The 56,042-nt window shown below is 66.7% G+C and carries 53 protein-coding genes (2 of these 53 only partly in view); 18 read left to right on the top strand and 35 right to left on the bottom strand.

All coding sequences use genetic code 11. The features are described from left to right. The 3 genes from V5B60_RS13740 to V5B60_RS13730 form a co-directional block, all read right to left on the bottom strand. Nucleotides 1–1,142: the 5' portion of a hypothetical protein gene (locus V5B60_RS13740; protein ID WP_332347594.1), read on the bottom strand. The gene continues 190 nt to the left of window position 1, outside the view; 1,142 of the gene's 1,332 nt are visible here — the first part of the coding sequence; the start codon lies at nt 1,140–1,142; its stop codon lies beyond the left edge, outside the window. Nucleotides 1,143–1,203: 61 nt separating this feature from the next. Then, nucleotides 1,204–1,695: a hypothetical protein gene (locus V5B60_RS13735; protein WP_332347593.1), complete on the bottom strand. Its 492-nt coding sequence runs from the start codon at nt 1,693–1,695 to the stop codon at nt 1,204–1,206. Nucleotides 1,696–1,768: 73 nt separating this feature from the next. Further along, nucleotides 1,769–2,800: a hypothetical protein gene (locus V5B60_RS13730; RefSeq protein WP_332347592.1), complete on the bottom strand. Its 1,032-nt coding sequence runs from the start codon at nt 2,798–2,800 to the stop codon at nt 1,769–1,771. A 234-nt stretch (nt 2,801–3,034) separates the two neighbouring features. On the opposite strand from V5B60_RS13730, the gene V5B60_RS13725 reads away from it, so the two are divergent. Next, entirely contained in the window at nt 3,035–3,937 is a 903-nt protein-coding gene (locus V5B60_RS13725) for a LysR family transcriptional regulator (protein WP_332347591.1), read from the top strand. Between the two features lie 90 nt (nt 3,938–4,027). Here V5B60_RS13725 and cysB read toward each other — a convergent pair whose 3' ends face one another. Further along, nucleotides 4,028–4,975 (bottom strand): HTH-type transcriptional regulator CysB, encoded by a 948-nt coding sequence (cysB, locus tag V5B60_RS13720; RefSeq protein ID WP_332347590.1) that lies wholly within the window; start codon nt 4,973–4,975, stop codon nt 4,028–4,030. A gap of 105 nt (nt 4,976–5,080) precedes the next feature. On the opposite strand from cysB, the gene V5B60_RS13715 reads away from it, so the two are divergent. The 8 genes from V5B60_RS13715 to rlmB all read left to right on the top strand — a co-directional run bounded on the left by V5B60_RS13715 (nt 5,081) and on the right by rlmB (nt 13,150). Beyond that, nucleotides 5,081–5,857 carry a sulfite exporter TauE/SafE family protein gene (locus tag V5B60_RS13715; RefSeq protein ID WP_332347589.1) on the top strand — a complete coding sequence of 259 codons (777 nt, stop codon included), beginning with the start codon at nt 5,081–5,083 and terminating at the stop codon, nt 5,855–5,857. Between the two features lie 58 nt (nt 5,858–5,915). Next, nucleotides 5,916–7,619, top strand: coding sequence for a nitrite/sulfite reductase (locus tag V5B60_RS13710; RefSeq protein WP_332347588.1), 1,704 nt, complete (start codon nt 5,916–5,918; stop codon nt 7,617–7,619). Further along, entirely contained in the window at nt 7,612–8,133 is a 522-nt protein-coding gene (locus tag V5B60_RS13705; protein WP_332347587.1) for a DUF934 domain-containing protein, read from the top strand. The genes V5B60_RS13710 and V5B60_RS13705 overlap by 8 nt, the downstream gene beginning before the upstream one ends. Beyond that, a complete protein-coding gene (locus V5B60_RS13700) occupies nt 8,130–8,855 on the top strand; it encodes a phosphoadenylyl-sulfate reductase (RefSeq protein ID WP_332347586.1) in 726 nt (241 codons plus the stop codon). Before V5B60_RS13705 ends, V5B60_RS13700 begins: the two co-directional genes overlap by 4 nt. A 22-nt stretch (nt 8,856–8,877) precedes the next feature. Further along, entirely contained in the window at nt 8,878–9,798 is a 921-nt protein-coding gene (cysD, locus tag V5B60_RS13695; RefSeq protein WP_332347585.1) for a sulfate adenylyltransferase subunit CysD, read from the top strand. Beyond that, a complete protein-coding gene (locus tag V5B60_RS13690; protein ID WP_332347584.1) occupies nt 9,798–11,111 on the top strand; it encodes a sulfate adenylyltransferase subunit 1 in 1,314 nt (437 codons plus the stop codon). The genes cysD and V5B60_RS13690 overlap by 1 nt, the downstream gene beginning before the upstream one ends. 125 nt (nt 11,112–11,236) lie before the next feature. Continuing rightward, nucleotides 11,237–12,313 carry a hypothetical protein gene (locus tag V5B60_RS13685; protein WP_332347583.1) on the top strand — a complete coding sequence of 359 codons (1,077 nt, stop codon included), beginning with the start codon at nt 11,237–11,239 and terminating at the stop codon, nt 12,311–12,313. A gap of 72 nt (nt 12,314–12,385) precedes the next feature. Next, nucleotides 12,386–13,150, top strand: coding sequence for a 23S rRNA (guanosine(2251)-2'-O)-methyltransferase RlmB (gene rlmB / locus V5B60_RS13680; protein ID WP_332347582.1), 765 nt, complete (start codon nt 12,386–12,388; stop codon nt 13,148–13,150). A 48-nt stretch (nt 13,151–13,198) separates the two neighbouring features. On the opposite strand, the gene V5B60_RS13675 is transcribed toward rlmB, so the two are convergent. The 5 genes from V5B60_RS13675 to V5B60_RS13655 all read right to left on the bottom strand — a co-directional run bounded on the left by V5B60_RS13675 (nt 13,199) and on the right by V5B60_RS13655 (nt 20,076). After that, nucleotides 13,199–15,466, bottom strand: a complete 2,268-nt coding sequence (locus tag V5B60_RS13675) for a polysaccharide biosynthesis tyrosine autokinase (protein WP_332347581.1) — start codon at nt 15,464–15,466, stop codon at nt 13,199–13,201. A gap of 126 nt (nt 15,467–15,592) precedes the next feature. Then, the gene (locus V5B60_RS13670; protein WP_332347580.1) at nt 15,593–16,798 is read right to left on the bottom strand and encodes a polysaccharide biosynthesis/export family protein; all 1,206 of its coding nucleotides are present in this window, start codon (nt 16,796–16,798) and stop codon (nt 15,593–15,595) included. A 293-nt stretch (nt 16,799–17,091) separates the two neighbouring features. Continuing rightward, complete coding sequence (locus tag V5B60_RS13665; RefSeq protein WP_332347579.1) at nt 17,092–17,532, bottom strand: low molecular weight protein-tyrosine-phosphatase; 441 nt, start codon at nt 17,530–17,532, stop codon at nt 17,092–17,094. A 5-nt stretch (nt 17,533–17,537) separates the two neighbouring features. Next, a complete protein-coding gene (locus tag V5B60_RS13660; protein ID WP_332347578.1) occupies nt 17,538–19,073 on the bottom strand; it encodes an MraY family glycosyltransferase in 1,536 nt (511 codons plus the stop codon). Nucleotides 19,074–19,224: 151 nt separating this feature from the next. Beyond that, entirely contained in the window at nt 19,225–20,076 is an 852-nt protein-coding gene (locus tag V5B60_RS13655) for an NF038130 family PEP-CTERM protein (RefSeq protein WP_332347577.1), read from the bottom strand. Nucleotides 20,077–20,843: 767 nt separating this feature from the next. Between V5B60_RS13655 and V5B60_RS13650 the strand changes: the two genes are divergently transcribed. After that, nucleotides 20,844–21,731 (top strand): hypothetical protein, encoded by an 888-nt coding sequence (locus V5B60_RS13650; protein ID WP_332347576.1) that lies wholly within the window; start codon nt 20,844–20,846, stop codon nt 21,729–21,731. 90 nt (nt 21,732–21,821) lie between these two features. On the opposite strand, the gene ureG is transcribed toward V5B60_RS13650, so the two are convergent. The 10 genes from ureG to V5B60_RS13600 all read right to left on the bottom strand — a co-directional run bounded on the left by ureG (nt 21,822) and on the right by V5B60_RS13600 (nt 28,484). Then, nucleotides 21,822–22,433, bottom strand: a complete 612-nt coding sequence (ureG, locus tag V5B60_RS13645) for an urease accessory protein UreG (RefSeq protein ID WP_332347575.1) — start codon at nt 22,431–22,433, stop codon at nt 21,822–21,824. 17 nt (nt 22,434–22,450) lie between these two features. Continuing rightward, nucleotides 22,451–23,122, bottom strand: coding sequence for an urease accessory protein UreF (locus tag V5B60_RS13640; protein ID WP_332347574.1), 672 nt, complete (start codon nt 23,120–23,122; stop codon nt 22,451–22,453). Further along, nucleotides 23,119–23,688 carry an urease accessory protein UreE gene (gene ureE, locus V5B60_RS13635; RefSeq protein WP_332347573.1) on the bottom strand — a complete coding sequence of 190 codons (570 nt, stop codon included), beginning with the start codon at nt 23,686–23,688 and terminating at the stop codon, nt 23,119–23,121. Before ureE ends, V5B60_RS13640 begins: the two co-directional genes overlap by 4 nt. Before the next feature lie 7 nt (nt 23,689–23,695). After that, nucleotides 23,696–25,408 (bottom strand): urease subunit alpha, encoded by a 1,713-nt coding sequence (gene ureC / locus V5B60_RS13630; protein ID WP_332347572.1) that lies wholly within the window; start codon nt 25,406–25,408, stop codon nt 23,696–23,698. Further along, nucleotides 25,405–25,713 carry an urease subunit beta gene (locus tag V5B60_RS13625; protein WP_332347571.1) on the bottom strand — a complete coding sequence of 103 codons (309 nt, stop codon included), beginning with the start codon at nt 25,711–25,713 and terminating at the stop codon, nt 25,405–25,407. The genes ureC and V5B60_RS13625 overlap by 4 nt, the downstream gene beginning before the upstream one ends. Nucleotides 25,714–25,724: 11 nt before the next feature. Further along, nucleotides 25,725–26,027, bottom strand: a complete 303-nt coding sequence (locus tag V5B60_RS13620) for an urease subunit gamma (RefSeq protein ID WP_332347570.1) — start codon at nt 26,025–26,027, stop codon at nt 25,725–25,727. A gap of 18 nt (nt 26,028–26,045) precedes the next feature. After that, entirely contained in the window at nt 26,046–26,924 is an 879-nt protein-coding gene (locus tag V5B60_RS13615; RefSeq protein ID WP_332347569.1) for an urease accessory protein UreD, read from the bottom strand. After that, complete coding sequence (locus V5B60_RS13610) at nt 26,921–27,481, bottom strand: Uma2 family endonuclease (protein ID WP_332347568.1); 561 nt, start codon at nt 27,479–27,481, stop codon at nt 26,921–26,923. Before V5B60_RS13610 ends, V5B60_RS13615 begins: the two co-directional genes overlap by 4 nt. A gap of 338 nt (nt 27,482–27,819) precedes the next feature. Continuing rightward, entirely contained in the window at nt 27,820–28,218 is a 399-nt protein-coding gene (locus tag V5B60_RS13605) for a type II toxin-antitoxin system VapC family toxin (RefSeq protein WP_332347567.1), read from the bottom strand. Between the two features lie 2 nt (nt 28,219–28,220). Beyond that, nucleotides 28,221–28,484, bottom strand: coding sequence for a FitA-like ribbon-helix-helix domain-containing protein (locus tag V5B60_RS13600; RefSeq protein WP_332347566.1), 264 nt, complete (start codon nt 28,482–28,484; stop codon nt 28,221–28,223). Between the two features lie 938 nt (nt 28,485–29,422). On the opposite strand from V5B60_RS13600, the gene V5B60_RS13595 reads away from it, so the two are divergent. The 5 genes from V5B60_RS13595 (at nt 29,423) to V5B60_RS13575 (ending at nt 32,114) form a co-directional block, all read left to right on the top strand. Next, the gene (locus V5B60_RS13595; protein ID WP_332347565.1) at nt 29,423–29,761 is read left to right on the top strand and encodes a nucleotidyltransferase domain-containing protein; all 339 of its coding nucleotides are present in this window, start codon (nt 29,423–29,425) and stop codon (nt 29,759–29,761) included. Further along, on the top strand, nt 29,689–30,063 hold the full coding sequence (locus V5B60_RS13590; protein WP_332347564.1) for a HEPN domain-containing protein: 375 nt from the start codon (nt 29,689–29,691) through the stop codon (nt 30,061–30,063). Before V5B60_RS13595 ends, V5B60_RS13590 begins: the two co-directional genes overlap by 73 nt. A 21-nt stretch (nt 30,064–30,084) precedes the next feature. Next, a complete protein-coding gene (locus V5B60_RS13585) occupies nt 30,085–30,915 on the top strand; it encodes a hypothetical protein (protein ID WP_332347563.1) in 831 nt (276 codons plus the stop codon). Then, nucleotides 30,912–31,511: a hypothetical protein gene (locus V5B60_RS13580; protein WP_332347562.1), complete on the top strand. Its 600-nt coding sequence runs from the start codon at nt 30,912–30,914 to the stop codon at nt 31,509–31,511. Before V5B60_RS13585 ends, V5B60_RS13580 begins: the two co-directional genes overlap by 4 nt. 87 nt (nt 31,512–31,598) lie before the next feature. Next, a complete protein-coding gene (locus V5B60_RS13575) occupies nt 31,599–32,114 on the top strand; it encodes a hypothetical protein (protein ID WP_332347561.1) in 516 nt (171 codons plus the stop codon). 72 nt (nt 32,115–32,186) lie between these two features. Here the strand turns inward: V5B60_RS13575 and V5B60_RS13570 are convergent, their stop codons facing one another. From V5B60_RS13570 to V5B60_RS13560, 3 genes are read right to left on the bottom strand one after another with little or no spacing between them, the layout of a single operon-like run. After that, a complete protein-coding gene (locus V5B60_RS13570; protein ID WP_332347560.1) occupies nt 32,187–35,600 on the bottom strand; it encodes a type I restriction endonuclease subunit R in 3,414 nt (1,137 codons plus the stop codon). 37 nt (nt 35,601–35,637) lie between these two features. Then, nucleotides 35,638–36,771, bottom strand: a complete 1,134-nt coding sequence (locus V5B60_RS13565) for a restriction endonuclease subunit S (RefSeq protein ID WP_332347559.1) — start codon at nt 36,769–36,771, stop codon at nt 35,638–35,640. Next, nucleotides 36,768–38,870 (bottom strand): N-6 DNA methylase, encoded by a 2,103-nt coding sequence (locus V5B60_RS13560; RefSeq protein WP_332347558.1) that lies wholly within the window; start codon nt 38,868–38,870, stop codon nt 36,768–36,770. Before V5B60_RS13560 ends, V5B60_RS13565 begins: the two co-directional genes overlap by 4 nt. A gap of 151 nt (nt 38,871–39,021) precedes the next feature. Between V5B60_RS13560 and V5B60_RS13555 the strand changes: the two genes are divergently transcribed. Beyond that, nucleotides 39,022–39,303 carry a DUF2281 domain-containing protein gene (locus V5B60_RS13555; protein WP_332347557.1) on the top strand — a complete coding sequence of 94 codons (282 nt, stop codon included), beginning with the start codon at nt 39,022–39,024 and terminating at the stop codon, nt 39,301–39,303. Between the two features lies 1 nt (nt 39,304). On the opposite strand, the gene V5B60_RS13550 is transcribed toward V5B60_RS13555, so the two are convergent. From V5B60_RS13550 to urtA, 8 genes are all read right to left on the bottom strand, one after another. Beyond that, the gene (locus V5B60_RS13550; protein WP_332347556.1) at nt 39,305–39,766 is read right to left on the bottom strand and encodes a hypothetical protein; all 462 of its coding nucleotides are present in this window, start codon (nt 39,764–39,766) and stop codon (nt 39,305–39,307) included. Between the two features lie 112 nt (nt 39,767–39,878). Further along, nucleotides 39,879–40,226, bottom strand: a complete 348-nt coding sequence (locus V5B60_RS13545) for a hypothetical protein (RefSeq protein WP_332347555.1) — start codon at nt 40,224–40,226, stop codon at nt 39,879–39,881. A gap of 269 nt (nt 40,227–40,495) precedes the next feature. Further along, nucleotides 40,496–43,660, bottom strand: coding sequence for an EAL domain-containing protein (locus tag V5B60_RS13540; RefSeq protein WP_332347554.1), 3,165 nt, complete (start codon nt 43,658–43,660; stop codon nt 40,496–40,498). A 135-nt stretch (nt 43,661–43,795) separates the two neighbouring features. Next, nucleotides 43,796–44,488, bottom strand: a complete 693-nt coding sequence (gene urtE, locus V5B60_RS13535; protein WP_332347553.1) for an urea ABC transporter ATP-binding subunit UrtE — start codon at nt 44,486–44,488, stop codon at nt 43,796–43,798. A gap of 7 nt (nt 44,489–44,495) precedes the next feature. Next, complete coding sequence (gene urtD, locus V5B60_RS13530; protein ID WP_332347552.1) at nt 44,496–45,338, bottom strand: urea ABC transporter ATP-binding protein UrtD; 843 nt, start codon at nt 45,336–45,338, stop codon at nt 44,496–44,498. Continuing rightward, nucleotides 45,335–46,510 (bottom strand): urea ABC transporter permease subunit UrtC, encoded by a 1,176-nt coding sequence (gene urtC / locus V5B60_RS13525; RefSeq protein ID WP_332347551.1) that lies wholly within the window; start codon nt 46,508–46,510, stop codon nt 45,335–45,337. The genes urtD and urtC overlap by 4 nt, the downstream gene beginning before the upstream one ends. A gap of 17 nt (nt 46,511–46,527) precedes the next feature. Then, on the bottom strand, nt 46,528–48,129 hold the full coding sequence (gene urtB / locus V5B60_RS13520; RefSeq protein ID WP_332347550.1) for an urea ABC transporter permease subunit UrtB: 1,602 nt from the start codon (nt 48,127–48,129) through the stop codon (nt 46,528–46,530). A gap of 92 nt (nt 48,130–48,221) precedes the next feature. After that, on the bottom strand, nt 48,222–49,490 hold the full coding sequence (gene urtA, locus V5B60_RS13515; RefSeq protein WP_332347549.1) for an urea ABC transporter substrate-binding protein: 1,269 nt from the start codon (nt 49,488–49,490) through the stop codon (nt 48,222–48,224). A 621-nt stretch (nt 49,491–50,111) separates the two neighbouring features. Between urtA and V5B60_RS13510 the strand changes: the two genes are divergently transcribed. After that, complete coding sequence (locus V5B60_RS13510; protein ID WP_332347548.1) at nt 50,112–51,026, top strand: SPFH domain-containing protein; 915 nt, start codon at nt 50,112–50,114, stop codon at nt 51,024–51,026. A 42-nt stretch (nt 51,027–51,068) separates the two neighbouring features. Here the strand turns inward: V5B60_RS13510 and V5B60_RS13505 are convergent, their stop codons facing one another. Both V5B60_RS13505 and V5B60_RS13500 read right to left on the bottom strand, forming a co-directional pair. Further along, complete coding sequence (locus V5B60_RS13505; protein WP_332347547.1) at nt 51,069–51,950, bottom strand: methylated-DNA--[protein]-cysteine S-methyltransferase; 882 nt, start codon at nt 51,948–51,950, stop codon at nt 51,069–51,071. Next, complete coding sequence (locus tag V5B60_RS13500) at nt 51,937–52,839, bottom strand: DMT family transporter (protein WP_332347546.1); 903 nt, start codon at nt 52,837–52,839, stop codon at nt 51,937–51,939. The genes V5B60_RS13505 and V5B60_RS13500 overlap by 14 nt, the downstream gene beginning before the upstream one ends. Before the next feature lie 330 nt (nt 52,840–53,169). Here V5B60_RS13500 and V5B60_RS13495 point away from each other — a divergent pair, with 330 nt between their 5' ends. Continuing rightward, entirely contained in the window at nt 53,170–53,721 is a 552-nt protein-coding gene (locus tag V5B60_RS13495; RefSeq protein ID WP_332347545.1) for a DUF1439 domain-containing protein, read from the top strand. Between the two features lie 75 nt (nt 53,722–53,796). Here V5B60_RS13495 and V5B60_RS13490 read toward each other — a convergent pair whose 3' ends face one another. The 3 genes from V5B60_RS13490 to V5B60_RS13480 all read right to left on the bottom strand — a co-directional run. Beyond that, nucleotides 53,797–54,171 (bottom strand): VOC family protein, encoded by a 375-nt coding sequence (locus V5B60_RS13490; RefSeq protein ID WP_332347544.1) that lies wholly within the window; start codon nt 54,169–54,171, stop codon nt 53,797–53,799. A 390-nt stretch (nt 54,172–54,561) separates the two neighbouring features. Next, a complete protein-coding gene (locus V5B60_RS13485; RefSeq protein WP_332347543.1) occupies nt 54,562–55,365 on the bottom strand; it encodes a PEP-CTERM sorting domain-containing protein in 804 nt (267 codons plus the stop codon). 335 nt (nt 55,366–55,700) lie between these two features. Then, nucleotides 55,701–56,042, bottom strand: partial view of a DoxX family protein gene (locus V5B60_RS13480; protein ID WP_332347542.1) — the 3' portion only. The gene runs 204 nt beyond the window's last position; only the last 342 of its 546 coding nucleotides appear in the window; its start codon lies beyond the right edge, outside the window; it ends in the stop codon at nt 55,701–55,703.

Below are 56,042 nucleotides of genomic sequence, written 5' to 3'. Positions count from 1 at the left end.
AGCAGTCCGAAGTCCTCGGGCTGCACCAGCCGCCGGTACTCGTTGCTCAGGCGGCGGGCTGCCGTCTCGGCGACCTGTTGCGTGATCGGGCCTTCGTCGATCTCCTGGAAGCAGAGGTTGAGCAGCCGCAGCAGGTCGCGCGGGTGCCCGCCGGAATGGTCGATGAGCCGGTCGAGCGTCGATTCGCGATCGAAGTGCTCGGGCGGCAGTCGCCGGTGGACGAACTCGCGCAGACGCTGCCAGGCGATCCCGTTCGGCGTCGGACTGCCCTTGTCGGCCAGCTTGACCATCGGCAGGCGGACGATGGCGTCGAAGTTCTGAGTGACCTGCCCCTGCTCGTTGAGGACGCTGATCGGCGCGCAGTAGATGCTGTTGGCGCGCAGTTGCCGCAACTGGTGGATGTCGCGGATGAAGAAGGCGTCAGCTTCGTCGCCGCGCAGGCGGTCGGTGCCGTCGACGACGAAGATCAGTGCGCGCGCCCTGCCCTGCCTGCCGAGTTCGTCTTCGACGAAGGAAAGGAACTGGTTGAAGCGCCGCGCGAGGTCGGAGAACGAGTTGCGCACCTGTTCGCGAATCTCCGTCTTCCACGTGCTGTTGCTGCGAATGGCGGTGGTGAGGCGGGCGAACAGCGAGCCGACGAGCGGCAGCCCGGTCTTCGCCTCGGCGCCGGTCTCGAGCGCGCCATCGACGCTGCTGCTGCGGCTGATCTGGTGGCTGACCTGCCGTGACCACTCCTGCAGCGGTGTCAGATACACCTGCGGCACCTCGATGCCGGCCGCCGCAACACGCTCGGCGAGCGCTTCGGCAAGCGCCAGCGCGACGTCGGCGTAGCTCAGGTTGTTGATGTCGAGCTCCTGCAGGGCGTCGATCGAGACGACGAAGAAGCGCTCGCTGCCCTGCAGTTCGGCGGCGATGGCGCGCAGCTCGGTGCTCTTGCCGCAGCCGCGGTGGCCGCCGAAAACGATGCACTTGCCCACCGGACGGTTGCGCAACGCGCGACTGGCGACGTCGACTCCCAGCTCGCGCAGCAGCCGCCCGCTGTTGTAGTCGCCGCGCGCGTCGTTGAGCGCGACATGACGCTCGTCGCCGGGATCGAGCGGCTCGTCGTAGGCGAAGTTGCGGCGGTAATCCCAGATGCTCATCGCTCTTCCTCGGCGGCGCCGGCGGACGGCACGGTGATGCGCGGCCGCCGCCAGCGGCCGCCTAGCGCGTTCCCAGACGGCCGGCGTTGTCCTCGACCTGGCGCAGCACCGGCCGCATGCCCTGTTCGACGACTTCGGCGGCGCGGCCCCAGAGCTGGTACCAGCACAGCGCGCTGGCGAGCAGTGCTTCGCCGAAGGCCGCCTGGCGGGCGCTGAAGTCTTCGCCGCTGCGGCTGCCGGCGAGGGCGGCGACGCTGCCGGCGAGCGCAACCGCCTTCTCGCCGGCTTCGGCGACGAAGTCCTGCGCCTCGCTCTGCATCGCCGACGCCATCGCCACGGCCGCTTCGAGCGGCACCGCAACCTTCTCGCGCGTCATGACGCCCATCTCCTGCCAGTCGTGCCGCTGCCGCAGCGTCGCGCCGCGCAGCAGTTGCTGGCTGCGCTCGCCGACGACTTCCATCGAGCCGACCAGCAGCCGGCTGCTCTGACGGCCGACGCGGATCCACTGCAGGACCGGCGCCAGCAACTGATCTCGAACTTCTTCCCGATTCATTGCTGTTTTCTCCTTGGTTGGTGGTGCTGCATGGTCGACACCCGCGGCCCGCTTTGGCGCCGGTGGTGGTGGCCTACAGGTAACGCGCGGCGTCGGCGAGGTTCATCCTCGGCGCCAGCGCCATCTGACCGCGTTCGACGCGGCCGACGACGACGGCGCGGCAGGTGGGCGTCGAGCCGCTGAGCATCGCCAGACGGACATCAAGGTCGATGACCGGTTCGCCGTTCTCGCGTTCGACGATGATGTTCATCGGGTTCAACCGCAGGTGCCGCCGTTCGACGCGCAGGTAGCGTTGCGGATTCTCCAGCACTTCGATCAGGCTGTCGAGTTCCATTTCCAGCGCCGACTCGTTGCCACCCATCGCCGCCAGCTGCCTTTCGTTCTCGAGCAGTTCGGCCTCGAGCTGCGCCTGTTCGCTGCGGGCAGCCGGTGCCGAACTGCCGAAGAGCGAGCCGAGTCCCGGTCCCTGCTGCCGCAGCAGGCGCAGGCGGGCGCGCAGCAGCGAGCGGTTGGATTCGAGTTCCTGTCGCTCGACACGCTCCTCGCCGATCTCGGCCAGCGCCTGCGCCAGGAGGTACTCGAAAGCCTGCGCGCCGACGACGCGGCGCAGGCGCGCCTCGTCGCGACCGCAGAGGTGGGCGCGGTGATCGGAAAAGCTGACGCTGGTCTGCGCGACGTCGCGCTGCACCATGTCGCCGTGCAGCGCCATGCCGAAGACGCGCTGCTCGTTGAAGCTCATGCCGAGGACGACGTACGCCTGCTCGAGGTCGATGTACTTGTCGAACAGCGTGCGCAGGTTGTCCGATCGTGCGAGGACGGCGGCGATGTCGGCCGGCGCGACGAAATAGGCGCGCAGGTCCTGCTCGGCAGACCAGCCGTCGGCCGACAGCGGCCGCGCTGCCGGCATCTCGGCGAGCAGCGCGCGCAGGAACTCGATCGCCTTCTCCGCCGCCGGCGCCAGCCGCTTGTGGCAACCGGGAAGGACGACGAGTCGCGGATTGGTGACGGTGATCGCCTTGTCGACGGCGCCGCGGATCAGTTCCTCGGAGACCCGATCGGCATCGAACTGCGCCGGCCGGTTCTTGAACCAGTCGAGAATTCCCATCTTCGGCACTCCTCCGTCAGCAGGCTGTGGCGGGGCATCTTAACAGCGCCCCGACCCTCGGCCAAGCCTGTGTGCCGGGGAGCGCCTGGCCGCCTGCCTCTCCGGGAACGGTGGCGGGCGCTCAGTCGGCCAGCCGTGCGGCGTTGGCGGCGAAGACTGGCGGTACCGTGCAGCCGTCAAGCCGGCTCAGAAATGGCCGACAATTGGCAATTCTTCATTGCCTGGGGAGCAACCATGGACCGGCTCGATGCGATGCGCCTCTTCGTCCGGGTGGCCGAACTGGGCAGCTTCTCGGCCGCAGCCCGGCAACTCGGTCTGGCCCGGTCGGTCGTGACGCGCCAGATCGTCGCGCTGGAAAGCCACCTCGGCGTCACGTTGATGGTACGCACCACCCGCCGCCTGACGCTCACCTCGGCCGGAACGACCTATCTCGAGCGCTGCCGGGTGATCCTCGATCTGGTGGACAGCGCCGAGACCGATGTCGCCGACGAGCGTCGAACGGCACGCGGCCACATCCGCATCAGCCTGCCGCTGAGCTACGGCCTGACCCGTCTGGCGCCGCTGCTGCTGGAGTTCTCGCGGCTCTACCCCGAACTCAGTCTCGACATGGATTACACCGACCGGCGCGTCAAGCTGGTCGAGGAAGGGCTTGATCTGTCGATCCGCGTCACCGGCCGGCTGCAGCCGGGGGACATCGCGCGCCGGATCGGCGGCGGCCGCGTGCTCGTGCTGGCGTCGCCACACTACCTCGAGCGCCACGGCAACCCGGCCCACCCCTGCGAGCTGATCGGCCACCAGTGCCTGGGCTATACCGGCGCGACCGCCAGTACCGGCTGGCAGTTCCTGGTCGACGGGCGGCTGCAGCACTTCCCCGTGCAGAGCCGGATCCACGCCAACAATGGCGATGTGCTGGCCGAAGCGGCGGCGCAGGGACTGGGGATCTCATGCCAGCCCGATTTCATCGGCGAGCGCTTTCTCGCCGACGGCCGGCTGGTCGAGATTCTCGGCGCCTATCCGCTACCGGGCTTCGGCGTGTACGCGCTGTTGGCGAGCAACCGCCACATCCCGCAGCGAGTGCGCATGCTCATCGACTTCTTCGCCGGGCATCTGGCGGCGCCCCCGCCGGCGGCTGAGTGAGCAGGAGCCGCGCCGCGACCGGGTCGCCGGCGCAGGGCAGCCCGCCGCGCGGTCGGCATTCGGGCCGAGCGATACGGCTGGCCGGCAGCCTCACAGCTGGTACTCCTCGTCCGGCCGCGCGCCGGCGAGCGCCATGTCGACCGCCCGGCGCGTCAGTTGCGGGGCGAACAGCTCGATGAAGTCGTAGGCAAAGCGCCGCACGTGGGTGCCGCGGCGCAGTCCGATGCGGGTCGTGTTCGATCCGAACAGGTGCTCCGCCGGCAGCGCCTGCAAGCCACTGTCGCGCAGTGGGTCGTAGGCCATGCGGGCGATGATGCCGAGGCCAAGACCGAGGCTGACGTAGGTCTTGATGACGTCGGCGTCGATCGCGGTGAGCACGACGTTGGGCTCGATCTGCGCCAGTTCGAAGGCCTTGTTGATCCGCGAGCGACCGGCGAAGGCTGAATCGTAGGTGATCAACGGCCAGCGCGCGAGCGCCGCGAGCGAGAGCGTCTTCTCGCCGAGGATCGGATGGCCATCGGGCGCGATGACGCAATGCACCCACTGGTAACAGGGCAGCATCACCAGTTGTGGATACTGGTCGAGTGCTTCGGTGGCGATGGCGATGTCGGCCTCTCCCTGCAGCGCCCATTCGGCGATCTGCGCCGGGTGCCCCTGGTGCAGTGACAGCCGCACCTGCGGATGGCGGTCGACGAACTTCTTGACCACCGCCGGCAGGGCATAGCGCGCCTGCGTATGGGTGGTGGCGATGACCAGGCTGCCCGAATCGCCGGCGGCATGCTCTTCGCTGACGCGCCGGATGTTCTCGGCGTCGCGCAGCATGCGCCGGGCGATGTCGAGGATTGCCCGGCCCGGCTCGGTGATCGCCGTCAGCCGCTTGCCGCCACGTTCGAAGATGCTCACCCCGAGTTCGTCCTCGAGCAGCCGGATCTGCTTCGAGATTCCCGGCTGCGAGGTGTAGAGCGTTTCGGCGGCTTCGGATACGTTGAGGCCGCGACGCTCGACTTCGACGATGTAACGCAGTTGCTGCAGTTTCATGGCTCGATTGAATCCGTTTGGTTATAACAATCTAACTGAACATTCCTTTCCGATCAAACCCAGGGCTGCTACGATGCGCGCTCTTCGAACCTGCTGCGGCGCACCATGGACTGGATGTACACCTTGTCGGGCTTTGCCGTCGGCGCCATCGTCGGGCTGACCGGCGTTGGCGGCGGCTCGCTGATGACGCCGCTGCTGGTGCTGCTGTTCGGCGTGCACCCGGCCACGGCGGTCGGCACCGACCTGCTATACGCCGCCGTCACCAAGGCCGGGGGCACCGTCGTCCATGCCCGCAAGGGGCATGTCGACTGGCAGGTCACCCGCCTGCTGGCAATCGGCAGCATTCCGGCAGCGGCGCTGACCATCTGGGCGCTGTCGTACCTGCCGCGGCAGAGTGCGGCGACATCACAGCTGATCTCGGTAGCGCTCGGGGTCGCCCTGCTGCTGACCGCAGCGGCGATCATCTTCCGCCAGCAACTGCAACGGCAGGCGCTGGCGCACGCCGACGATGCCGCGCACACGCAGTTCCGGGCGCCGGTGACGATCGCCTGCGGTGTGCTGCTGGGCGTTTTGGTGACGGTCTCCTCGGTCGGCGCCGGTGCCCTCGGCGCCGCCATCCTGTTCTACCTCTACCCGCGGCTGCCGGCGATCCGCATCGTCGGCAGCGACGTGGCGCACGCCGTACCGCTGACGCTGCTCGCCGGCCTTGGTCACTGGCTGATCGGCAGCGTCGACTGGTCACTCCTCGGCAGCCTTCTGCTCGGCTCGCTGCCCGGGATCTGGCTCGGCAGCCATGCTTCGGCGCGGGTTCCGGACCGCATCCTGCGGCCGATCCTCGCCGGCATGCTGGTGCTGATCGGCGGCAAGTTGATCGCCCATTAGGCGCGGCCGGACGAGTACCCCCACCCGCTTTCACAGACACCGATGCGAGGAACGTGCAATGTATCGCTACGACCGGATTGACCAGCAGATCATCGACGAGCGCGTGGCGCAGTATCGGGACCAGATCGGGCGCCACCTCGCCGGCGACCTGTCGACCGACGAGCTGCGCCCGCTGCGCCTGCAGAACGGCCTCTACATCCAGCGGCACGGGCCGATGCTGCGCATCGCCATCCCATACGGCATGCTCTCGGCGACGCAACTGCGCAAGCTGGCCGAGATCTCGCAGCGTTACGACCGCGGTGTCGGCCATTTCACGACACGCCAGAACATGCAGCTCAACTGGCCGCAACTCGAGCAGACGCCGGCGATCCTCGGCGAACTGGCGAGCGTCGAGATGCACGCCGTACAGACCTCGGGCAACTGCATCCGCAACATCACGACCGACCAGTTCGCCGGCGTCGCGCCGGACGAGCTGACCGACCCGCGTCCCTACTGCGAGCTGCTGCGCCAGTGGTCGACCTTCCATCCCGAGTTCGCCTTCCTGCCCCGCAAGTTCAAGATCGCCGTCAATGCGGCGACGACGGACCGGGCAATCATCCGCGCGCACGACATCGGCCTCGAACTGCTGCGCGACGAACGCGACGGGATCGGCGTGCGCATCTTCGTCGGCGGCGGCCTCGGCCGGACGCCGATCCTCGGTCAGGTGATCCGCGAATTCCTGCCACGGCGGCACCTGCTCTCCTACCTCGAGGCGATCCTGCGCGTCTACAACCGCTACGGCCGTCGCGACAACCTTTACAAGGCGCGCATCAAGATTCTCGTCCAGGCCCTCGGCATCGACGGCTTCCGCCGCCAGGTCGAGGCCGAGTGGGCGCACCTGCGGGACGGTCCGACGACGGTTCCGGACGAGGAGTTCGCGCGCATCGCGGCGCATTTTCCGCCGCCGGCCTGGGAAACGCTGCCGGCCGTGGACGAGCTGCACGCCGCGCGCGTCGCGGGTGACCTCGCCTTCGCCAACTGGGTACGGCGCTGCGTGCATCCGCACCGAACTCCCGGTTACGCCGCCGTCACCCTGTCGCTGAAGGCGCCGGGGGCTGCCCCGGGTGACATCAGCGACACGCAGATGCTGGTCGTCGCCGACCTCGCCGATCGCTTCAGCTTCGGCGAACTGCGCGTCACGCACGAGCAGAACGTCGTTCTCGCCGACGTGCGGCAGCGAGACCTGCACGAAGTCTGGCAGATCGCCCGCCGCCACCGCCTGGCGACCGCCAACATCGGCCTGCTGACCGACATCATCTGCTGCCCCGGCGGTGACCTCTGCGCGCTCGCCAACGCGCGCTCGGTACCGATCGCCGATGCGGTCAACGAGAAGTTCGACGATCTCGACTACCTCTACGACATCGGCGACATCTCGCTCAACATCTCCGGCTGCATGAACTCCTGCGGCCACCATCACGTCGCCAACATCGGCATCCTGGGCGTCGACAAGAACGACGAGGAGTGGTACCAGATCACCATCGGCGGCCAACAGGGCAATTCGGCGACGATCGGCAAGGTGATCGGCCCCTCGTTCCATGCGCACGAGGTACCGCTGGTGATCGAGGCGCTGATCAGCGTCCATGTCGAACAGCGGCGGCCGGGCGAGCGCTTCATCGACACGCTGCAGCGGATCGGCGTCGAGCCGTTCAAGGCCCGCGCCTACGCCGGCCGCGACCGGCGGCGCGGCGCCAGACAGGAAAACCGGGAGGTGGTCAATGCCTAGAATCATCAGGAAGCAGGAGATCGTCGAAGACTCCTGGCAAGTGCTCAGCCTCGCAGCCGGCGACAGTGCCGAGACGGTTCCGCTGCCCGCCGGACCGGTGCTGCTGCCGCTGGCCGTCTGGCTGGCGCGGCGCGATGAAGTGCTGCAGCGCGACGAGCAGCCCGGAGTCTGGCTCGACAGCGACGAGGGACCCGAGGCGCTGGCCGAGGATTGCGCGCGCTTCGCCGTCATCGGCGTCAACTTTCCCAAGTTCACCGATGGCCGCGGCTACTCGAGTGCCCGCCTGCTGCGCGAGCGCTACCACTACACGGGCGAGATCCGGGCGATCGGTGACGTGCTGCACGATCAGCTCTTCCTCATGCGACGCTGCGGCATCGACGCCTACGCGGTGCGCGCCGACAAGGACATCGAGCAGGCGCTCGCCGGGCTGCGGGCATTCAGCGAAAGCTACCAGGCGGCGACCGACCAGCCGCTGCCGCTGTTTCGCCGCCGCCTGGCGGAGCCCTCGGCATGAGCGGCGAAGGGGCCGTGGACGAGGCCGCGCTGCACGAGTCGGTCACCCGGCGCAGCGCGGCTGCGCGGGAACTGTTGCGGGCGATCGCCGCCGACTTCTCGCCGGCGGTTCTTGCCAGCAGCCTCAGTGCCGAGGACATGGTGCTCACCGACCTCATCGTCCGTGAGGACCTGCCGATCGGCATCTTCTCGCTCGACACCGGCCGCCTGCCGGCGGAAACCCATGAGCTGATGGCGACGATTCGCCGTCATTACGGCCTGACGCTGCGCCTCTACTACCCGCGGCACGATCTGCTCGAGGCATGGACGAGCGAGCACGGCATCAACGCCTTCTACGAATCGGTCGAACTGCGCAAGGGCTGCTGCCAGGTGCGCAAGGTCGAGCCGCTGCAGCGTGCGCTCGCCGGCCAGCGGGCCTGGATCACCGGCATGCGGGCGCAGCAGGCGAGCACGCGCGATGGCTTGCCGCTGCGCAGCGTCGACACCGCCAACGGCGGACTGGAGAAGTTCAATCCGCTCGCCGAGTGGAGCGAACGCGAGGTGTGGGCATACCTCAGGCAACACGGCGTGCCGTACAACGCGCTGCACGACCGCTTCTACCCGAGCATCGGCTGCGCGCCGTGTACGCGCGCGGTGGCCGCCGGCGAGGACGTCCGCGCCGGCCGCTGGTGGTGGGAGAATCCGGAATCGAAGGAATGCGGCCTGCACCTCAGGCGCCCGTGAAACAGCCACGAACGGATCAGGAATGAGTACTGCAAAGCTCGCCAGAGTCACCCTCTCGCATCTCGAATGGCTCGAGTCGGAGGCCATCCACATCATGCGCGAGGTTGCCGGCCAGTGCAGCAACCCGGTGCTGCTCTTCTCCGGCGGCAAGGATTCGATCTGCATGCTGCGCGTCGCCGAGAAGGCCTTTCGCCCGGGTCGTTTTCCCTTTCCTTTGCTGCACATCGATACCGGCCACAACTATCGCGAGGTCACCGACTTCCGCGACCGTCGCGCGGCCGAACTCGGCGAACGCCTGATCGTTCGCTCGGTCGAGGATTCGATGGCGCGCGGCACCGTCGTCCTCAAGTCGGCCGACGAGCCGCGCAACAAGCACCAGTCGGTCACCCTGCTCGAGGCGATCGAGGAGTTCGGCTTCGACGCCTGCATCGGCGGCGCCCGCCGCGACGAGGAGAAGGCTCGGGCAAAGGAACGCATCTTCTCGTTCCGCGACGAGTTCGGACAATGGGATCCGAAGAACCAGCGCCCGGAACTCTGGGATCTGTACAACGCACGCAGCTTCAAGGGCGAGAACATCCGCGTCTTCCCGATCTCGAACTGGACCGAGATCGACGTCTGGCAGTACATCGAGCGCGAGAAGCTGGCGTTGCCTTCGATCTACTTTGCCCACCGGCGGCCGATCGTTCGTCGCAGCGGCGGCCTGCTGCCGGTGACCGAAGTGACGCCGGCGCGACCCGGCGAGACGATCGAGACGCTGCAGGTGCGCTTCCGCACCGTCGGCGACATCACCTGCACGGCGCCGGTCGAGTCCGCTGCCAGCGACGTCGCCAGCATCATCGCCGAGACGGCGGTGACGACGATCACCGAGCGCGGTGCGACGCGACTCGACGACCAGACCTCGGAAGCGTCGATGGAGCAACGCAAGAAGGAAGGTTATTTCTGATGTCAGCGATCGAGAAACTCCCCGCCGAAGACATTCCCGACAACGGCCTGCTGCGCTTCCTGACCTGCGGCAGCGTCGACGACGGCAAGAGCACGCTGATCGGCCGCCTGCTCTACGACAGCAAGACGATTCTCGCCGATACGCTGCACGCCATCCAGCGCAGCTCCGCCCGCCGTGGCCTCGACAGCGTCGACCTGTCGCTGCTGACCGACGGCCTGCAGGCGGAACGCGAACAGGGAATCACCATCGACGTCGCCTACCGCTACTTCACCACCGGCACGCGCAAGTACATCATCGCCGACGCGCCGGGCCACGAGCAGTACACGCGCAACATGGTGACCGCCGCGTCCACCGCTGACCTGGCGATCATCCTCATCGATGCACGCAAGGGGGTGCTGACGCAGACCCGCCGCCACTCCTACGTCGCCCATCTGCTCGGCATCCCGCACATCGTCGTCGCGGTGAACAAGATGGATCTGGTCGATTACGCGCAGGAGACCTTCGACCGCATCCGCGACGAGTATCTCGAGTTCGCCAGCCGGCTCGGCATCGCCGACGTGCGCTTCATCCCGCTGTCGGCGCTGCACGGCGACATGATCGTCGAGCGCGGCGAACGCCTGCGCTGGTACGACGGGCCGACGCTGTTCGAGATGCTCGAGGCGGCGCCGGCGATCCACAGCGAGCACGTCGAGAAGTTCCGCTTTCCGGTGCAGTACGTCTGCCGCCCGCAGGACTCGGCGAACCCCGAACTGCACGACTATCGCGGCTTCATGGGCCGCGTCGAATCCGGCGAACTGCACATCGGCGATCGCGTGACGATCCTGCCCTCGCGTCTCGAGAGCCGCGTCCGCGACATCCAGGTGCTCGGCGAATCGCTGCCGCGCGCGGTCGCCGAACAGTCGGTCAGCATCCTGCTCGACGACGAGATCGACATCTCGCGCGGCGACATGATCGTCCGCAGCGACGAACTGCCGCTGGTGGGCCGCAACATCGATGCGATGCTCTGCTGGCTTTCGGAGTCGCCGCTCGAACCCCGCCGCAAGTACCTGCTGCGCCATACGACGCGCGACAGCAAGGCGATGCTCGCCGCCATCGCCTTCCGCGTCGACATCAACAGCATGCAGCAGCAGCCCGCCGAGCGACTCGTGATGAACGATATCGCCCGCGTCAGCTTCCGGCTGGCGCAGCCGATCTTCGCCGACCCGTACGCCGAAAGCCGCGGCACCGGCGCCTTCATCATCATCGACGAGTCGACGAACAACACCGTCGCCGCCGGCATGATCCTGGGCACCACGGGCGGCGACAGCGGATGAGCCAGCCGCGCGTTTGACCGCGGGGCCGGCCGCGTGGATACTGTCGCCCAAGCCGCCCGCATCCGGCGGCAGCCAGCGCCCGACCGCCGACGGGCCAGGTCTTCAGGCAGGAGGATCCGTTCGCCATGGACATTCACGGCAAGCCCATCGAGGAACGCATCGAGTGGCTGTTCGGTCTCGCCGACCGCCACAGCACGATCTTTCGCAGTCCGGAAGCGTGGCTGGCGCGTGAGCGTTACCTCGCCGAGCATCCGACGGCGATCGCCGTCCTCAAGTGCATGGACGGGCGGATCAACATCCCGGTTGCGACCAACACACCGGTCGGCCTGCTGATGCCCTTCCGCAACCTCGGCGGCATCTTCGACCTCGGCTGGCCACACCTCGGCGAGGTCCTGGCGCATCACGTGCAACGCGTCGTCAGCGCCGGCCGCAACGTCGTCTTCCTCGTCACCTACCACTACTCGCAGGGCGATCCGCGACGCGGCTGTGCCGGCTTCCAGTACGACACCGAGGCAGCGATCGCCCACACCTACGAGATCAGGCGCCAGGTCGAGCACATCTTCGGCACCGACCACAGCACCGTCTATCCGCTCGTCTGCGGCTTCGAGACCGACGAGGATGCGCTGGTGATCCACGGCACAGCTGGCGACCGGCTGGATCTCGCGACGCTGACCTCGACCGACCGGGCGACGCTCGAACTGCGCCTCGCCGCCCTGCTGCCCGACATGCCGGCGCGCATGCGCGCCGACCTGCTGCCGCTGCTGCATGGCAATCTCGAACACATCGAGAACGTGCGCGCCCAGATCCGGCGCAACGAAAGACTGCTCGACATCGAGCACCGCGAGTGGATGATCTGTCTCGGACGTGGCTTCGACTTCCTGCATACGCCGAACGTCGCACTGATCATCGGGCCCTACAGTCCCAATCTCGACGTGCCGATCCGCAAGGCGGCAGGAATCATCGAGGCGAACATGCAGGCTGGCCGCATTCCGGACGACGGTTTCCTGCTTCTCGCCTCGGTGCCCTACGACGAACTCGGCGTCGATCGCGCACGCGCCGAGCTGAAATCACGCTTCCTGTCGAAATTCGCCGCCCATGTCATCCGCGCCGAGTTTCCCCGCCTCGGCGAGCAGATGAGCATCCGCACGGCAGTTCTCGACTGGCGCTCGCGGGCTCTCGAAACGGTCGGCATCGGTGACTGAACGCCGGCGGCCGCCAGCTTTCCCTTGCGGCCGGATTGCCCGCCGCGCCCCCTCCTCCTGCAGACCACGCTCATGCCCTCCGCCACACGCCTGATCTTCGGTTTCCATTCGGTCCTCGCCAAACTGCGTCATGACGCGGGCGCGGTCCGCGAGATTCATGTCGACGCGGCGCGCCACGATGCCCGCTTGCGCGACCTGCGGACGCACGCCGAGTTCGCCGGCATTCGCCTGCTGCCGGTGGCCGCAGCCCGTCTCGAGGCGATGGCGCCCGGCGCCCGCCATCAGGGCGTCATCGCCATCGTCGATGCGACGCAGCGACATCTGAGCCTCGACGATGTCCTCGACACCCTCGACGAACCCGCTTTCCTCCTCGTCCTCGACGGCGTCCAGGATCCGCACAATCTCGGCGCTTGCCTGCGGGTTGCCGATGCCGCCGGTGCGCACGCGGTGATCGCGCCGAAGGACCGTGCCGTCGGACTGACGCAGACGGCGGTGAAAGTCGCCAGTGGCGCGGCCGAAACGGTCCCCTACATCACCGTCACCAACCTCGCCCGCAGCCTGCGCGAAATCAAGGAACGCGGCATCTGGGTCGTCGGTACCGATGCCGAGGCGCCGCAGGATCTGTACGGCGCCAGCTGGCCGATCGCCTGCGCCTGGGTGCTCGGTGCCGAGGGGGAAGGCTTGCGTCGCCTGACCCGAGAGACCTGCGACCAACTGGTGAACATCCCGATGCTCGGCTCGGTCGCCAGCCTGAACGTCTCGGTGGCCACGGGCGTCTGCCTGTTCGAGGCGAGGCGACGGCTCCGCGATCTGCCGACCGCGGAGCGCAGCGGCTAGCGCACCTGCTGCCCGCAGGCTCCGGTCGCGGCAGCGACGGCGGACCGGCTACGTCTTGTACGAGTAGCGGTAGACGTAGCCCTTGTAGCCATAGCGATAGCTCTGTCGGCTGACGTTGAGGTCGTTGAAGACGAAGCCCTTCACCTGCACGCCGGCCTGGTTGAGTCGTTTCACCGCTTGCTCGAGCTCACGGATCGGGTGCTTGCCGGCACGCGCAATCATAAGCGTCGCACCGACGTGGCGGCCGATGATCGCCGCATCGGAGACGGCAAGGACCGGTGGCGCATCGACGATGACCGTGTCGAACCTCGCCGCCAGTTCGCCGAGCAGCACTTCGAAGCGCGGGTGCATCAGCAGCTCGGATGGGTTCGGCGGGATTTGTCCGGTGGTGACGACGGTCAGCCCACTGACGGCGGTGCTCTTGAGGACGTCGTCGAGCGCAGCCTGGCCAGCGACGTATTCCGAGATGCCGACTGCGCGCTCGATACCGAATTCCTTGTGCAGGTGCCCACGACGCAGGTCGGCATCGACGATGACGACGCGCTTGTCCACCTGCGCCAGGACCGCGCCGAGGTTCTTCGAGATGAAGCTCTTGCCGAGTCCCGGACTGGGGCCGGTGATCAGCAGCGAGTTGCCCTGCGCATCGAGCAGGGCGAAGTGCAGCGTCGTCCGCAACCCGCGCAGGCTCTCGACCGCGTCTTCCTGCGGATGGGCCACCGCCAGCAGCTCACCGCCACCGCCCGCCTGCGCCCTGCGATGCAGGTCGACCTCGAGCTTGCTGTGCGGCACCGTGGCGTAGACCGGCAGACCGAGCTGCGACTCGATCACCTCCGGATCCTCGACCACGACGCGCAGCGAGCGCAAAACCCAGATGACGACGAGGCTCGCCAGCAGGCCAAGCAGCAGGGCGATGCCGAGGATGGCGATCGGTTTGGCGCCGACCGGCTCGCGACCCACCGCCGCCGTGTCGATGACGCGCACGTCGCCGACGGTGCCCTCCTTCGACACGCGCAACTGTTGCGCGGTGTTCAGCAACTCGGTATACAACCGGTTCGAGACCTCGACGTCGCGCGCCAGGCGCAGAACGGTCTGTTGCGTATCGGGCAGGCGGGAGACATCCGAGTCGAACTGCTTGCGGCGTTCGTCGAGGCGCGCCAGCTTGCTGTCGACGGCCTGGATGCGCGGATGTTCCGGCGTGAAGTGCTGCCGCAGCTCGTCCCGCTCCTGCTTCAGCAGCACGGCGGCATTCTCGACCTCGACCAGCGACTTCAGGATGCCCTGTGTCTCGAGGCTCAGGTCGAGCGAACCGCGACTCTGGCGATAACTGTTGTACGCGCCTTCGGCGCTGTCGACCTGGGTCTTCAGCGCCGGCAGCTGGGTGTCGAGGAACTTCAGCGTCTTCTCTGCCTCCGCCGAGCGGCGCTCGACATTCTGGCGGACGTAGGTGTTCATGATGTCGTCGAGAATCAGGACGATCTCGTCGGCACGCTTGCCAACCAGGCTCAGTTCGAGCACGCCGGTCTTCTTGCCTCGCTCCTTCACCGAATAGAACTTGCGCAGGTTCTCGATCGCGGTCTCTGGAGAGAGCTTGGCGAGATTGAAGCGCGTGCCCGGCCGTGCGACGAGTTCTGCGATGAAGACCGAGTAGCCCTTGTTGCTGGCTCGCGTCCCCGCCTTGCCGGCGAGCACGAGCTGGTCGTCCTCGTCGAATATCTCGAAATTGCCGCCAGCGCCAGCAACCAGTTCATGCGCTTCGTCGAGCGCTTGCGGGGGAACGTCCAGCGAGTCGACCTGGATGCGCTCGCCGCCCCAGGCAAAGCTCGACAGGCCGAGCCAGGGCGAATTCGGCTGCTCCCCATCGTAGCGACGGGCGATCGCTCTGCCAATCAACGGAAAGGTCCGCGGCTGGGCGATGATGTCCAGCCGCAGCTTCGACACGACACGGCCGAGGACCATCCGTGAACTCAAAATCTCGACTTCTGCCGGTGCCGTCGTGGTATCACCGAGTAGCGGCTCGAGTGCCTTGAGCACGCCGCCCGATCCCTTCTTCTCCTCGATCTGCAGCAGGCCATCCGCACGATAGGTCGGACTCGCGACAAGAACCCAGGCGAGTCCGATGACCAACGAAAACAGGCAGGTCGCGGCGATCAGCCAGCGATAGTCCATCAGGACCGCAATGATCTCGCCGAGTGCCAGACCTTCCTCGTCCTCGGACGACGCCGAGGGTTGCGTGGCGTACGACTGCTGCGTCACGTTGGCGCTCATTCCGGGGAACGAGCCGGCCGTTTGGGAGGGTTTCAGTTGATCATTTTCCATGTGTTGTCCGAGTGGTCTCTGGCCCGTCTTCAGTCCTGCCTGCATCGAGAGGCCGGTAGCCGCCACGCGTTGGCCAACCGGCAGCGGCGACGCATCAGGCTAGCCAGTTCTCCCGGCTGTCCCAACTCAGTTGTTGGGCGTCTGCCTTGCTCCAAAAAGCGGCCATTGCGTCAGGCTTGTCTGGTAGAGCATCGTTGCGGTCGGCAGGATGTTGGCGATCACCCGGTGCCAGCGAACGACCGCAGCCGCGTCGACGTAGATGATGTCACGCGGTCGCAACGGGAAACGGTCGGCCAGCAGCATCGCGTCGGGCAGTCGTGCGTCGAGGTGGAACAGCTCCGGGGAATCCTTGCTGTTGCCGCGCATGACGTAGATCCAGCGCGGATCGGCGGTGCTCTGATTGATGTAGCCCGCGTCGCTGAGCGCCTCCGCCAGCGTCGAGCGCTTCTTGTTCATGACCAGCGAACCGGGCTTGGCAATCTCGCCAAGAACGAAGATCTTGTTGTAGCTGCGGTCCGAGACGTTGACAATGTCGCCATGTTCGAGCAGCGGATTGCTCTCGGTACGGCCATAGTCGTACATCGACTGGACATCGACCAGGTAGGTCGTCCCGCGGCGGGTGAGCAGGACGCGGCTGAAGTCGGCTTCCGGCGTGAAGCCACCGGCACGGTTGACCGCATCGAGGACCGTCATCGGCACGTCGTTGACGGGCTGAATCCCCGGCTTTGCCACCTCGCCGACGACATAGACCTGCTGGCTGCGGAAAGCGACCATACGCACGTCGAGCTGCACCCGCTCGATGAACTTGGCGAGCCGCGTCGACAGGACTTCACGCAGCTCGCTGGTCGTCTTGCCGGCCGCCTTGACCACACCGATGTAAGGATAGAAGATCGTACCGTCCTCGGCGATCACCGTGCCGGCCTGCTCCGCCGTCCGGAAGCTGCCGGCGGGGATCGTCAGTTCCGGGTGGTCCCAGACGATGATCGAAATGATGTCTCCCGGCCCCAAGCGGTAATTGGGAACTGCCGCAGGGTCCTGGCCACGGAAGCGTGGATCGCTGGCCGTCGCCGCCCGCGCCGAACTGGTTCCGTCACCGATTGGCGGCAAGGCCGACTTGAAGAGATCGATGATCAACTCCGCCGTGATCGGCCGGATGCGCACGTTCGCCGGCTGCAGCTCGTCGCCCTGCTGCACCGGCAGCCTGACGTCGGACTCCTCGCGGTTGGCGTAACTCTGGTTGCCAGGAATGATGGTGCACCCTGCCAGCATACCCAACGCAAGGCACAGCAGCACGCTTCGCCACGCTGGCAGCCGATGTCGCAAAAGCTTCATGCCAAAATCCTCATCTCGTAGCCTCTTCATCCGGTCGGTACGCCCCGGCCAGAACGAGCCGTGCAGTTTAACTTCCAGTGGCGCATCGCGCAAAGCCGGCGTTGGCGCTTGCCGGCCGATGGACAGCCAAGCCGCAGCTTCTGGCCGATCGCCGTGACTTTCCGAAAGGCGGTCCGTGTCCACGGCCTGCTCTGTCCAGAAACCAGCGACGGGGAGAGACTAACGCCAGGCAAGGCACCGTCCGGTGCGAAATCTCACGCCACGGCGAGAAAAGCGGCCGACCAGTCAGCTCTTCAGCCCAGCTTGCTGACCCAGGGATCCAGCGCCTCGTCGATCAGTTGCAGCGCCTCGGCATGCGCCTCGTCGCCGCGCCGGTAAGGGTCGGGGATTTCCTTGCTCGTCCAGTGCCCGATGAGGAAGGTCTTGCCACGAGCCGTCGGGTCCATGGCCAGCACCGCGTCCCGGTGGTGCTTCTCCATGACCAGCACCAGTTCCGCCCAGCGCAGGCGCTCACGAGTCAGCTGACTGGCACGGTGAGCGCTGAGATCGACGCCACGCGCGCTCATCAGCTCGCGTGTGGCCTCCTCCGCCGGATGATTGACGAGCGCGCCGATACCGGCCGAGCGTGCTTCGATCCGGCGCCCGGAACTGGCCGCCCGCTGCCGCAGCAAGTACTCCGCCGCCGGGCTGCGGCAGATGTTGCCGGTACATACGGTGAGGACACGACTGAACATGACGACTACCTGCAGGTGGGTGGCAGGCTGAGTTCAAAGCCACCGTGGTCACTGCGCACGCTGTGCCGTCCGCGCTCGATCGAATAGATCAGCGTGCTCTGCAACTGGCGACGCTCGCTCTCGCCGATGCGCCTGCCGCTTGCCGCCGCGGTGTCGAATGCCGACTGCAACCCACTCTGCTCCGCACGCGCGAGGAGCAGGCGGATGTCAAGCCCGTGCTTCCTGGCCAGGCGCCTGCGCAGCCGCAGCATGTCTCGCCGGACAGCGCCAATCAAGTGTTCGTCCCCGATATTCGGCACATGGACCATGCAATACACCTTGCGCCCCTGCGCACTCTCCCTGTCGGTCTCGAAGACGCTCAACTGATACTCGTAATGGCCACTGAGCCCCTGCGCAATCAGGCCAAGCAGCTGCGGGCACCTTTCCCGACGGACGTATCCGACGAAGATGCCGCGCACCTGCACCGATGGTAGACCGAGGCGTCGATTCAGCCACTGCAGCCAGGGAACCAGCCGCCACGGCCGCGCGATGAGCAGGAAATAGACGGCAAAAATGGCAAGAAAAAGCCAGAAGGCCAAATACTCGGGAACCCTGAGCAACAGGCAGGTGACACCGATCAGCGCGAAGACGAACTGCATCAGCACCGCCACGGCGACGACATCGGAGACACGAAAACCTGCCCGGACCAAGAGGTGATGCAGATGGTGGCGGTCGGCCCGGAAGGGCGACTTGCCAAGCCAGATCCGCCGCAGCATGACGCCAACGGTGTCCATCAGCGGCAACGCGAACAGCCACAGCGCAGTGACCGGAGTCATCGCCGCCGCATCGCCACCCTGCGACAGGGCGATCAGCAGCCAGGCAAAGACGAAACCGAGCAGCATGCTGCCGTTGTCGCCAAGGAACACCCTCGCGCGGGCATTCCCCGGATAGCGGAGGTTGAAGAACAGGAACCCCACGATACCACCCATCAACGCCACCGCCACCAGCAGGTAGGCCGGGTTGTCAGCGCCGTGCGCGACGACGGCAATGAACGCCAGGCTGACGAGACTCACCGAACCCGAGAGTCCGTCGATCCCATCGATCATGTTGACCGCGTTGATCAGGCCGATCGTCGCGAAGACGGTGATCGGCACGGCAAACCAACCGAGATCCACCGCGACGCCGGGGAGGAGTTCCCCGAGCGAAGCCAGCTCCACCCCGCCGACGAAGACCATCGCCAGAGCCACGGCCGCCTGCACGACGAGCCTCGGCTTGAAACCCAGGTGCCAGATGTCGTCGGCCAGCCCTGTCACGAACATGCACACGGATCCCGCCAGCAAGGCGACCGACGTCGATCCGCCGGGGAGACGATCGCCGAGGGCGAAAGCGACGACGACCACGCTGATGAGGCCAAAGCCACCCACGAACGGGGTGCTCACCGCATGCTGCTTGTGCCCGCCAGGGCGATCCATCGCCCCAAGGCGGCCGGCCAGCGCGATGCTGAAACGGACGACCACCCCCGAAAAAAGGGCACAGAGGCCAAAAAGTGCAGCGTATTCCAAGGCCACCTCCGCGGTGAGCAGTTCCAGGCTTCAGCCTTTGCCCCTTGGCCGACGGTCCCACTCCCGAGTCCCATCGCGCGCAGAGCCCTTGCGGGCTCTGCAGGCACACCCCCATCGGCGCTCGCGCGCCGAGAAGCTCTCGCGAAGCGCCTCAGGCGCGGCGACGGCCGATGAACGCGCCGACCAGAGCCAGTCCCAAGAGCGCGAGCGACTCTGGCTCGGGGATCTTCACCTCATAGGTACCCGAATAGGACAGGGTATCCTGGACCTGTTGACTTGGCGGCGTCGGCCCTGCATAGACACCGGAGCGCGTCGCCTCGAACCCGAACAGGTAGTCCTGCAAACCGGCGAGATCCACATGCACCACCTCGCTCACCTGCAGCCCGCTCGGCAACAGGGTCCCCGGCGGCAGTTGGGAACCGAAGACGGCCTGGAGGAACGGCGTCGCGTTGTAGATTCCCGCCAGACCGATGTATACGCCATGGCCGTCGCGCATCTCGACGTAATCGATGTTGGGGTCGCTGACCAACATCCACGGCGCCATACCGCCGAGACCGGCATTGGGCGAGAGGAAGGCCGTCACCGCGTTACTCAGACCCGTGGGCGACAGGTTGATGCCAGCCTCCTGTGCAGCGCCTTGAATGTAGCGCTCGGTCAGCGCGGTAGGCTGCAACCGCCCGGTCGTCCAGTCAGCTTCGACAAGGCTGCGCAGGGTCAGCGGCTTTCCTGCGAAGTCGCCAGACAGTGTGGTCCCCGGAGGAGTGTTACCACTACCACTGCCAAACTTTCCGAGTTCGACGTTGCCACCCCCGACCTGCAGGGCGCTCGCGACGTTCGCATCCGAACAACTGCTGGAAGAGAGCTGCGTCGAACCCAACCACGTCTGGCATGGCGAATTACCGATGACGACATTGCCCAGCGACACTGCCGCCGAAGCGCCGGTCGACGCGACCAAGCCCATGACGGCCAAGGCGATCTTGGTCCTGCTACGAGTTACACTCATTGTTTGACTCCTTCACTTCGGTCACCAGCCCCTGCTCGGAAAACCGGTGGATGAGGGTTTAAGTGGGCTTCACAAGTCTTGGCTTCAAGGGGCTGTAGCGTTCCACCCCCGCCCCTCAGCAAAACCTGTAACTGACAGAGCAACATTCGTGCCAGAAAAAAAACATCGTTTTGCAGCAGAATGTTAGAAATATCACACTGTATTCGGGCAGCTGTGTTGTAAGAAATTCCGACAGTCCGCCCGTCCCACCAACGCGACTCTTGCCGGCTATCCGGCAAGGAGTCGACACTGGCGCCCAAGCGGCGGCGCCAGCGAATGAACGTCTCCAGTCATGACTGTCGAGGCACTCGGGATGATGAAGGTCATGATCGGTCCCCCCATCCCCGACCGTTCTCCCGCGTGCGGGAGAAGGGAGATTCGCGAGTCGCGGACGCGCCTTTCACCTCAACATGGGCCCTGCAGGAGCCTGCCGGCCGCTGCATGCGGCCACCGGCAGGTACCACGGTCGCCGCCGCTGCGGCCGCGGACCAGCCGCCGCCCGAATTGACGACCACCGGCCGGCTCGCTATCCTGCCCACATGGGCCCTGAAGACCTCCTGCGACCGCGATCTCAACGACGCCGGTCGCGCCGGACCGCCGCAGTCCTTTGCTGCGCGGCACCGCCACCAGGCTGCGAGTGATCCTGCCATGCGACCGATCTGGCGCATGCGCCGTCCGCTCGCCAGGCGCCCATCCGCGCAGGCGATGCCGCGCGACCTGCTGGCGACGTGTTTCGCGTAGCTGCTCGGGCAGATGACGAGGTTGGCGTAGAACAGACTCCGATCTCGCGCTCGCTGCTTGCTGCCCTCGCGGCATCGCTGCTCCTGCACGCCATCGTCCTCTTCTTTCCGGAGCAGGAGGCAGTGCCCCGGCCGATCGCCTCGACGCGCTTCGCAGCCAGCCTGTCGCCGGCACAGCAGCCGGCAGCGCCGCCGGCAGCGCAGGCCACCCTGCCGCGCCAGCCGGCGACAGCCAAAGCTCCGTCGCGTGCCGCCGCCCGACCGGCCAGCAAGGCACCGCGGCCGCGCACGCCGAACGTGCCGACGCCAACCGGTAAAGCCGCTCGCGACGACACGCCGCGCTGGAGCCCGAGTGAAAGGCAGGAGATGAAGCGTTTCCTCGACGAGCTCGACGCGCAGGCGAAGGCGACGCCCAGGCCATCACTGGCGCAGCGTTCGCTGGCACAGGCGGCGGAGCTCGGCCGACAGCAGGCGCGGCGCGACGAACAGGGACTGCTGATGCTCGAGCGCCGGCCCGACACGCCGCCGCCCGACCCGTTCAGCCTCGACCTCTACCTCGATGGCATCGTCCGGCGACTGAACCGGAGCGCCGCCTTCGTCCGCAACGACCCGCGCAGCCGGGGGGTGAAGCCGGCCGCCGTCCAGTTCCGGATCAACCCCAACGGCAGCCTGAAGTCCTTCGCCATCCTCAACGCCGGCGACCAGCAGGACGAGATCGCGTTCATCCGGTCAGTCGTCGAGCGATCGATCCCCTTCGCTGCCTTTCCGCCCGACATCGACCGCGCCGCGCGCTCGCTTGGCGTGACGATCTGCATCCAGCCGAGCCACGGCGGCGGTTTCGGCTTCACCCGTCTGCCCGACGGCCGCGCCTGCTGAGCCCCAATTTCGCTGGCCGCATGCTCAACTCGGCGACGACCCGCTCGCCCCGCAAGCATCCCGCCAAGCCAGCGACCGCTTGCCGCCCGTTCAGTGGAACAGACCGCGCTCCTCGATGAAGGCGATGATCTCCGTCAGCCCCTCGCCGGTCTTCATGTTGCTGAAGACGAAGGGGCGATCACCGCGCATCCTGCGGCTGTCGCGCGCCATCACCTCGAGTGATGCGCCGACCAGGGGCGCCAGATCGGTCTTGTTGATCACCAGCAGGTCGGAGCGGGTGATCCCCGGCCCACCCTTTCGCGGAATCTTGTCGCCGGCGGCGACGTCGATGACGTAGAGCGTCAGGTCGGAGAGCTCGGGGCTGAAGGTCGCGGCCAGATTGTCCCCGCCCGACTCGACGAGGACGATCTCGATGTCCGGGAAGGCCGTCGTCAGCCGCGCGACGGCTTCGAGGTTGATCGAGGCGTCTTCGCGGATCGCGGTGTGCGGGCAGCCGCCGGTCTCGACGCCGAGAATGCGTTCCTGCGGCAGGGCCGCGTGCTGCACCAGGAACTTCGCGTCCTCGGCGGTGTAGATGTCGTTGGTCACCACGCCCAGGCTGTAGCGGTCGCGCAGGGCGAGGCACAGCGCCAGGGTGAGTGCGGTCTTGCCGGAGCCGACCGGGCCTCCGATGCCGATGCGCAGGGCAGTTCGGGTGTTCATCCGCGGCTCGCTTTCCGTCATGATCGAAAGAGTCTCGAATACTGCGTTTCGTGCTGGCTCGACGCCAGCGCGAAACCCGGGGCAAAGTTGCTCCATGCCGCCTCCGGGAGGACCAGCGCCCGTTGCACGACCGGCGGAATGCGGCCACCGAGCTGCAGCAGAAGCCGCTGCCCGGCAGTCTGGCCGAGCGGCACCGCCTTCAGCGCCGCCAGCACCTGGTTCTCGCACCAGGACCACAGATAGGCCGCGAGCGAGTCGGCCAGCGGGATCCGCCAGGACGCGGCGGCCAGCGCCCAGACCGTCGGAAAAGCCGTTTCCGGCAGTTCATCGAGGACCTCGGGCAAGGGGAAATCGTCCAGGTCACGCAGCAGGCGGCGCAGCGAGTAGCCCATCTGCAGGGTCTCGGCACGCAGCTCGGAGGACTCGCGGCTGGCCAGGAACTCGCCGTTCAGACGCGCCACCTCGCCGACGTCGGCAACGTTCCAGGCGCGCTGCAGGCAGGCAGCGAGCGGCGCCTCGAAGCGACCGATGCCCTCCTCGAGCACGCCGCCGATCCACTGCCCGGCGCTCGTCTCGTCGCGTACCAGCCCCGCTTCGACGGCCCATTCGAGCCCCTGCGAATAGGTGTAGGCGCCGACCGGCAACGCCGGGCTGGCGAGCTGCAGCAGGCGTGCCAGCACCAGGCTCACTTGAATGTGTGGATCTTCGCCGGCGAACGATGCGCACCGTGGCCCGGGTCGTGCGCATCAGTCTTGCGCCGGCCCGGCGCCGGCCGGTAGTCGCCGACACGTGCCGCTGCGCCGCCATGTACCGCTGCGCCGGCGTGGCTGTGCGCCGCACCGTAGGCTCCGCCCTCCGGATCGAAGGGCGCCACGACCGCAGCGAGCGAACAACCCAGACGCCGCAGCATGGCGCCCAGCACGTGGTCCGGCTGCAGGCGGAGGAACTCGTCGCCGAGTTGCACCGGCACGTGCCGGTTGCCCAGATGGTAGGCGGCACGGATCAACTGCAGGGTGTCACGGGCGCGAACCTCGAGCAGCTCTTCCGGCGCCGCGCTGACCTCGACGACGCGCCCGTCACTGGCCAGCAAGCGGTCGCCGTCGCGCAGTACCGTACCGGCCGGCAGCACATAGCCCATTTCCTCGCCGCCGACCAGCGTCACGCGCTGCCGGCTCCGGCAGCGGGCGTCGTAGGGCAGCACCAGGTGATCGCTGACCGGCGCGTCGGCGGCGGCGAAGGATTCGACCAGAAGCATGCTCGCCTCAGAACAGGAAGTAGCGCTGCGCCAGCGGCAGCACGCTCGCCGGTTCGCAGACCAGCAGCTCGCCGTCGGCACGCACGGCGTAGGTTTCGGGGTCGACCTCGATCTTCGGCGTCGCGGCGTTGTGTACCAGGTCCGCCTTGCCGATTCCCCTGGTCTGGCGAACGGCGACCAGTGGCTTGCGCAACTGCAGCGCGGCGACTCCGGGGCTGTCCAGTGCCGCCTGCGAGACGAAAGTCACCGAAGTCTGCAGCGCATTGCCGAAGGAGCCGAACATCGGCCGGTAGTGCACCGGCTGCGGCGTCGGAATCGACGCATTGGCATCGCCCATCGCGGCGGCGGCGATCATCCCCCCCTTGAGGATCAGCGACGGCTTGACGCCGAAGAAAGCCGGCTTCCAGAGCACCAGGTCGGCGAGCTTGCCCACCTCGATCGAGCCGACGAGATGGCTGATGCCGTGCGTGATCGCCGGATTGATCGTGTACTTGGCGAGATAGCGCTTGACGCGGAAATTGTCGTGCCGCTGCGGGCCAGCTCCCGGCGCCGGCAGCGAACCGCGCTGCCCCTTCATCTTGTGCGCCGTCTGCCAGGTGCGGATGATCACCTCGCCCACCCGGCCCATCGCCTGCGAGTCCGAAGACATCATCGACAGCGCACCGAGGTCGTGCAGGATGTCCTCGGCAGCGATCGTCTCGCGCCGGATGCGGCTCTCGGCGAAGGCGACGTCCTCGGCGATCGACGGGTCCAGGTGATGGCAGACCATCAGCATGTCGAGGTGCTCGTCGACGGTATTCACCGTGTACGGCCGCGTCGGGTTGGTGGACGACGGCAGGACGTTGGCCTCGCCGATGGCGCGCAGGATGTCCGGTGCGTGCCCGCCGCCGGCGCCTTCGGTATGGAAGGTGTGGATCGTCCGCCCCCGGAAGGCGGCCAGCGTCGTTTCGACGAAGCCGGACTCGTTGAGCGTGTCGGTGTGGATCGCCACCTGCACGTCCATCTCGTCGGCGACCGACAGGCAGTTGTCGATCGCCGCCGGCGTCGTCCCCCAGTCCTCGTGCAGCTTGAGGCCGATCGCGCCGGCGCGCACCTGCTCGCGCAGCGGTTCGGGCAGCGAGACGTTGCCCTTGCCGAAGAAGCCGAGGTTCATCGGGAACGCCTCGGCCGCCTGCAGCATGCGCTGGATGTGCCACGGGCCCGGCGTGCAGGTGGTGGCGTAGGTACCGGTGGCGGGCCCGGTGCCACCGCCGAGCATCGTCGTCACGCCCGACATCAGCGCTTCCTCGATCTGCTGCGGGCAGATGAAATGGATGTGGCTGTCGATGCCGCCGGCAGTGACGATCATGCCTTCGCCGGCGATGATCTCGGTGCCGCCACCGATGCTGATCGTCACCCCGGGCTGGATGTCGGGGTTGCCGGCCTTGCCGATGGCGGCGATGCAGCCGCCCTTGAGCGCGATGTCGGCCTTGACGATTCCCCAGTGGTCGACGATCAGCGCGTTGGTGATCACCGTATCGGCCACTTCCGCCGCCGGCTTCTGGCCCTGTCCCATGCCGTCGCGGATCACCTTGCCACCACCGAACTTGACCTCGTCGCCGTAGACGGTCAGATCCTGCTCGACCTCGATCCAGAGATCGGTATCGGCGAGGCGGACGCGGTCGCCGACCGTCGGCCCGAACATTTCGGCATAGGCCTGGCGCGAGATGCGGACGCTCATTCGAGGGCTCCCATGACGGTGGCAGTGAAACCAAAGACCCGGCGATCACCGGCGAGGGCGACGAGCTGCACGCTGCGCGTCTGCCCCGGCTCGAAACGCACCGCCGTACCCGCGGCGATGTCGAGCCGGAAACCGCGCGCGGCGACCCGATCGAAGGACAGCGCGGCGTTGGTCTCGGCAAAGTGGTAGTGCGAACCGACCTGGATCGGCCGGTCGCCGGTGTTGGCGACGGCCAGCCGGATCGTCTCGCGACCGGCGTTGAGCTCGATCTCGCCGGGCTCGATGTGCATTTCTCCGGGAATCATGCCGGGCCTCCTCAGACGATCGGGTGGTGGACGGTGACCAGCTTGGTGCCGTCGGGAAAGGTCGCTTCGACCTGGATGTCGTGGATCATCTCGGCAACGCCCTCCATCACCTCGTCGCGACCCAGAATCGTCGTGCCGTGATGCATCAGTTCGGCGACCGTCCGCCCATCGCGCGCGCCCTCGATGATCGCCGCGCTGATCAGCGCCACCGCTTCCGGGTAGTTGAGCCGCAGCCCGCGCGCGCGGCGCCGCTCGGCGAGCAGCGCGGCGGTGAACAGCAGCAATTTGTCCTTCTCTCTCGGCGTCAGTTCCATGGCTTCCTTTCAGCAGAATCAGGTACTCCAGATGCGCGGCGGCACGGCGGCCCGCAGCAGCGCCAGCGGCCGCAGGCGCTGCCAGACGCCGAGCAGCCACTCCTTCGCCGGCTCGCTCGCCGGCGCCAGGCAGCGCGCGACCAGCACCCCGGGCAGCGCCGTGACGCCGGCGCGCAGGCCGGCGGCGAGCGGCACCGCGCGGCACGCCGCCAGCCATTCCGGCTCGACCGTGCGTCCGGCGAGCAACAGCGTCGCGCTCACCGGCAAGCCGCCGAGACCGGCGGCAGCGTCGAGCCACGGCGAGCCGCCGCGCAGGCCGCCACGCTCGACCCACAGCGGCCGCCCGCCCTGCTCGATGCGCGTCGACAGATCGAGCCGGCCGTGCGCGAAACGCTCGCCGCTGGCCGTCCGTCCGAGGCAGAGGATTTCCCAGCCGCAGTACAGCGCCCCGGCCGCCAGCTCAATTCGCGTCTGCATCGCCGCCTCGGCGCCGTCGAAGACGATCGTCTCCTGCGGCAGCCACTCGACGATGGCCTGCGCGTCGACGCGCAGGTGCACCGATTGCGACGCGCGCCGGCCGCCGGAACGATACCACTTGCCGGCACCCGGTGTCGTCAACTGCGCGTGCGCGCCGGGCCCCGCGACCAGCGAGATGTCGAGACCGTCACCGCCGGCAATGCCACCAGGCGGATGCAGGATGATCGCCTGGCAGACCGCCGGCCCCTCCGGATAGAGCGCCTTCTGCACGCGCAGCGGCCCGAGGTGTTCACAACGGGCGAGCAGCGTCCGCTCGCCGCGGCGTTCGAAGCCGAGCGCCAGGCGCGCCTGCCAGCCCGGCCGCGCCGCTTCCTCGACCACCCGGGCGGCGCCGGGCGCCAGCCGAATGCCGGCGCTCAATCCGCCCACAGCCCGCCAAGCGCGAAGCGGATGGCGGCGAAGGGCGGCTGCGCAACCGCCGCGTCGTCTTCGAGAACGGCCAGCAACAGCCACTGGCCGTCGTGGTTCTCGAAGACCTCCAGCAGGCGCAGATCGGGATCGACGAGCCAGGCGTGTTTCACCCCGTGCGCGGCGTAGATCGGCAACTTCTCCGCCCGGTCGACGCGCGCCGTCGCCGGTGACAGGATCTCGCACACCCAGTCGGGGGCGAGATCGAACCAGGCGGTCTCGGGCAATCGCGGCAGGCGTTCCCGCCGCCAGCCGGCCAGGTCGGGGACGAGGACGTGGCGAGCGAGATGCAGTTCCGGTTCGTCGAGGATCCACCAGCCGCCCGGACCATTGCGCGCCAGGTCGAACGGCGCGCCGAGCTCGCAGCCAAGCGCTGAGCCCGCCCGCGTGTGCCGGGGAGCCGGCCGCGGATGGGTGAGCAGACGGCCGTTGATGATCTCGCCGACGACGTGTTCCGGCAGAGCGAAAAGATCATCAAAGACAGCGGGTTTCTCTTGCGGCAGGCCCATGGCGGCTTCCGGTCATCAACCGCGCGCAGTCTAGCGCGGATCGCCCGCCACGACAAAAGCCGGCGCGCCCGATGCGCCACTGGGCCGGGTGGCTCTTCCAGTTCGCGCTTGACGGGGAAAGTCGCACGAGCGACTGACGAATCTCCCCTCGCCCGCCCGCGGGAGAGGGGTCGGGAGTGCGGGGAACGGTCCTGGCTTTCATCATCCGGAGCGTCTGACGAAGCCATGACAGCTTGGCGGACGCTCGCCTCGGAAGGAATGCGAGAATGCTGCCCCCAGGCTCTTACTGGGTTCCCGTGCGCGCCGCAGCCCCAGCGCGCGATACGGGCAGCTGAGCTTCATGGCTGATCAGGAGCGCGCCTGATGTCGGTTTGCGAAAAATCACGGCCCTTGCAAAGCAGTACATCACCGCGGCGGCTGGTCAAGGCGTAGGCAAAACAATCGCCGAAGGTCAAGCCGGCCGGATGGCGGCCTTTGCCGAAACGTTGCCAGGCGTCGAAGGCTGTTTGCACCAAGTCCGCGTCAGCGGGTTCGATCTGCACTTCGGCGGCGTCCAGCAGTTCGCCCAAGGCCTGCACCCCCGGGCTGCCGAGCCGGGCTGAGATCACCATCATCGCCTCCAGCCAGTTGGGTGTGCAGATCACCGGCATTTCTGCTCCGGCGAGCGCGAGAGCCAACGCGTCGCATTCCGGCTCACCCAGCAGGATGGCGACCAATGCCGAGCTGTCGACGACCATCGTCAGCGCGGCAATCCGTCCGCATCAAGCCCGAGGATCTCAGCCTCGGGGCGTTCGTCGAGGACGGGCAGACGAGCCGCGCGCGCGGCAATCGCGCGCATACGAGCCAGCCGCAGATCGGCGTCAGAGCGGCTGGCAGGAAGGCCCCGCAACGCGTCGAGTTGCAGGATGACCTCCTGATTGAGCGAACGGCGGTGGGCCTCCGCCTGTTGCTTCAACCACAGGTGCAGATCGGCAGGCACATCGCGCAAGGTGAGGTTCGGCATCGCTTTTGCGGTGACATCGAAATGACTGCATTCTAATGTGAAAGTCGCATCCGCGACCCGCGAATCTCCCTTCTCCCGCACGCGGGAGAAGGGTCTGGGATGAGCCGACTCGCGATGGCAAGCGCGCGATCGTCCACCGCTTTGCCCTGGTCCACCGCGTCGTGGCGCTCGCCGACAGCGGGATGGAATCGGCATCAGGGCGTTGTCGCCACCGCGTCAGGCGCTGCCCGGTCTGCTCCGACGACGAAGTCGACACACACTGCGGCCACTTGGCAACCACTCTGCCTGCCTCGCCGCCGCGAGCGCGCGCACGCGCCACTGGCTGGCTCCGTCTCGCGGCGGCGCGCGCGAGCTTCGGCGCCCCGCCCGCAAGCCGGTGCGGCTTGCCCGCAAGCTTACAGGGCTTCGCCGCAAGCCTCCGCGGCCTCGCCGCAAGCGTCCGGCGCTTGCGATTCCCGTTCGGCGGCATGCGCGCAGGCCTGCGCGCCTTGCGGTGCAAGGCTTTTCTGCTGGCGCATGCGGCGCCGGGGCCGGCGCGCGAGCCACGAAAGCTTGTGCGCCGGCTGGCGAACTTCAAGGCGCCGGCTTTGTTCCTCGCCCGCAAGCCTGCGGCGTGCGCAGGCGAGGTTGCAGCGCTTGTGCGCCAGCCGCCGCGCCCTGCACGCCCGCTGCGGGGCCTGCCGCCAGTGTTCCTTCTGCTCACCCCCGAGCGGGCGAGGGGGATTGGTCAGCCGCTGACGCCACTTTCACGGCCAGAACCCGCTTGCCGCAGCGGCTATCGCACGACGGAAACGCCGGCAGCAGCGATGGACACCGGCTCGACACGCGGCTAAGATCAAACAGGAAGAGATGAGCAAGTGAAGGTCCTGCGATGATTTCACGGCCGACTCGGCGACTTCCATCGCCATTTCGAGAGCGACAACGAACAGGGGGATACGGTGTCCGATATCGACCGCGAGACTGAAGGAGCCGTCCGCCGATTCCTTTCGCTGATCGCCGACCGTTACGACATCGCGGGCGCGATCATCTACGGCAGCCGTGCGCGAGGGACCCATCGACCGGAAAGCGATGCCGACGTGGCCGTGCTCTTGCGCGGCCAACAGGGGCGCTTCCTGAGCACCAAGCTGGCGATGGCCGACGTGGCCTTCGATGTGCTGCTGGAAACGCGCATCCTCGTCTCCCCGCTGCCGGTGTGGCTTGACGAATGGGAGCACCCGGAAGACTACCCGAATCCGGCGCTGCTCCACAGCATCGGACGCGAGGGTGTTCGCCTGTGAGCAAGCGATCATTGGCGCCCGCCGCCTGGATGCTGAAAGCGGACACGGCATGCTTGTCGGCCCATGCGTTGCTTGCGAGGGGAGATGTGCATGGTGCGGCCAATCGGGCCGACTACGCCATGTTCGCTGCTGCCCGCGCTGCATTGTTGGCCTCCGGTGTTCGGGTCGAACCGGATGTCGCCCGTACTCATAGCGGACTGATCGGCACCCTCGGTCGTCAGAAGCCGACCAACACTCGTTCCAGAGTCAGCCCGTTCGTTGACGGCGCTCGATTGGCGCACCTATACTGCCTCGTCGCCTAACTTTCCCCTTCGTCAACTCACATGAGCGTTGAGCGCCTCTATCCTTTTGCAGGTGATCATGCCATCCAAAGCGCGGTCGTCGTCGCTGAGTGGGCGGATCTTGGAGGTTCCAAGCCTCTTTCTTCCGACAACCTGCAGAACATGGAGAAGGAGTCCACGCCTCGGTTGACCCAACTCGGTCTCACGCACCACGAGCAACTGAACGTGCTGGAGCTCAAGATGAGTGCTGGTCAACCAAGCTCTCACACATCTTCAGCGTTCGGCGGGTTCAAAGCCAGCCGATCGACGTCGGGCGGCGATGAGCAGAGAAGCGTCGTGGTGGCACGCGAGAACTGCATCATCCAGATCAACGACTACACCCGCTGGGCAGATGCCGTGCGCGACATCCGAGAGTACTTGAACGTTCTGCTCCCCCGGATCGGACAGCACGCACCGATCAGGCATTTGACCCTGCAATTCAATGATGTTTTTCTCTGGAAGGCCCCTCCTGAAGAATTGATCATGACCGAGGTGTTCAAGCCAGGGACGAAGTGGCTACCGGATCACGTATTTGGCCTACACGACCTGTGGCACTCGCATCACGGGTATTTCGCTGACAAGTGGGAACCATGCCGGTTTCAACAGCTGGACAACGTTAACGTCAGCCGAGCGGTGGTTGACGGCGTACATTCGGTGCAAGCCCTCGTCGCACACCGCGCCAGTCTTGCCGAGCCAATCTGGGTCAGAGAGCCTCTTTCCGAAAAGGATCATATCTTGTCGCTTCTGGGCCAGTTTCATACCGATAACAAGAGGATATTGGCAGAGATCTTCAGCGACGAGGTCTTGCGCAGTATCAACATGATCGTAGATTGATCAAGGAGGCATTCGTGTTGCTTGATCCGATCAGCACTGTTCTCGTGCTACCGGCCATGGCTTTCCGTTTGGCCACGGCGCGGCCTGAGTACGAACGTTACGCCGAGAATTATGAGCGCACACCGTCGATCAACCGAAGTGACACTGAACATGTCCGAGTCGAGCGTGCGCCAACCGCAACAGAAATACGCCTCCTCTTGCCAACACCGCCCCCGGCGCAAGGCAAACAAGAAATCTTGCATCGTTTGATTGCGCAATTTGCCGACTTGCCTGACGGTTGGAACGGTGAAGGAAGCGTCGCGCCCAGCGCCTCGGCGGTGGCTGCAGCCAGGACATTCCTGGAGTCCATTCCCCGTGGTATTCCTCTGCCTACGCCCATGCTGACCGAGGGCGGTGACATGGAATTCTACTGGAGCCTGCCCACCGGGTATGCCGACATCAGTTTCGACGCCAACGGTGTCGGTTCATTGTTTGCGCGCAGCACAGCTGGCGAGGAGTTTTTCTTCGAGAACCTTGCGCCACAATTCGGTCAGTTGCCTGATCAGCAACGGCTCATGGGTATTCTTGCGCCGCATTGGCTCGCCATTGCTGCGTGAGTCGACTGTCACGTCGCGATGTTGGACGATTTTTTTGGGACTGCCGAAACCGCTGATGCTCGCGCCAGATCGCTCAAGGCATTGCCAATGGCGCAGCAACTGGCCCTGGAAAAGCTAAGCGTCAGCGAGCACTCGCCTGGACCCATCGGCGACTCGGAAGGGTTGTTCCGTGCGTTGGATCAACCCATACACTTCCAGAACGGCGAATTGACGCCGACTGCCTTCGGCGATGCTGAAGCGAGGGGCTTGTCGATCAACAGGACCTCGCATATCAGCATTGATGGCGCGCTCAGTTTGGCCATTGAACGAGTGAAGCGGGTCAACCAGCGGAAGGCGGAAAACCTCTCCCAGTCAAACAGCCAACACGCAGCGCAGAAGAGGAGGACGGTCGCCTACACAGTCTTCAAGACGCTGGATCTACGGATGGTCCTCCGCGAAGGACCGGATGTGGCGCGGCGGGCTTTTGGCGTATATGACACTGCGAAACAGGAGGACATCAGCCACGGTGATGTCTTTTTCTTGCTCACCGAAAGGCAGGCCTGGCGAAGCATGCGTAGCAAGCTTTATGAGCTGGCCAAGCCAGGACTGGTCGTCCTGGATTAGTCGACCAACCGAGAATCTCCTCAAGAACGCTCACGGTCCAGCTTCCCCGGTCGCAGCACCGACCCCATGCCATCAGGCAGCCTGCGCAAAGCTGCCGTTGACGGCCTGCTGCCAGACATGCGCGTAGACGCTGGCCGCGGCCCGCTTCTTGTCGGCTGGCGTGAACGGCGGTGTCGGCAGGCCGGCGAAGATCTCATCGAGGATGAAGACCTCGACGTCCGCTTTCGTCTGTTCCTTCTCCCAGAAGCGATCCAGCTCGGCGAGGCGCGCCTTGACGGCGGCGAGCAGCTCGCGGCTGGCCTGTTTGACGCGCTCGCGCGCGCTCCGGTCGAGTCCGTCCTTGAGGAGCAGGTCGAACAGGGCGAGTTCGTCCTCCGCCAGACCTTCGCGGGTGGCGCGCTTCTGCTCTTCGTCGAGACGGTCGATCAGCTCGATCAGGCGGCGGAAGGTCTCCTCGATCGTCGTTCGATCCTTCTCGTTGTTGTAGTCGGCAACGATCTCCTCGTACTGGCGCTGGTAGTCCCTGCGCGACGGATTGCGCGCCAGCATCTCGGCAAGCTTCTGCTCGACGAGGTTGCGGATGTCCTGCACGGCCGTCGCCTTGCGCTTCACCTTCCGGGCGAACTCGGCGCGCAGCTTCTCGAGGTCGATCTGGCTCAGGTCGAAGCTCAGCCCTTCGGCCTGGTCCTGCCCCGGCGCCTGCGTCCGGATGGCCTCGTTGACGATGCGGTGCAGTTCCTTGAGCAGCTCGGTCACATCCGCGGTGTCGCGTCGCTCGCTCAGCTTTTTGTAGATCGCTTCGATGTGGTCGTGCCGCTCGGCGTACTGGCAGGCCGTCGGCTCGATCAGCAGCGAGCGGAAGCGGACGAAGACCAGCCGCGCGAGGATCTCGAAGCGGCGCTTGCTCTCGTCGGTCGCATAGACGGCGTCGACGGCATCCCGGATGCCCGCGATGCGCGCAAAGCCCGTGCAGCCGATGAGTGTCGCCAGGTCGAAGCCGAGCCCGCGCAGGTGCTCCTCGGTCGCGACGATCGCTTCGAGAAGCGCCTGCACACGCTCCTCGACCGGGGCGATGAGGTCTTCGCCGTCTTCGTCCCCGTCGCCCTCGTCGCCCAGCGCGTACTGCGCGAGCGCTTCGCGCAGGCTCCTCAACATGCCGTTGTAGTCGACGATCAGGCCGAAGTCCTTGCCGGGGTAGACCCGGTTGGCGCGCGCGATCGCCTGCATCAGTGTGTGCGCCTGCATCGGCTTGTCGATGTACAGCGTGGACAGGCTCTCGACATCGAAGCCCGTCAACCACATGGCGCAGACGATGGCGACGCGGAAGCGGTGCGCGGGGTCCTTGAACGCCTTCTCGACAGCGAGCCGCTCGCCGCTGGGCCGATCGAAGCCCTGCTTCATCAGGGCGCGATGCGGGATGATGTCGAAGTCCCACTTCCTGAAGTCGGCGACTTCGTTCTGCGCCTCGCTGATGATGATCTCGACGATCGTTTCGTCGAGCCATTGCGCCTGCGCCGCCAGCCTGGCGGCTTCGCTCCTTCGCCCGGCCTGCGCGGCCGCCTGCGCCGCCGCCCTGACGGCCGCCGCCCGCGCCCGCCACAGCGGCATGATGCGCTGGTACATGCGGGCGCAGGTGATCTTGTCGATGCAGACGAACAGCGTCTTGCCAGACTCCCAGCGCGTGCTGCAGTGCTCGACGAAGTCGGCGGCGATCTGGTCGAGCCGCGCGTCGGCGGTGATCACCTCGTAGTCCTTGCCGAGCAGCTTCTCGAGCAAGGCGGCTTGATCCGGGTCGAGTTCGGCCTCGTCGATCTTGCGCGCGATGCGCTCGTTCAGGTCCGTCCTGGCGACACCCAACTTCTCGCCGCGGTTCTCGTAGACCAGCTTCACCGTCGCGCCATCCTCCTCAGATCGCTTGAAGTCGTAGCGCGAGACGTAGTTGCCGAAGATGCGCCGGGTGATCTCGTCCTGCTTGAACAGCGGTGTGCCGGTGAAGCCGATGAAGGCGGCGTTCGGCAGCGCCAGCCGCATGTGGCGCGCGAAGCGCCCGGCCTGCGTGCGGTGCGCCTCGTCGGAGATGACGATGATGTCGTCGCGCTCGCTGTAGGGCTCGTCCGGCGGCACGTCCTGGTTGAACTTGTGCATCAGGCTGAAGACGTAGGGGTGGTTCTCCTGGAGCAGCCGCTCCAAATCAGCGCCTGACGCCGCACGCGGGGTCCTGTGGTCGGCGATGCCGCAGCCGACGAAGGTGCCGTAGATCTGGTCATCCAGATCCTCACGGTCGGTCATCAGCAGGAATGTGAAGTTTCCCGGCAGCTTGCGCCGCACCTTTTCGGCGAAGAACGCCATCGAATAGGACTTGCCGCTGCCCTGCGTGTGCCAGAACACGCCGAGCCGCCCGAGGTCCGGATGGGCGCGCTCGATGATTTTCACCGGACCCTGCGGAAGGTAGGAAGGCGGCATCGCCTCAGCCGCCTTCAACTCCGTTCGGGCAGCCTTGCTGCGCTCCCGCGAGCGCGAGTGCTCGCGGCGCTCGAGTGGCAGTTCGACCACCCGGTGCCGCAGCCGCTCCCCAGGCGGGAATCGCTGCTTCAGCTCCTCCTGCCGCGCGACCGAAGCGACCGCCTGGTTGACGCCCAGAACCTGGTGGTTGCGGGCGACGACCTTGCGCGTCGCTCCCGGCTTGCTCTCGTCGAACAGGATGAAGTTCTCGACGATGTCGAGCAAGCGGTCGTGCGCCAGCATGCCGTTGAGCAGGACCTCGGCGGCGACGCGGCCCGGGTCCTTCTCGTCCAGCCGCTTCCATTCGTGGAAGTGCTCCCACTGGCTGGTGATCGAGCCATAACGCGCGTGGTCGCCGTTGGCGACGATCAGGAAGGCGTTGTGGTGGAAGGCATGGGCGATGACGTTCTCGTCCAGGTAGTCGCGCAGGTTGCCGTCGAAGCCGGCGCGGATGTTGCGGTAGACGGCCTTCAGCTCGATGAAGACCAGCGGCAGACCATTGACGAAGCACACGAGGTCGGCGCGGCGGTTGTAGTTCGGCGTGCGCACGCCGGTCAACACGAGCTCGCGAACGGCGAGAAAGCGGTTGGCGCCGGGCGCGTTGGCGAAGTCGATGACGCGTGCCCGGGCCGTCTTGCGATGGGCTGCGGCATCGCGGTACGCCACCGGCACACCGCCGCGCAGCAGGCGATGGAAGTCGCGGTTGTGCTGCACCGTCGAGCGGCTCACGTCGTACGCCGTGAGCTGGCGCAGCGCGTCATCGATCGCCGCATCCGGCAGCCCGGGATTGAGGCGCAGCAGCGCGGCGCGCAGGTCGCGGGACAGCACGGCCTCCCTGCTGTCCGTGCGGCCCAGGGTGCCACCCGGACCGAAGGTCTCTGCCTTCCAGGCGTAGACGCTTTCCCAGCCGAGCACATTCTGCAGGTGATCGGCAAAGGTCTTCTGCACCAGCCGGTCTTCGCTGTTGATGGAGGTTATCGCCATCGCGTGCTTTCTCGCCTGCTGACTCCCTGCTCGTCCATTAGACTGTGATCTCACCGCTCATCAGGCGTGGCAAGAGAAGGTCTCTCGCTTCCGCGAGTTTGCGATTGAAGTTCTCCAATGTTGTCACCTGCGCAAATACTGGTTCGACGGCCTCGTCGAAACGACGCCGGAGTCTCTCAACTGGCAAGAGGATTTTGCGACTGTAGGCAAACTCTCGGTTGAGCCCTGGTACGCCCGCATCCGTGTTCTGGAAGCCCACGTATGGCAGCGTCCGGTAGAGCCAGTAGTCGGCCTGCTCTTTGGCGACGAAGTAGACGGTATCAATAGGCCAGAAATCGGTAGGCGACCAGTACACGCTGCCGACATTTCCCTTGCGACCAACGACGATGGCGGGGCCCTCAACCAGTGCACACTTGTGGTTCCCGATGATACCGCTTGACCCATAGACGGGGAATGAGCCGTCGACGCGATCAGTTTCCTTGAGCGCCTTCCCATATCGCAGTTGAAGGACGGTTCCGATCGCCCGTCTCTCCCACCCAGCTGGCACACCGTCAACGATCTTGACGTGCTCGTGGCCGGGAAAGCGGAGGTGGACGAACCACTCGCGGTAGAGCAACCGCGCCGCTTCTTCCAACAACGCGATACGCTTCCGGTTGTTGTCGATCAGGTCGTCGTAGGCGGAGAGCACCTCGGCGACAGCCACCTGTTGGGGCAAACTGGGAAAGGTGACGGGAGTGTCGGGAAAACTGGTGAGCGGGATTCGATTGACCGTAGCACCGGTGATGGTGAGGGCATCCATCTTGGATCGCCACGCGGGTGAGAGAAAGTAATACAGAAGGAACGCGGGATGGACCTTGTCGCGGTCCGGTCTGACGAGTGCCATACGTCGCCCGAGACAGCCCTCAAAGCCGTTTGGGATGCGGGCGTAGAGGTGCAGCGTTGCCTCGTAAGAAAACACTATGTCGTCCTCTTGCGGCGTGACGCGCCGAGTCCACTGGGGGAACTGTTGTGGCGATACGTGGCGTATCTCAGAGAGGTCGAGCCGACCTTCACGAGTGACGTTCTTGATGCCCAGAAAAACTGGGCCCTCTTCTGATGGCCGAGGCGTGGCATGCGGCCCATCGAAGATGCCGATAGCGAAGTCCTTGATGGTAGCCGTTCTCGCGGTCATACACCCAAGCCCTCGAAGTTCTTGGCGATGCGTGCCGCCAGCTCAACGGCCTCGTCGTTCAACCCCCTCAAGTCGATGTGGATGGCGCGCAGCGCCTCCTCGAAATCAAAGTTTTCATCGACATCTTCCGGCGCAACGCCGACATAGCGACCGGGCGTGAGGCTCCAGTCGTGCGCGCTGATCTCATCGCGGCTGACCCGCCTGACGAGCCCCTCGACGTCGCGCAGCGTGGCGTCGGGGAAGCGCTCCTGCAGCCAGTCGGCCTGTTTGACGAAGTGGCGCGGTTTGCGCAGGGCCTCGACGGCATCCGCCCGCGCAAGCTCCAGCGCCTTGCGCGCACGGCTGATCTCCGTTCCAGGCCAGTCGTCCGCGTCGCGCGCCGCCAGGTCCTTGAGCGCGATGTCGACGACGCGGCCCGCCAGCTTCGCCGCGAGGTCGATCTGTTTGCTCAGGTCGCGGCACTGCTCCGCCACGGGGTGCAGCGCTCGGCGCATGCCGGTCAGCCCGGCGTTGTCGCGAGCAGCGCCCGACCAGTCGCTGGCGCGGGCCGCGAGCTGATCGTTGACGGCCTTGCTGTCATCCGCCAAGGTGCCGCGGAGAGCGAGCAGCTCGCCCCACGTCTCGGCGAGCGGGTCGGGATCGCGCTGCGCCGTCGCAAAGGGCCTGGCGAGGACGAGCAGCCGGTCGAGTGCCTGCATGCAGGCGGCGAGCGGAGCTTCGGCTGCCGCACCGTCCGCCAGCGCCTGCTCGAGGTAGGCCGCGACCAGCCCGAGAAAGCGCTCGCGCTGGCCGCGGTAGAGCCAGACGATGGCGGCGATGTTCTTCTGCTGCTCCGGCGAGAAGTCGCAGATGGCACGCGAAACCTTGCGGTGGATCTGGCGCGCGTCGAGCATCAGCACCTGATCGCGGCGCTGCGCGTCGCGCTCCTTGGCGCGATCGAAGAACCAGAGCTGGCAGGGAACGGTTCGCGTGTAGAAGAAGTTGCCGCGGATGTCGATCATCACATCGACGGCGCCGGTCTCGACCATCTTCTGCCGCACCGTCGCCTCGTCGCGCCCGGCGCTCGAGGCCTGCGAGGACATGACGACGCCGGCGCGCCCGTTCTCGTTCAGGTAGCTGTAGAAATAGGACAGCCACAGGTAGTTGGCATTCGAGACCTTCTTCGCCTTGTTGACACCGGGCAGGCCGAAGGGAAGACGCCTGTCGCCTTTCACTTTCTCGGCGTCCACCTCGTCCACGTTGAACGGCGGGTTTGCCATCACGAAGTCGCACTGGCCGACCAGTTCGTGCGGATCCTTGTAGTAGGTGATGGCTTCGTTGCCGGCCCGGATCTTGCCCTCGAGGCCATGGACGGCGAGGTTGATCTGCGCCAGCCTGGCGGTCGTCTCGTTCTTTTCGTGGCCGTAGAAGGTCACGCGCTTCATCGTGTCCTGCCCGGCGTCCTCGATGAAGTGGCTGGACTGGACGAACATCCCGCCCGAGCCGCAGGCCGGGTCGAGGATGATGCCGTGGTTGGGCTCGATGACGTTGACGATGGTCTGGACGATCGACGGCGGGGTGAAGAACTCGCCGTTGTCGTGCGCGCCTTGCTTGGCGAACTCGGCGAGGAAGTATTCGTAGATGCGGCCGAAGACGTCGCCCGACGCCTGGCGCAGGGCTTCGCTGTCGAAGGTGCGCATCATCCGTTCGAGAAGCGCGTCCTCGAAGCGCTCGTAGTCCTTGGGGAGCTGTCCGGCGAGCGGCTGGAAGCCGTGCTCGACCGTCTCCATCGCCCTGGTCAAGGCGGCGCCGATGCTTTCGTTCTTGGGCGTCCTGAGAATCTCGTCGAAGCGGGCCGCCCTGGGCAGCAGCAGCGCGCGGCGCCGGGTGAAGTCGCCAGCGACCGGCTCGCGGTCCGGCATCTTGCCGGCTTTCTGGTCGGCCTCGATGGCGGCGAGCGCCGCGTAGTAGCGGTTCGTCGCCTGGCGCAGGAACAGCAGGCCCATGATGGGCATGAAGTACTCGTTCGAGGCGAGCCCGGAGTTGGCCCGCAGGTCGTCGGCGATCTTCCAGAGTCCGGCCTCGAACGCTTCAAGGCCCGTCAGGTGGTCGGCAGTCATCTTCGTCTGGTTCTTTCGGTCCTGGCTTCTCGCCAGATCGCGAGAGATGGTATGTTGCCAGAGTTCCGTGTCGTTGCGCTGCGTGCCGTCAATCCGGCGCGCCGATTGCCGACCACACCCCAGCACATACGGTATAGCGGGAGGAAAAGAGATGACGCTGGCCGAAACGATCTATCAACGCAGTCTGCAACTTCCAGAGGCTGCCGCCCAGGAGGCGCTGGATTTCATCGAATTCCTCAGCCAGCGCCATGGCGTCAGCGCGACGACCATCGCTGCCGCCGACGGCCAGGCAGAAGCCTACGATGCCTGGTTCAAGGCGCAGGTACAGCAGGCGATGGACGATCCACGGCCGGGGATTCGCGCCGCGACCGCGCGCGCCTACTTCGCCGCCCGTCGCGCCGCCCTGCGCAAGGAGATCGAGCCCAGGCGATGAATCAGGGCTTCGGCGGCTCGCCGCGGCGACGGGTGTAGCGCGCCGACATCGCTTCCTTCATCGTCTCGAGCGCGGCGCCCTTGCCGATCACCTTGGCGACGGCGTAGCCGTCGAGCGCGAAGTTGAGGATGTCGCTGCCGAGCGCCATTTCGGTGTCGTCGGCGTTGGCGACCAGGCGCCGCAGGCGGGCGAAGCGCGGACGCAACTGGTCGAGGCTGCGCAGGTCCTGCTCGGCCTCGGCGAGATCGAGTCCCGGTGGCAGAATCTGACGATTCTCGGTGAGCAGGATCAGCGCCTGACGGCAGAAGGCTTCGGACTTGTCGCCCATCTTGTTCAAAGTGCGCCGCTGCTCGACCGACAGCTCGAGCAGGCCGGCGAGCTTCTGCTCGACGGTGCTCAGCGCCGCGTCGAGGGCGGCGAGATCTTCGTTGCTCAGCGAAACGGATACGAGGTTCTGGCTCATGGCAGGGCTCTCCACGGGTGGGTCGGGAACGCGACGCCGGCAGTATCGCACGCTTGCGAAAGGGTCATCAAGGGCGTTCCGGCCGGAGGTGAGGCAGCGCCGCGGCGGCGGCTCATTCGTCGCCGGCAGCGGCGCGCCAGGCGGCGAGTTCGGCGAGATGGTCGCGCTCGATCATCGCCGCGACTTCGGCGTCGTCCTGGAAGACCTGCATCGCCGGTACCTTGAAGCGCGTCTTCCGCCAGCGCTTCCTCTGCTCGAAGTCCATGCGGATGCGCTCACCGGTGGTGTCGTCGTCGACGATGAAGATCGGCCGTCGCGCCAACTTGATGCCGGGGAAGAGCTCGTGTTCCTGCAGCGGGTGATCGGGCGGCAGGGCGTCCCTGATCTCGGCAAGGAAGCTGTCGATGTACTCGGTCGGGACCATCGTCCAGGGGGATTTGATTTCAAGTGGTTGGTCCATGGGTCGCTCGGCTGGGAATGGTGGTGGGCGTCTGGCTGCCGTCTGCTGGCAGGGCGTGGGTCATCTCGCTGGCGAGGTCGCCGGCGAACTGCGCGGCGCCGTCACGGATCGCCGTCAGGCTTGGCGCTGAGGTCGGACGCCAGGCAGTCGTCAAGTGTCCCGGCGCGTTGCAGCATGTCTCCTCCATGACTCGGCGAAACCCGCGGGGGAAAAGCGGGCAGCGCCCGAGAATACAACGAATCGGCGCGCGCTGGCCCGCCGACGCGGGATCAGCCCGCGTTGCCGCCGCCGCGCGACTGCCGCCAGAGGGCGAAGTCGTCGGCGGGCATCGGCTTGCCGAACAGGTAGCCCTGCAGTTCGTCGCAGCCGGCGGCGGCGAGGACCTGCATTTCCTCGCTCTGTTCGACGCCTTCGGCGACCACGCGCAGGCCCAGGGTGTGGCCGAGGCCGATCACCGCCTTGGTGATCGCCAGGTCGTTGGGGTCGTCGAGCATGTTGCGGACGAAGGACTGATCGATCTTCAGCTTGTCGATCGGGAAGCGGTGCAGGTAGTTGAGGCTCGAGTAGCCAGTGCCGAAGTCGTCGACCGAGAGCGAGATGCCCAGCGCCTTGATCGCCTGCAGGAGGTCGATGGTCAGCGTGACATCTTCCATCAACAGCGACTCGGTCAGTTCGAGTTCGATCATCGCCGGGTTGACGCCATGCTCGGCGATCGCCCGTTGCAGCGTCGCCAGCAGCTCGGGGTCATGCAACTGGGCAGCCGAGAGGTTGACCGAGATCGCCAGATCTTCGCCGGTCGCGCGCCAGAGCGCCTGCTGCCGACACGCTTCGGCGAGCACCCAGGCGCCGATCGGAATGATCAGCCCGCTGTCCTCGGCGACTGGAATGAAGCGCGCCGGCGTGATCAGTCCGTGTTCCGGGTGCCGCCAGCGAACCAGCGCTTCGGCGCCGAGCAAGCGGCCGCTGCGGCATTCGACTCGTGGCTGGTAGTAGACGCGCAATTGCTGGCGCTCGATGGCGACGCGCAGGTCGTTCTCGATCTGCATGCGCTCGCGCGCGCGCCGGTCCATTTCGAGGGTGAAGAACTGCGCATTGTTGCGGCCCTGCTGCTTCGCCTGGTACATCGCCGCGTCGGCGTTGCGCATCAGGGTCTCGATTTCGACGCCATCCTCGGGGTAGACCGCGATGCCGATGCTGCACGAGACATGCAGCTCGGCGCCGCCGACGTTGTGTGGCTGGCGGATCAGGCGGATCAGCCGACACTCGACGATCTGCCGGATCTCCTCGATGTCGGTGACGCCGTTGAGGACGACGACGAACTCGTCACCACCCATGCGACTCACCGTGTCGCCGCTGCGGACGCCACGCTGCAGCTGGCTGGACACCGAGCGCAGGACAGCGTCGCCGATATGGTGGCCGAGTGAATCGTTGATGTTCTTGAAGCGGTCGAGGTCGATGAACAGCACCGCCACCCGCCGCTTGTTCCGGTCTGCCTGCTGCAGCGCAACGCGCAAGCGCTCGACGCACAGCGCCCGGTTGGGCAGATCGGTGAGCACGTCGTGCTGCGCCAGGTGGCTGATGCGCTGCTCGTCGGCCTTGCGCGCGCTGATGTCGAACCAGGTGGCAATGTGATGGCTGATCCGGCCGGCCTCGTCGCGGACGGCGTTCAGCGCCGCCCAGACCGGCAGGGCTTCGCCGGTTCGGCGCCGGATCCACATTTCTCCCTGCCAGTGGCCACGCGCACTGGCCGCCCGCCAGACTTCCTCGTAGAAACCATCCGGATGACGGTCGGAGCGCAGGAATTCGGGCGTGTCGTCGACCACCTCGCGGCACTCATAACCAGTGCTGCGGCTGAAGGCCGGGTTGGCGGCCAGGATCCTGCGCGTGGCGTCGGTGATCAGGATGCTTTCGGAAGACGCCTCGAACACCCTCGCCCACAGTTCCAGACGCGCCTCCATCTGCTTGATGCGGCCGATCGGCGTGAAGGCGGTGAGCACGGCATCGCGGTCCTGATAGCGCAGGCGGCGCGCCGAGATCAGCGCCCATTCCCGCCTCGTCGCACCATGCCAGAGGACTTCGAACTCGTCCACCGCGCCACTGTCGGCCAGCATCTGGAAGAAGCGCACGCGCGCCTCGGCGAGCAGCCCGCTCGCCCAGGGGTCGCTGCGGCGGCCGTCGAGCCAGGCGTTCGCCTGCGCGTTGGTGTGCAGCACCTCGTGCTGCGGCGTGGCCGTCACCAGCAGCGGAATCGGCACGGCATCGAGCAGTTGGCGCTGCGCCTCGGCGGCCCTCGCCTGTGCGGCGAGTTCCTGTTCGAGACGACGGCTGCGATCGAGCTGGTCGAGCATGCCATTGAAGGCGTTGATCAGGCGGCCGATCTCGTCGGCCGAATGCCAGTCCGCACGCAGCGTGTAGTCGCCCGAACGGCGCACGCCATCGGCAACGTCGGCGAGGCGGCGAAGCGGCAGCGCAATCTGGCGCGCGACGAAATAGACGACGCTGAGCAACAGCAGCAGCAGGGCGGCAGTGGTGCCGAGGTGCAGCCACATGCGCTGGAACAGTCCGTCGATCCGCTGCTGCAGCAAGCCGCCGAGTGCGCTGCCGGCCGATTCCCACGCGGCGTCGAGCTGCCGCCAGGCGGCGAGCGCCAGGCCATGATGATCGGCGCCGTGCCGGCCGCCGTCCTGGTCGATGGCGAGTTGCCGCGCGTTGGCGCGAAACGCGTCCACCGCTGCCAGCAGTCTCCGCCGTGTTGGCTGCAGCGCTGCGGCGAGTTCCGCCGTGCCGGCCGCCATGGCTTCGGCGTAATCACTCTCGATGCCGCTGACGACGGCGTCGAGACGGCCTTCGAGGATGAGGTAGGCGCTTTGCTCATGCACCCGTCTGCCGGGAGCCGCAACGGCGGCAGTCTGCGCCTGGTCGCGAATGCGGCCGATCAGGTCGAAGAGCTCCGGGAAGCGCAGGACGACCAGCGACATCGTGTAGTAACTGTCGAGGTCGGGATCGAGGATCAGGTTCGATTGATTGCCGATGCGCGTGATCAGCGCCTGCACCGCCGACGCGACCGCGTGTTCGTCAGCGGCGGTGCGGGCACCGGCAGTCTCCAGACGGCGCAACTTGTCGGCGAGCGCCTGCGCGAGTTCGCCGCTGCCGAGATCGCCGCGTGCCGAACCATGCCGGGCTTCGGCTTCGAGTACGGCATCCGCCGCGCCACGCAGCCCGCCGCCCGCCAGGGCAACGAGCGTTGCCGCGCGCAGCGCGCCGATGTATTCGTTGCCGACGATCTCCTTGCGGGCGAAGTCGATGGCGATGAACTTCTCGTTGATCAGGATCGTCGAGACGAAGATCACCGCCGACAGGTCGAGCGCGTAGATCAGGATCAGCTTGCGCGCAACGCTGAGGCGGGCGATGAAGTTGAGCAGAAGATGGCGCATGGGACCTCCTGGTGGTTGGTCACGCCGCCCCGCCGCAAGCGGGAATCGCCGCCACTCCTTGCCGACGCGCCGCTGGCTGCTGCAATCGCCCGGGGTGTGCGCAGTGACCGGGGGCTGTCCGCGAAGCCGGCGCCGTCAGACGGCGAGCGCCGCCAGCACCCCGTCCTTCTCCATGTCCTCACCGCGCCCGCGCAGGATGATCTCGCCGCGCTCCATGACCAGATACTGGTCGGCGAGCGAACGCGCGAAGTCGTAATACTGCTCGACGAGCAGGATCGCCATCTCGCCGCTCGCCGCCAGCGAGCGGATCGCGCGTTCGATGTCCTTGATGATCGACGGCTGGATGCCCTCGGTCGGCTCATCGAGGATCAGCAGCTTTGGCCCCATCGCCAGGGCGCGGCCAATCGCCAGCTGCTGCTGCTGGCCGCCCGAGAGGTCGCCGCCGCGCCGGCGCAGCATCTGCCGCAGGACCGGGAACATCTCGAAGATGCGCTCGGGAACGCGTGTGCCGCCGGGACAGGTCGCCAGCCCCATCAGCAGGTTCTCCTGTACCGTCAGGCGAGGGAAGATCTCCCGCCCCTGCGGCACGTAGCCGATTCCCGCCCGCACGCGCTGGTGCGACGGTGCGCGTGTGAGGTCGCGGCCGGCGAACTCGATCGTGCCGCCCTTCGTCGGCAGCAGCCCCATCAGCGACTTCAGCAGCGTCGACTTGCCGACGCCGTTGCGCCCGAGGATCGCCGTCACCTTGCCGGCCTCGGCACTGAAGCTGAGGTTGCGCAGGATGTGGCTGCCGCCGTAGTACTGGTTGAGATTGCTGATTTCCAACATCGTCGCGTCAACGTCCCAGATAGACTTCGATCACCCGCTGGTCGGCCTGGACTTCCTCCAGGCTGCCCTCGGCCAGCACACTGCCTTCGTGCAATACCGTCACCTTGCCGCCGAGCTGCTTGACGAAAGCCATGTCGTGCTCGACGACGACCAGCGAATGCCTGCCGGCAAGCGACAGGAAGAGTTCGCCAGTGCGTTCGGTCTCCTCGTCGGTCATGCCGGCGACCGGCTCGTCGAGCAGCAGCAGCTTCGGCTCCTGCATCAGCAGCATGCCGATCTCCAGCCACTGCTTCTGCCCGTGCGAGAGCAGGCCGGCCAGCCGGTCGGCGTCGGTCGCCAGGCGGATCAGCTGCAGCGTCTCGGCGATGCGGTCGCCAGCCGCCGAGTCGAGCATGGCGAACAGGCTGCGCCAGACCCGCTTGTCGGTCTTCATCGCCAGCTCGAGATTCTCGAACACCGTGTGGTTCTCGAAGATCGTCGGCTTCTGGAACTTGCGACCGATGCCGTTGTGGGCGATCTCGGGTTCGGAGAGCCGGGTCAGGTCGATCGTCTGGCCGAAGAAGACCGTGCCCTCGTCGGGTCGCGTCTTGCCGGTGATGACGTCCATCATCGTCGTCTTGCCGGCGCCGTTGGGGCCGATGATGCAGCGCAGCTCGCCGGCGTCGATCGTCAGCGACAGCTTGTTGAGCGCGCGAAAGCCGTCGAAGCTGACCGTGATGTCCTCGAGATAGAGGATGACCTTGTGCGACAGGTCGAGCTGCCCGGGTTTGAGGATGTGGCCAAGCTCGGCGGTACCGCTGTCCCAGTCCGGGTTGTCGCCGTTCGTCGGCGGCAGGTCGACGGCGTTCATGCGCCCACTCCTTTCGCCGCCGCCGCGGCCGGCCCGCCGGCAGCCCTGTCCGTGCCCCGCCGGCGGCCGCGCAGCCGCAGCCAGAGGCCGACCACACCCTGCGGCAGGTAGAGGGTGGCGACGATGAACAGGGTGCCGAGGAAGAACAGCCAGTACTCGGGGAAGCTGACGGTGAACCAGCTCTTCGCCAGATTGACCAGGAAGGCGCCGATCACCGGCCCGATCAGCGTTCCACGGCCACCGACCGCAACCCAGATGGCGATCTCGATCGAGTTGCCGACCGACATCTCCGACGGATTGATGATTCCCACCTGCGGCACGTAAAGCGCCCCGGCGATGGCGCAGAGGACCGCCGACAGCGTCCATGCGCAGAGCTTGTACCACAGCGGGTTGTAGCCGATGAACATGACCCGCGACTCGGCGTCGCGGATCGCCGTCAGCACGCGGCCGAACTTCGAGCGCACGAGGTAGCGCGCCAGCAACAGGGTGCCGATCAGCGCCAGCGCCGACAGCGCGAAGAGGACGACACGCGTTTCCGGCGCAGTGATCGGATAGCCGAGGATGCGCTTGAAGTCGGTGAAGCCGTTGTTGCCACCGAAGCCGGTCTCATTGCGGAAGAAGAGCAGCATCGCGGCATAGGTCAGCGCCTGCGTGATGATCGAGAAGTAGACCCCCTTGATGCGCGAGCGGAAGGCGAAGTAGCCGAAGACGAAGGCGATCAGCGCCGGCACGACGAGCACCAGCAGCACCGCCCAGAGGAAGCTGTCGCTGCCGATCCAGAACCACGGCAACTCCTTCCAGTCGAGAAAGACCATGAAGTCGGGCAGGTCCGACTGGTAGCTGCCGTCGCGGCCGATCTGTCGCATCAGGTACATGCCGAAGCCGTAACCGCCGAGAGCGAAGAAGAGCCCGTGTCCGAGCGAGAGAATCCCGCCGTAGCCCCAGATCAGGTCCATGGCGACGGCAACGATCGCGTAGCAGAGGATCTTGCCGACCAGCGTGATGAACCAGGTCGACAGGTGCAGCGGGTGGTCGGCGGGCAGCACCAGGTGCATGACCGGCACGGCGATCAGTGCGAAGGCGGCGAACAGGCCGATCAGCCGCCAGCTGCGGGCGTCGAAACTGCTCCCGAGGCGGACGATGAACGGCGTGCGTGCAGGCGAAGGGCGCATGATCCTTGCTTCCCCGGTCAGGATTCGACGAAACGGCCCTTGAGGGCGAACAGGCCCTGCGGACGCTTCTGGATGAAAACGATGATGAGGACGAGGACGACGATCTTGGCGACGACGGCCCCCGTCCAGCCTTCGAGGAACTTGGTGAACACCCCGAGGCCGAGCGCCGCCCAGACGGCACCGGCGAGCTGGCCGACGCCACCGAGGACGACGACCATGAACGAGTCGACGATGTAGCCGGTCCCCATGTCGGGGCCGACGTTGGCGATCTGCGACAGCGCGACGCCACCGAGGCCGGCGATGCCGGCACCGAGGCCGAAGGCCAGGGTGTCGACGCGACCGGTCGGGACGCCGACGCAACCGGCCATCGGCCGGTTCTGCGTCACCGCGCGGACGAACATGCCGAGCCGCGAAAGGTTGAGGATCGCCCACATCGCCACCAGCACGGCGATCGAGAACGCGACGATGATGATCCGGTTCCAGGGCAGCAGCAGGTTCGGTAACAGCTCGACGCCACCGGCCATCCAGCTCGGATTGGCGACCTCGACGTTCTGCGCGCCGAACAGCGTGCGCGCCACCTGCATCAGGAAGAGCGAGATGCCCCAAGTGGCGAGCAGCGTCTCGAGCGGCCGCCCGTAGAGGTGGCGAATGACGATCCGCTCCATCAGCACGCCGACCAGCGCCGCGCTGAGGAAACCGACCGGGATCGCCGCCAGCAGATACCAGTCGAGCGCGCCGGGCAGGTGGGCGCGAAAAACGCTCTGCATCGCCCACGCCGAATAGGCGCCGACCATCAGCAGTTCGCCGTGCGCCATGTTGATCACGCCCATGACGCCGTAGGTGATCGCCAGGCCGAGCGCCGCGAGCAGCAGGATCGAGCCGAGCGAGAGACCGGTGAACGCGCGGCCGAGATTGTCGGCCCAGGCCAGACGCTGCTCGATCGAACGGATCGACGTGCCGGCAGCGGCGCGCACGGCGCTGTCGGGCTCGAGCCAGTTGTCACCCTGCTTCTGCGTCAAAGGCAGGAGAAGCTGGCGAACGCGTGGATCACTGCTCTCGCCGAGCGTGCGCACCGCCTCCAGGCGGACTTCGGCGTCGCCGGAGCCGAGGCTCGCCTGCGCCCGGGCGAGCTGCAGGCGGGCCCTGATCGCCTCGTCCCGTTCCGCCGCCAGTGCGCGCTCGAGCAGCGGCAGCATCTTCGCGTCGGCGTTCTGGTTGACTTCCTGCGCCGCCTGCCAGCGAACCTCACGCTCGGCCGAGAACAGGCGCAACGCCGCCAGCGCGGCCGCCAGCTCGCGGCGCACGCGGTTGTTGATGCCGATCGTCTCGACGCCGTCCGGCGGCGGCGTCAGCTCGCGGTTGCTGGCGGCGTCGAAGACCCGACCACCCTCGCCCAGCACCACCACTCGCTCGCCGGCGAGCGCCAGCGAATCCCCGGCCATCGCCTTGAGCACCGGCTGCGCCTCTTCCGGCGCCGCCTCGACCAGCGCCAGGATGGCGGCAATGCGTCGATCCGAGTCGTCGTCGGCGAGCGGCTTGAGCAACTCCGGATCAATCGCCGCCTGCGCGCAGGAGATGCCCAGCAGGCAAACGGCCAGCAGTGATCGCAACTTGTGCATGCTTTCTCCCTCGAGCCGACCCCGTGCCCGCAACTCGCGGACCGGGGGCAGCGCGCGCCGCCGCTGCGGCGGCGCGCTGTGCCGATGCTGACTTAACGGCCTTCCGGCTGATCCTTCCGCTGCTCGTTACCCGGAATGAACGGGCTCCACGGCTGCGCCCGCACCGGACCCGGCGTCTTCCAGACGACGTTGAACTGCCCGTCGGCCTTGATTTCGCCGATGAACACCGGCTTGTGCAGGTGGTGGTTCTTCTCGTCCATCTTGATCGTGAATCCAGACGGGGCCTTGAAGCTCTGCCCGGCCATCGCCGCGATCACCTTGTCGACGTCGGTCGACTTCGCCTTCTCGACCGCCTGCTTCCACATGTTGACGCCAATGTAGGTCGCTTCCATCGGATCGTTGGTCACCGCCTTGTCGGCGTTCGGCAGCTTCTGCTTGACCGCCCAGGCGCGGTACATCTTGGTGAACTGCTCGTTCTGCGGATTCTTCAGCGACATGAAGTAGTTCCACGACGCCAGGTGGCCGACCAGCGGCTTGGTGTCGACGCCGCGCAGTTCTTCTTCCCCGACCGAGAAGGCGACCACCGGCACCTCGGTCGCCTTGATGCCGGCGTTGCCGAGTTCCTTGTAGAACGGCACGTTCGAGTCACCGTTGATCGTCGACACGACCGCCGTCTTCTTGCCCTCGCTGGAGAACTTCTTGATCTTGGCGATGATCGTCTGGTAGTCGCTGTGGCCGAACGGCGTGTACTCTTCCATGATGTCGGCGTCGGCGACGCCCTTCGACTTCAGGAAGGCACGCAGGATCTTGTTCGTCGTCCGCGGATAGACGTAGTCGGTGCCGAGCAGCACGAAGCGCTTGGCCTCACCGCCATCCTTGCTCATCAGGTACTCGACTGCCGGAATCGCCTGCTGGTTTGGCGCCGCGCCGGTGTAGAAGACGTTGTACTCGAGTTCCTCGCCCTCGTACTGCACCGGATAGAAGAGCAGACCGTTGAGTTCCTTGAACACCGGCAGCACCGACTTGCGCGACACCGAGGTCCAGCAGCCGAAGACCACCGCCACCTTGTCCTTGCTCAGCAACTGGCGCGCCTTCTCGGCGAAGAGCGGCCAGTTCGACGCCGGATCGACGACCACCGGCTCGAGCTTCTTGCCGAGCACGCCGCCCTTCCTGTTGATCTCGTCGATCGCCATCAGCACGGTCTCCTTGAGCGCCGTCTCCGAGATGGCCATCGTGCCCGACAGCGAATGCAGGACACCGACCTTGATCGTCTCGGCGGCCATTGCAGCGAACGAATTGAGTCCGAAGGCAGCAGTCACCGCCACCGCCGAGATCGTCTTCATGAAATTGCGACGTACCATCTGTCAGCTCCTCGAGTGTTGTGGGATCGGGAAGAAATCTTCCACGAGGAGGGACAAAGCAAGGAGCGTGCCATTTCCGCCAAGACCCGCAGGAGCAGCTTGACAGCCATGTTCCGACGTCGTCTGGCGATGCACTCGGCCAACATCGTGCGCACCGTTGCACCAGTTTGGGGCGGCCGCCGGTCGCGAGCACCATCATGGGTGAGCGGCCGCGACGACGCACCCCGAGGCATGCACGGTGCGCGGCAGCCGGGGCAGGAGTGGCCTCTACGGGAGGGAAGGCCGGGCCTCCGCCAGTCACTGCCGCGGGACCCGTCACCAAAAATCGAGCCTCGGAGTCGCGAACCGCAAACCCATCGTCGGAACGACGCCGGGCGCGGCGCGGAGCGCGCACGGTCGGCAGAGCTGACCGTGGCGGGCCGTCCTCGACGGACCCAGCCTTCTCCGCGGCAAGCCGAAGCGTCCGGCCGACCGCGCGCAGGCCGTTGCTGCTGGCAGCGCGTCACCGCTCTCGCCGGCACGGGCAGCGCGCACCCTGACGGCTTGCCTGTAGCCGCAGCGACGCGAAGCGACGTCCCCCGGCGTGGCCGCAAGCCTCTACAATGGGAGACACAATGCAACGTGGACGAGGAGTATCCGGTGCGCGAGATCGCTGAAGAAAGGCCGGCTGCGAGCATCTCCGGCTGGCTGGCCCTGCCCCTGTGGTTCGCCTTCCTGGTGTGGACCGTCTGGCCGTTCATCGGTCTCGTGGCGTGGAACCTCATCGGCCTGGCACTGCCTTTCCCGACCCAGGTTTCGCTGCCCAGGCTCCTGGCGATTCCGCTGCTCGCCTTTCTCGGCAAGGGCTTCGGCATCCTGCAGCCGAACATCGCCGGCATCTTCACCTTCTTCGGCCGCTATGCCGGCACCCTGCGCCGGGACGGCTTCTACTGGGTGAATCCCTTCTACCAGCGACAGAAGATGTCGCTGCGCGCGAACAACCTCAATACGCCGACGCTGAAGGTCAACGACCGCGCCGGCAACCCGGTGGAAGTGGCGGCGGTCGTCGTCTGGCGTGTCGCCGACACGGCGCGTGCCGCGTTCGACGTCGAGGACTACGCCAACTACATCGTCATCCAGAGCGAGTCGGCGGTGCGCTCGGTGGTCAGCGCGCGCTGGTACGACGGCGACGCAGAAGGCAGGAACTCGCTGCGCGGCGACATGGACGCCGTCGCCGAACTGCTGGCGACACGAATCCAGGAGCACGTCGCGCTCGCCGGTCTCGAGGTCGTCGAGGCGCGCATCTCGCACCTCGCCTACGCGCCGGAGATCGCCAGCGCCATGCTCCGCCGGCAACAGGCGGAAGCGGTCGTCGCCGCCCGCACCCGGATCGTCGACGGAGCGGTCGGCATGGTCAAGCTCGGGATCGAGCAACTGGAAGCCGAAGGAGTCGTCAGGCTGTCTGCCGAGGACCGGGTCAGGCTGGTCACCAATCTGATGACGGTCCTCGTCTCGGAGAGCGAAACTCATCCGGTGCTCTCGGTCGGCAGGGAATAGCAGCGAGCTTCCGGGCGCGGGGCGACTGCCGGACCGGGGCGATCAGGCTTCGTCGCCGGCGGCGGCACGCGTCGTGCGCTCGCCGATGCCCGCCTCCCAGCCGATCAGCGCCAGCTTGCGACCGCTCCCCCAGCGATAGCTGCCGATCTCTCCCGACTCGCGGATCACCCGGTGGCAGGGAATCAGGTAGGCGATGCGATTGGCCGCCAGCGCACTGCCGACTGCCCGCTGGGCGCTCGGTACTGCCGCCCGCCGCGCCAGTTCGCCATAGGAGATCAGCGTACCGGGCTCGACCCGGATCAGCGCTTCCCAGACCTTGATCTGGAAGTTCGTTCCGCGCAACAACAGGTGCAGCTTGCCGCGTGTCGGCGTGGCGGGAAACACGCGGGCAAGCAGCAGCCGCGCCTGCTCGTCATCGCGCACGATCGTCGCCGCTGGCCAGCGTGCCAGCAGCTCGGCGAGCATCGCCGGCGCAGCGCTCGAGCAGAAGGCGAGATGGCAGACACCGCGTCCGCTCCAGGCGATCAGGGCGTCGCCGAAAGGCGACGGCGCGAAGCCGCAGGAGATCGCGATGCCGAGGCCGCCCGACCGGATTTCGCCGGGCGACAGGGCTTCACAACTGACCATCAGCTCGTGCAGGCGGCTGCCACTGCTCAGACCGCTGTCGGCCGCGACCGCCAGGACGTCGCGCGACCGGGCCAGTTCGTGCCGGGCATGTTCCTTGGTCAGGTACTGCAGGAAGCGCTTCGGCGAGATCCCGGCCCAGGCGGAGAACAGCCGCTGCAGGTGGAAGGGGCTCAGGTGGACAGCCGCGGCAATCTCCTCCAGAGCCGGCTGCCCGCGTGCGTTCGCGCGGATGTATTCGATCGCCCGCGCGACGACGGCAAAGTTTCTCGACTGCTCACCGGGTTCACGACTGGACATGCCGGAGCCTCCATGAGGCCAGCAGCGATGCCGGCGCGAAACCGGTCGCCAGGCCGGTGCCGGAGAGCACCAGCGTGGCGCCGAACAGGGTATGCCAGCCGACCGGTTCGTCGAGGAACAGGTAGCCCCAGAGCACACCGAAGACGGGAATCAGGAAGGTGACCGTCAGCGCGGGCGTGGCGCCGATGTCGGCGATCAGGCGGAAGTAGAGCAGGTAGGCGACACCGCTGCAGAGCACGCCGAGGGCAATCACCGCGGCGACGACGCCGGTCGTCGGCGTGGTGGCCGGCAACGGCAGGAAGAACAGGGTCGGCAGCAGCAGCAGGGTCGCTGCCCACATGCTGCCGTGCGCGTTGGCGAAGGGGTCGACGGCGCTGGCGGCTTTGGTGTAGGTCGTGGCGATGCCGTACGAGAATGCCGCGAGCAGGGCGGCGGCGATGGCGAGGCCGCCACCCGCTGGCAATTGGGCGGCCTCGCTGCCGCCGAGCACGACGACACCGGCAACGCCACAGGACAGGCCGATCAACTGCCTTGGCGACAGCGGCTGGCGCAACCAGACGGCGCCGATCACGGCGCCCCAGAGCGGCGCCGTCGCATTCAGGATCGACAACAGAGACGCCGAAACGGTCTGTGCCGCATGGGCGAACAACAGGAACGGGAGCGCCGAATTGAACAGCCCGAGAACGAGATAGTGCCGCCAGTGGACCCCGGCAGCCCGCGTCCTGCGCAGGGCAAGGGCAACGCACCAGAGAAAGAGCGCCGCCAGTGCGACGCGCAGGAAGATGAGCGCTGCCGGGCCGATCGCCGGCGCCCCGACACGCATGAACAGGAAGGAGGCGCCCCAGATCGCGGAGAGTACCAGAAGGCGAATCAGGCTGGCATCGTTCATGGCACCATCACCACCATCGAAGAGAAAGGATGCCTGAGTGTGCGACACGGGCGGGCGGGCGCGCAATCCGCTTCTTGCTGAATTTCCCGGCGCCATCGGTGCGGCCAGGAACTCCCGCCGCGTACCGCGGCCGAGGGTCGGAGACCGCCTCACCGTGCGTCCGTCGGAAGGGGGCTGCAGGGCGCGCGCTGCCCGCAACGGGAGCGCGGGGCATGCCGTTCGACGGCGGCGAGCGGACGGACGTTCTCGCCGCTGACGGCACGAAGTGGCTTGCCTTCATCGGCGGATCGGCAGACGATGGCGCTTTCGCAGGACCGAAGCCGGAATCCCATGCACCTCGCAAGCACGCTCTTCTTCCTCGCCACCCTGCTGGCCAGCACGCTGAGCTGCAGTGCCAGCCTGTTCGAAAGGGAAGTCGTCTTCTCGCAGGCGGACGTCGACGCGGCCCTGACCAGGGCAAAGCCGCTGCAATTGTCCTACGGCGGGCTGATCTCGGTCGCCCTGAACGATCCGCCGACGATCCGGCTCGACGGCGACGACGGCCGCGCCGGCATCGCCGCCGCGGTCGACGTCGAGATACCGGGCAACCAGCCACTCCGCGTCACCGTCGCCGGCCGTGCCGGTCTTCGCTACGATGACCAGCAGAAGGCCTTCTTTCTCGACAATCCGGTCATCGACTCGGTGACGATACCGTCGCGGCGAAAGGAGGCCAACCCGCTGGTTCGCCAGGCCGCCTCGCAACTGCTCGCCTCGTACTTCCGCTCGAAGCCGGTTTACGTCCTGCGCGAGAATGGCAGCGCGCAAGAAACCGCCGCGCGCTGGCTGCTGAAGTCGGTCCGCATCGAAACGGGCCGTGTCGTGGCCGTGCTGTCGCCTTTCTGAGCTCTCCACTCTCTCCCCGCCTTCTCCCGCGCGCGGGAGAAGGGAGATTCGCGAGTCGCCGACGCGACTTTCACCTCAAACCATCGAGTGCAGGCCGAACAGGTTGCCTTCGGTGTCCTTGGCCAGCGCGCAGAAGCCGTACTGGCCGATCGAGAACTTGTCCTGGCAGACTTGGCCACCAGCCTCGACGACACGCCCGACCTCGACGGCGCAATCCGCGCAACCGAAATAGACGAGCGTGCCGTTGCCGCCTGACGGCATCCCTTCCATCCGCACCAGCGATCCCGACGCGCCACCGGCGTCCATCTGCATCGGGAAGGCCCACATCTCCATGCCGGGACTGTCGAGCCGGGTGAACTCGACGCCGAGAACCGCAGCGTAGAACGACTTGGCGCGCTGCATGTCCTGGACGTAGATTTCGAACCAGCGGACAGGGTTTTCCTTGTTCATGCCGATTTCCTCCAAAGCTGTGATCGAGGCGTTGTCGAAGGGGCGCTGCGGCGCAGCCAGCGCAGGTCTCAGCCTCCGCCTCGTCGTCGCCTGGGCGCGTGGCGGCCTGCCCCGGATCCTCCGGCCGCCGCGGCGTTTCGTCAACCCGCGATCGATGCCACGCCGGCTGCCACCAGCAGTGACCCAGCAGATCGTCAGGCGGCAGCTGGCGGCACTGGGCGCGGCGAAAGGGCACCGGCGCGGACAACTCGCAGCCCTGTGCTCGGATGGCCAGCAGTTGCCGTCGGCGAAAGGCGTAGCAGTACCGCGGGCTGAACGCGCGACAGCCGAGATGCGGGCGCAACTGGTGGCGACCGAGGCGCGCTGCGCTGCCGCAGTCCTTCGCGCGGGTCAGCCGGTGCGGGAGCCGCGGCGCCGGCAGGCCAAGCCAAGCAGTCCCACTCCGAGCAGCGCCAGTGACGCGGGCTCCGCTACCGAGGTTCCGGTGCCGTCGGCGAAACTGGCCCGGAAGAACTGGTCCACCCCGCCAGCCGTGCTCCAGCCGCCAACGAACAAGTCGTTGAACGATGCCGCGTTGTTGTAGACGAAGCCGCCGCCAGCGAGCACGCTGCTGGTCGCGGGCAAGGGTGCGCGAAAAGCGCTGCTGGTGACGCCCTGCGCCTGGCCCTCGCCGAGCACGCTCAGGAACGCGACATAGCTCTGCCCGGCGACCAGCGACTCGCTGGTCGCGAAGGCAAACTCGACCAGGTCGTCCGTGTCTGGCTTCGTCCGCTGGTCGCCAGTGTACAGGAGCGTGCCAGCCTTGCTGCCATCCCAGATCGCCAGGTAGCCGCGCAGGTTCAGCGGGCCATCGTTCGGCACCGGGCCGACCGGAGAGTTGTCCCGCCGCAGGTCGAGGAACAGCGAGAAGCCCGTCAGGTTGGTCTGCGTCGGATCCGCGGTGAAGGTCTGGCCGTAGGTCGGGGTGGCGTTCCGGCCGATGCCGAACGGGTAGACGCTGCCGACCGCAACCGCCGCGGTGGTGTCGATGTTCGCGGCCAGAGCGCGGCCGGCCGGCAGGACAGCGGCAATGGCGAGAGCGGCGGCAACGGTCAGCTGGCGCAGCCTCGGCCGCGCCCCGTCCCGTCGGTCGCATCGCTCGCTCCGAGCGCCGCGGGAAACTGCGTTGCCGCTCACGGCAGGATCATTCCTCATGCCCATCGTCTCTCCTCCTGTGTGCCTGGCTCTCCCGGTGCGGCTCGCGTCAGGCTGCCGCTTGTGTTCCGGTTGCCTCAAGAAAACGCACGCATATTTCGGGCCAGAATCGATAACAAATTGATTGTTTATGATTTACTCTGTCGCGCGAAGGTGCAGATCATGGCGGCTGCCGAGTGCTTGTAAGAGTATCCGACATCTGCTTTGCTTCCTGCGCGCCTTGCCGGCCGATGCGGACCCCTGTCGCCTGTTCCCGCTGCGTCATGGGGAACAGCCAAGCGAGGCGGATTGACGGTGAGGCCAAACGCGTTTTCGTCACAGCGGTGCGAGGTCGCTCAGGGTCGGCCGGGTTGCGCCGCTGCTCGCGCGCCCGTCCGTGCCGGGCAGGAGCAGGCATACCGGCCAGCGAGCAGCGCATCGAGCGAGAACGCACCGCCTCCCCTGGCAACCAGGAAGAGCAGGCCCGCCGCCCAGGTGCCGTGCAACGCGTAGGCATCAGGGTAGACGAAGATCTGGATCACCGCTGTCATGGCGAGCAGCGCCAGCGCGGAAAATCGCGTCGCCAGCCCGATCAGCAGCAGCAGCGGGAAGAGGTGTTCGGCGCAGGCCGCCATCGGTGCGGCCACTTCGGGCGGAATGAGCGGCAGCCGGTATTCGTCGCGAAACAGCTCGATCAC

Source organism: Accumulibacter sp. (assembly GCF_036625195.1).
Lineage (GTDB): Bacteria > Pseudomonadota > Gammaproteobacteria > Burkholderiales > Rhodocyclaceae > Accumulibacter.
The sequence above is the reverse complement of the archived record's forward strand: the minus strand, read 5'-3'. Positions and strand labels throughout refer to the sequence as shown.

What these genes read in the sequence shown, in the direction of transcription:
- V5B60_RS13655 (WP_332347577.1), bottom strand. Translation starts at nt 20,076, where the DNA reads ATGAGTGTAACTCGTAGCAGGACCAAGATCGCCTTGGCCGTCATGGGC.
- V5B60_RS13500 (WP_332347546.1), bottom strand. Translation starts at nt 52,839, where the DNA reads ATGAACGATGCCAGCCTGATTCGCCTTCTGGTACTCTCCGCGATCTGG.
- V5B60_RS13560 (WP_332347558.1), bottom strand. Translation starts at nt 38,870, where the DNA reads ATGACTGCCGACCACCTGACGGGCCTTGAAGCGTTCGAGGCCGGACTC.
- V5B60_RS13685 (WP_332347583.1), top strand. Translation starts at nt 11,237, where the DNA reads ATGGACATTCACGGCAAGCCCATCGAGGAACGCATCGAGTGGCTGTTC.
- V5B60_RS13705 (WP_332347587.1), top strand. Translation starts at nt 7,612, where the DNA reads ATGCCTAGAATCATCAGGAAGCAGGAGATCGTCGAAGACTCCTGGCAA.
- V5B60_RS13625 (WP_332347571.1), bottom strand. Translation starts at nt 25,713, where the DNA reads ATGATTCCCGGAGAAATGCACATCGAGCCCGGCGAGATCGAGCTCAAC.
- V5B60_RS13565 (WP_332347559.1), bottom strand. Translation starts at nt 36,771, where the DNA reads ATGACCGCGAGAACGGCTACCATCAAGGACTTCGCTATCGGCATCTTC.
- V5B60_RS13725 (WP_332347591.1), top strand. Translation starts at nt 3,035, where the DNA reads ATGGACCGGCTCGATGCGATGCGCCTCTTCGTCCGGGTGGCCGAACTG.
- V5B60_RS13610 (WP_332347568.1), bottom strand. Translation starts at nt 27,481, where the DNA reads ATGGGCCTGCCGCAAGAGAAACCCGCTGTCTTTGATGATCTTTTCGCT.
- V5B60_RS13665 (WP_332347579.1), bottom strand. Translation starts at nt 17,532, where the DNA reads ATGTTCAGTCGTGTCCTCACCGTATGTACCGGCAACATCTGCCGCAGC.
- V5B60_RS13505 (WP_332347547.1), bottom strand. Translation starts at nt 51,950, where the DNA reads ATGTCCAGTCGTGAACCCGGTGAGCAGTCGAGAAACTTTGCCGTCGTC.
- V5B60_RS13495 (WP_332347545.1), top strand. Translation starts at nt 53,170, where the DNA reads ATGCACCTCGCAAGCACGCTCTTCTTCCTCGCCACCCTGCTGGCCAGC.
- V5B60_RS13575 (WP_332347561.1), top strand. Translation starts at nt 31,599, where the DNA reads ATGGCGCAGCAACTGGCCCTGGAAAAGCTAAGCGTCAGCGAGCACTCG.
- cysD (WP_332347585.1), top strand. Translation starts at nt 8,878, where the DNA reads ATGAGTACTGCAAAGCTCGCCAGAGTCACCCTCTCGCATCTCGAATGG.
- urtE (WP_332347553.1), bottom strand. Translation starts at nt 44,488, where the DNA reads ATGTTGGAAATCAGCAATCTCAACCAGTACTACGGCGGCAGCCACATC.
- V5B60_RS13690 (WP_332347584.1), top strand. Translation starts at nt 9,798, where the DNA reads ATGTCAGCGATCGAGAAACTCCCCGCCGAAGACATTCCCGACAACGGC.
- ureC (WP_332347572.1), bottom strand. Translation starts at nt 25,408, where the DNA reads ATGAGCGTCCGCATCTCGCGCCAGGCCTATGCCGAAATGTTCGGGCCG.
- urtB (WP_332347550.1), bottom strand. Translation starts at nt 48,129, where the DNA reads ATGCACAAGTTGCGATCACTGCTGGCCGTTTGCCTGCTGGGCATCTCC.
- V5B60_RS13620 (WP_332347570.1), bottom strand. Translation starts at nt 26,027, where the DNA reads ATGGAACTGACGCCGAGAGAGAAGGACAAATTGCTGCTGTTCACCGCC.
- V5B60_RS13735 (WP_332347593.1), bottom strand. Translation starts at nt 1,695, where the DNA reads ATGAATCGGGAAGAAGTTCGAGATCAGTTGCTGGCGCCGGTCCTGCAG.
- V5B60_RS13700 (WP_332347586.1), top strand. Translation starts at nt 8,130, where the DNA reads ATGAGCGGCGAAGGGGCCGTGGACGAGGCCGCGCTGCACGAGTCGGTC.
- ureG (WP_332347575.1), bottom strand. Translation starts at nt 22,433, where the DNA reads ATGAACACCCGAACTGCCCTGCGCATCGGCATCGGAGGCCCGGTCGGC.
- V5B60_RS13605 (WP_332347567.1), bottom strand. Translation starts at nt 28,218, where the DNA reads ATGGTCGTCGACAGCTCGGCATTGGTCGCCATCCTGCTGGGTGAGCCG.
- V5B60_RS13715 (WP_332347589.1), top strand. Translation starts at nt 5,081, where the DNA reads ATGGACTGGATGTACACCTTGTCGGGCTTTGCCGTCGGCGCCATCGTC.
- V5B60_RS13555 (WP_332347557.1), top strand. Translation starts at nt 39,022, where the DNA reads ATGACGCTGGCCGAAACGATCTATCAACGCAGTCTGCAACTTCCAGAG.
- V5B60_RS13485 (WP_332347543.1), bottom strand. Translation starts at nt 55,365, where the DNA reads ATGAGGAATGATCCTGCCGTGAGCGGCAACGCAGTTTCCCGCGGCGCT.
- ureE (WP_332347573.1), bottom strand. Translation starts at nt 23,688, where the DNA reads ATGCTTCTGGTCGAATCCTTCGCCGCCGCCGACGCGCCGGTCAGCGAT.
- V5B60_RS13710 (WP_332347588.1), top strand. Translation starts at nt 5,916, where the DNA reads ATGTATCGCTACGACCGGATTGACCAGCAGATCATCGACGAGCGCGTG.
- rlmB (WP_332347582.1), top strand. Translation starts at nt 12,386, where the DNA reads ATGCCCTCCGCCACACGCCTGATCTTCGGTTTCCATTCGGTCCTCGCC.
- urtD (WP_332347552.1), bottom strand. Translation starts at nt 45,338, where the DNA reads ATGAACGCCGTCGACCTGCCGCCGACGAACGGCGACAACCCGGACTGG.
- V5B60_RS13490 (WP_332347544.1), bottom strand. Translation starts at nt 54,171, where the DNA reads ATGAACAAGGAAAACCCTGTCCGCTGGTTCGAAATCTACGTCCAGGAC.
- cysB (WP_332347590.1), bottom strand. Translation starts at nt 4,975, where the DNA reads ATGAAACTGCAGCAACTGCGTTACATCGTCGAAGTCGAGCGTCGCGGC.
- V5B60_RS13600 (WP_332347566.1), bottom strand. Translation starts at nt 28,484, where the DNA reads ATGCCGAACCTCACCTTGCGCGATGTGCCTGCCGATCTGCACCTGTGG.
- V5B60_RS13670 (WP_332347580.1), bottom strand. Translation starts at nt 16,798, where the DNA reads ATGAAGCTTTTGCGACATCGGCTGCCAGCGTGGCGAAGCGTGCTGCTG.
- V5B60_RS13585 (WP_332347563.1), top strand. Translation starts at nt 30,085, where the DNA reads ATGAGCGTTGAGCGCCTCTATCCTTTTGCAGGTGATCATGCCATCCAA.
- V5B60_RS13550 (WP_332347556.1), bottom strand. Translation starts at nt 39,766, where the DNA reads ATGAGCCAGAACCTCGTATCCGTTTCGCTGAGCAACGAAGATCTCGCC.
- urtC (WP_332347551.1), bottom strand. Translation starts at nt 46,510, where the DNA reads ATGCGCCCTTCGCCTGCACGCACGCCGTTCATCGTCCGCCTCGGGAGC.
- V5B60_RS13545 (WP_332347555.1), bottom strand. Translation starts at nt 40,226, where the DNA reads ATGGACCAACCACTTGAAATCAAATCCCCCTGGACGATGGTCCCGACC.
- V5B60_RS13540 (WP_332347554.1), bottom strand. Translation starts at nt 43,660, where the DNA reads ATGCGCCATCTTCTGCTCAACTTCATCGCCCGCCTCAGCGTTGCGCGC.
- V5B60_RS13590 (WP_332347564.1), top strand. Translation starts at nt 29,689, where the DNA reads ATGGGAGCACCCGGAAGACTACCCGAATCCGGCGCTGCTCCACAGCAT.
- V5B60_RS13730 (WP_332347592.1), bottom strand. Translation starts at nt 2,800, where the DNA reads ATGGGAATTCTCGACTGGTTCAAGAACCGGCCGGCGCAGTTCGATGCC.
- V5B60_RS13570 (WP_332347560.1), bottom strand. Translation starts at nt 35,600, where the DNA reads ATGGCGATAACCTCCATCAACAGCGAAGACCGGCTGGTGCAGAAGACC.
- V5B60_RS13675 (WP_332347581.1), bottom strand. Translation starts at nt 15,466, where the DNA reads ATGGAAAATGATCAACTGAAACCCTCCCAAACGGCCGGCTCGTTCCCC.
- urtA (WP_332347549.1), bottom strand. Translation starts at nt 49,490, where the DNA reads ATGGTACGTCGCAATTTCATGAAGACGATCTCGGCGGTGGCGGTGACT.